The sequence below is a fragment of the Paenibacillus lautus NBRC 15380 genome, from assembly GCF_004000945.1.
In the GTDB taxonomy this organism is placed as follows: domain Bacteria; phylum Bacillota; class Bacilli; order Paenibacillales; family Paenibacillaceae; genus Paenibacillus_AQ; species Paenibacillus_AQ lautus.
The window spans coordinates 1-57,530 of sequence record NZ_BIMF01000015.1; the positions used below are offsets into that span (position 1 = coordinate 1).

The window sequence follows — 57,530 nt, forward strand, 5'->3', positions numbered from 1 at the left end:
GGGCAGCCGCTTGCGCGGGCTGCCCTTCCTGCTCCCTCACCTCCGGCAGGAGGCCGGGGGTGAGGGAGGTGCGCGGCGGGAGCAGCTGCGCCAGCTCAGCCGCGCGGGCGGCTTCCGCCTGCAGCAGGGCTGCGTAGCTGGCGGAAGCCGCAGATTGCGCCAGGAGCTCGGCGCCCTGGCGCTCCAGCTCCTCCAGACGGACGGCCGCAGTGTCCGTCAATACCGCCTTCAGCTGGTCGGCAAGCACCAACGCGGCCCGGCGGTAGCTGCCCTTGATTTCCTCGGCCAGCTCCCGGTTATAATTCAATACATATTCGCCGGACACCGTCGCTTCCGGATTCACGGTCCGCGTGATCATATCCTCCCGCACGCCGGGAAGCTCAGCGTCCATCAAGCTCTCCCATTCCGTATTCCACTCCGTATGCTGTTCCACGCTTTGGCGGAACAGCGAACGTAGATGCCAGTCGATCTGCGCTGTCGTCTGTTCCTCCAATCGATGATGGAAAGCCTCCAGACGGCGCCGACGCTCCTCCTCCGTTTTGCCGCCTGTGAACAGGAACCCGACTTTAAAACCGCTCTTCCGGCTTTCCAGAAAGGCCAAACTTAAATCCCGAACATCCGCCGGCGTCAGATTGGCATTTGCCAGAAGGGTATCCGCTTCTTTGCGAAGTTCCGTGCGGACGGATTCCGGCAGCAGCTGGGCGGATCTTTTTTGATCCTCCAGCTCCTGCAGCCGCGCTTTCATCGCCGCAGCGGCCTCCTCGCCGCCCATTTCCTCCAGCAGCCGCTCCTTCTCTTCCTGATGGCTGCGGGTATAGGCTTCCACATGCTGATCGGCAGCATGACGAATGGAGCAGGATACGCTGTAGCGCAGCAACGGTTCCTTATGAGATATGAGTTCGCCCATCAAAGACTTCAGCGTCCCCCATTGATTATAGGGATGGTCCTGAACTTTAAGCGAAGTGCATAGCAATCCTTTATACGTGATCTTCCACTGGGCGAACGCCTTCTTCACGTCGTTCAGATAAGAAGTCAGCGTCAATTCGTCATCACGATGCTTGTCGATCTGATTGACGATCAGGTACAGCGGCTTCCCCCAATCCGACAAACTCTTAGCAAACATCAGATTGCTCTCCGACTGCACATGATTATAATCCATGACGTAAAAAACGATGTCAGCCATATGCAGGGCGGAATGCGTGGCAAGCCGGTGCCCATCATCGGTTGAATCGACCCCGGGAGTATCCATCAAGACGCCATCTTCGCCAAGCAGCGGCACATCATCCCACACCTCAATCGCGGAATACTCCCGGCCCTCCTTGCAGTATTCGGCAAGTTCGTCAATCGTTACCGTTAAAGGTTCGCCAGGCTCCGCAGCAGATCGGTGAATCAGCGCCCGTGGCTCACCGCTTCGGATTGTAACCACATTCGCACTTGTCGGTACCGGACCCGAGGGCAGCACCTTTTTGCCGCAAAGCGCATTAATCATGCTCGACTTCCCTGCGGAAAAATGTCCGCAGAAGGCAAGCGTCAGCTCGCCGCCTGTACCCTTGCGTATTAAATCCTCAGTCAAAGCGGAGGAAGACTCGTCATTCCATTCCAAGAAACGGTCTCGAACTCTCGTTAGTTCCGTAACACTGTATCCGATTTCATGCTCAGCCATCAACTTCAATGTCATTTCTCGCTCCTGTCCATTGATCTCTCAATTTCTGACACAATCTATTCACATCGTTTTATTTTATCACCGCTTGCGCCGTAAAGGAATCACTGCATTTCATTTTCGACCGTTGCCTTGATATGACAGTCCTTGATCCATGCAAAATGGCAGGTCAAGGAAGTGATCTTCCTTGCCTGCCATGGATCCAAAGCTTCATGAAGCTGGTGCATACAGGAGGAATGAGGTGAGAATTCACACTCGATTACCCTGTAAGAACCAGGTTTATCTCATTTTTTAAAACATCAAATTTAAAGAACTTAAGATACAACGGTGTTTTCTTCTGCCGGAATCAAAATTTCGAAGACATTTCCGTGCTGCAGAATGGTTAAACCGCGTGATTTATCGCGCATAACAACCACTTCGGGCTTTTGTGACATGCGCTCCAAATAATGCTCGGGAGCATCCCCGGAATGACTGAACGTCACGCCTTCGACTTCCTGCTCTTCATTCTCACTCAGTTGGCTTTGGCTCTCCACCACATGTTCAAAAATATCTGAGAACAATTCAAAATTGTCGGTGTAAACAGAGATGCATTTCATGTGTAATCCCATCCTCTTTTAAATTTAGCTCATGCCGATCCAGGATACAGACCTCTTTCACCTTGCGAAAAGCGACTTTTGATCACTGTTGTTTCCAGATTTCCATTCTCCCATGCGGCTAAAGATAGAAATCCGGAGACAAAGGCAAGCCCAGCGCTTGCTTGCAATTTTGTCCATTTCGCTAGTTATTCATTAGAGTGTCCCGTATTCCCAATGAATCTGATGAACCTCTTTTTTGTCTATTTCTTGCTGGTTTTACAGTTGTTCCTTATTCTTCCTGACTGCTAAGGTTTTCATACGTTTCTTTCCTTCACGGCAAACATCCAGCAAGGGGCATACCGGGCATTGCGGATTTTGAGCCTTACAGTGATACCGTCCGAAAAAAATGATTCGATGATGGGTCAGCGTCCATTCTTCACGCGGTACCCGCTTCATCAGCTTTTTCTCCACTTCCAGCACGGAATCTTTCCAGGCGGCCAGTCCAAGTCGCTTAGAAACCCGCTCCACATGCGTGTCAACCGCGATGGCAGGTACGCCAAAGGCATTAGAAACCACGACATTGGCGGTCTTGCGTCCAACCCCAGGTAATTTGACAAGCTCATCATGAGCTTCCGGCACCTCACCGCCATACTGCTCGATCAGAATCCTGCACAAATTCTGAATATGTTTGGCCTTATTCCGGTATAATCCGATCCGTCTGATATCCTGCTCAAGTTCCTCGATCGGTACCGATACATAATCCAAAGGCGTTTTGTATTTCTGAAACAGATCCTTTGTCACTTTATTAACCGTTTCATCCGTGCACTGAGCGGACAGCAGCACGGCGATGGTCAGCTCAAACGCATTGCTGTGATTCAGTTCGCAATGTGCATCCGGAAACATGCTCTCCATCTTGTCCAAAATATGCCGCACCGTTGCCGCATTCATATGATATCCCTCCCGCAAAAAAAAATCTTGATGCGGAAATCCCCGCATCAAGACGGTGTTTCTCGAGCAATCCCAGGTCGATAATTTACTGTTTTACGATCTCAACAACGACACCGTTGTTTAAGTACAGTACAATATTATCATTTTCCTTAAGGGATTGCACGGACAAAGTAGTGTCACCTTGATGAACAAATACTTTATCGGATAATACATACCTGAAATTATCGTTAATCGATTTGCGCTTTACTTGAATTTCCGTATTGCTTGCCTGCCAGAATGCACGTTCAACCTTCTCCAGAACCTGGACAATGGTTACGCCCTGAATGTCCTTCCGAATCTCTACGCGATCTCCTGAGGTCAATGTGCTTAAATTCGAAGCCGTTGAACCATTCTTAACGACTTTGACGCCGCCGCTCACTCCTAACGTCTGACTATGGCCTGAATAATCCTTCACGGTCAATACATTCCCGGAAACATCTGCGCTTGTCACTTCGCCAAGCGTCAATTTAACTTCCGCAACTGCCACAGGCGTTAAGCCTTGAAACGTTATATTAACTAGTGCTCCCGGGCGCAAGTCAGCGAGCAGAATTGCTTGTCCGGTATCGCCGGTCAATATGGATTTATCGGTATAAATATCGCTTGTGGTGCCGTTCGCTTTCACTCGAATCCGGTTCCTTGTGGGTTCCGTTGAGACAACCTCGAATTGTGCGGAAGTTTTGAGTTTTAAGCTCTGTAAGTAATCCTGATTGTTCGACAGCTGGGCTAACACTTCGTCACCAATCCGTAAATCCGCCAGGGATGCGCCTGATCTGCCGAAGATTTCCACAATCGGACTATTGTAATAAGAGATTTCTTCCACTTTCCCGTTAGCGGTCATAATCGAAATCACTTGCTTGGATGTGTTAATGCTGTTAATTTTCCCTTCAACTTTGTATACCACTTCCAATGAAAGTACGCGGGTACCGATCAGGGAGACACTTACTTTTCGTCCCGAGACAAGCAGTGGTTCAACTTTATCCAGCGTGGTTCCGTAGCTCGATTCCAGCTTCGTCTTGTCATCCAAGACGATCACACGAGGCTGATTGTTCGCATCCTTGACGGTCAGCCAATGTGTCTTCCCATCGTAGTTTACGACGGTAACGGCATCCAACTGCTCAATTTGACGACCTGTTACTTCGATTTTCGAAATTTTTTCCTCACCGTTAATGGTCAGTGTTACCTGGTCACCGGATACGGCATCAGCGAGTAAATCGGACAGAACAGGTTTAGCCACGCCGTTTATCATGATTTCCGGCTTCTCTGCCAGATACTTCGTTTCGAGCTGCGTGCTTCCACTGCGTTTGTAGGTGATGGTCTTCCCGTTCTCTTCAATGGAATACAGCATTGCCTGCACGGAACGATCAACGCTTTGCGTAACTTCCAGCGTCTGAAGAACGCTGTTTTCTACCGTAAAATTGACGGTGTAGCCGTTCTTCAACTCGGCCGGAGCCATAATCTGGTTCTGATAGCGAATGACGGTTGCATCATCCCATGTGTACGTATCCTCATAACCGGTGCTATCTTTAAGGGTTACTCTTTTGTTTACTGTATCCACGTTCTGGACGACGCCGGCTCCCGTCTTGTTAACCAAGCCGCTCTTTACACGGATGGACACAATTTTCTTCTGGGGGCTGTACGTTTCGCGCTCAATCGTAAGCAGACTGCCGGCAGCCAGTGTCTTCGGATCGATCTTAGTCCCATTCTGATCCAGGAACACCGTGCTTGGCTCGTAACTCAGCTCTTCAAAGGTGCTGCCTGTATCCAGCCAAATGACGTTGTTCGGCGACAAGCGTGCGTACGTGCGGTCAAACCGCTCCACTTGCTGGGTTGGATCGGTAATTTCCACGTAAGCAGCCGTTCCGTTATTGACAACGACTACCGCTTGGGTGTATGGATTAATCTCCGAGAATTGCAATCTCTTCTCCGAATCGGATGTGAAATACGCTGTGGAATTATCCAGCTTGAATGAATTCAGCTTGCCATCGGCATACAAATCCAGTTTTCCATTCTCAATCGAAGCAATAGAGCCTTTGTATTGGTTCTCATAATTTGTGGTGATGTAGGCTTGAGCCCGGCTAAGGAACGTTGCAAGCTGGGCACGGGTAACGGCCCCTTGCGGATCGAACTTGTTGCCGTTCACACCTTTTGCAAGTCCCAGCTCAACCGCAACATTGACATAGCCCAGACGATCCGGGGATATCTTGGCGTTATCCGCAAAGCCTGTCGCTTTATTTTTGGCTGCATTGGCCTCCGCGGTCCGTCCAATGGAACGGACAAGCACTTCGGTTATCCATTCCCGGGATGCTTTCTGCGCGCCCCAAATGACTTTCTCGTCCGTATATCCGGATTCTTTTTGCTTGTCGAGCAGGTTTTGCTGAAAAGCCAGTTCAACATACTTCGTAAAATAATCGTTCACTTTAATATTTGTCGGTAATGTCGCAGCGCCGCTGCTTAATTGATCCTGCATGCTTAAGAACCGGATCGCCATCGTTACAGCTTCCTGCTGCGTTACGGGATCGTTCGGACGAAACTTTCCGTTATTCCCGGTCACGATCCCCTGTGCTGCTAATTGATAAATATACTTCTCTCCCCAATATCCGGCATTAACATCACTGAATGCGTTAATGGCCGTTTGGGCTGCATTTGCGGTTGTCGCATTTGCCGCTTCTTCATCTGCCGAGACGATCGAAGCCCCGCCTCCGAATGCTATAAGTCCGGCCATGACGGCGGAGACCACTTTTTTGGAATGAACATGTTTGCTGTGTCTAAGTACCATTTTCTTTCCCCTCTCAATAACTACTGCTTCATCATATACTAATATTCGACAGCAGATCGTGATCTCCTTCAACCATCATTACCGAGTCATTGGATTCTCCAAATCGACATGACCCATTAACGATTCGGTTTGCTGACCATCCACCAGAATTTGAAGTGATTTCACTTCGTCAAACTGGAAAAAAGTTTTTTTGATCGCATCGACGGCAAACGACTCTCCGCCTGCACCCAGGTTGGCTTCGTCCGGAACCGTCACATCGAGCGTCAATGCCCCGTTATCGAATTCCAGTGAATTCAGCCCGATTTTGTCCCACAGAGGAATCATTTCGGCATTATTACTCTTCTGTAATGCTTGATAAGCCGCTTCGTATTTTTCTTGATCTTCCTTATACGAAATTTCTGCCGTGCCTTCTACCAGCTCCATCAAATCAGGATCCGTGTAGTAGGCTTTGATGCTCTCTGTTTTCGCTTCCGGCATCGTCACTTCGCTGCCATTCCCGGTAGACGATCCACCTGATCCATTCGACGTTCCGCCATTACTCTGTCCTGTCTGATCATCAGGCTTAGGCGTTACTTGCTCCGGCGTATTGTCCGGAGCTGCTCCGGGTTTCTGTCCACAACCGGCACCAATCAGCATTACGGCTGCCAATAGACCAGCCGACCATATTTTTTTATTCAAAAGTAGCCACCTCCTGCAATCACGATCACTGTCGTATCTTAATCAACCTTTAAATAATTTTTGATGCCTCTGACAATAGCCTCGGCTACTCGGTCCTGTGTTGCCGGATCAAACAGCTTGCTCTCATCGGTCTTGTTACTCAGGAACCCGACTTCCAGCAGGGCGCCAGGCATTTTCGTCTCGCGAATGACATGGAAATTGCCGTATCTCACTCCGCGGTCCTTTAAACCCATGGCCTTAACGATCTCTTTATGGAGTGCATTCGCCAGGGCTTTGTCAGATTCATTGTAGTAATACGTTTCGGTTCCGCTTGCAGTGGAAGGGCCGCTATTAGCATGTATCGATATGAAAACATCAGCCTTCAGATCATTCGCAATCTTCGCGCGATCCTTCAGCTCGAGGAAAGTATCGTTACTGCGAGTCAAAACGACTTCGATATTTTGTTCTTTGGCCAACAGTTTCTCAACTTTCAGCGCCATCGCGAGGTTGAAATCTTTCTCCCTCTTCTTCGTTACCCCGATTGCTCCCGGGTCGTGATCTCCATGACCCGCATCAATGACCACGAGTTTCTTTCCGCCTGTACCAGGTGTCGGGTTAGAACCCGTATTCAAATCCACAATGAACACGCCCGATCCGTTCTCAAGGCCTGAAACGGTATAATTCTTGGCGTAGTTGAGATCAATGACAATTCGCACGGTCGTTGGGTTGCTGTTGTAAAGGGAGTAACGGACGGCTTTGACATCCGGGTAACCCGTTACCGCCATCTGACCGCTTTTCGTCACGTCATCAAAGCTGGCATTGCTGCTGAATGTATCCGAGAAATTCGTGTTCACCATATCAATGACGATACGGTCCGGACTGCTAAGTTTTGATACATTCGGCTTCGTATTGCCCGTAACGGCAACCATCAGCCTGTTTTCGCTGAAACTGATACCGTCCACGGTCGACGTAGCTACGCCAGGTTGTTCACCAGGGTTATTCCCGTCGTAAGACGAGGTCAGATAGACTGCCTTCTGCGCGTTATCCCATCTTACTTGAAGGCCCATCTGCTCACTTACAAAACGGATGGGAACCAGTGTTGTTCCGCCACGAAGAACAGGTGCTTTGGTCATTTGTACGCGCTGACCGTTGATGTCAGCTTGCTGACTTCCAATCACCATTGTTACAGTCTGCGAGCCGTCTTGGACAGTTACCGTCTTGGTTGCCTTGTTCCAGTACACGTCAAATCCTAGATTCTCGGAAATGACACGGATCGGAACCATGACGGTACCGTTATTATTCTCGACCTTCACGCCAGATGACAGATTGATTTGTTGGCCATCCAGGTAAATCTTTGCGCTGTACGAACTCGCATCCGCCATTTTAGGAAACGCAATCATGATGACAACCAGAAACATTAAAAAACCGAACTTCTTCATCCTTCACCCCTACCATCCTATTATTTTGCCATAGATTGGCGTTTCTGCACTCGGCCTGTCCGACATTACCTGACAACCTATAGACGCAAAGTCACAATGAAAGTTGCGAAAATGTTCCCTTTTTACCAAAAAAACACCTATTTCAAAAACCGAAATAGGCGTTTGGTCCTTCATATGAAATTCAACATTAGTTCTTTTGCTCTATTTTCGAGTCATAGGATGCTCAAGCTCAACATGTCCCATTAAGCTTTCGATCTGATTACCGTCTACTAGCAATTCCAGAGACTGCACTTCATCGAACTGGAAGAAGGTTTTCTGTAACGCATCAATCGCAAACATTTCCCCTCCAGCCCCAAGGTTGGCTTCGGCTGGTTTAGTGATATCCAGCGTCAGAGCTCCTTTATCAAACTTGAGAGACTTCAGCGTAATCTTATCCGACCATAGTGGACTTAGTTCGGCATCACTGCTTGTTTGAAGTCCTTCAAAAGCTTTTTTATATTTATCCTCCTCACCCGAGTATGTGATCTCTTTGCTTGCCTCTTTCAGATCCATGATTTCGGGGTCCGTATAATAGAGTTTAATATTAGCCTTCTTCGCTTGATCCTCCGTAGCATTCACATCCTTTGTATCCACAGGGGTTCCAGCACTTTCACCGGTTGTGTTCTGCGGTGGTGTGCTTGCTCCCTCGCCTGCGTTTACTGGTGTTGCGTCATCTTCCTTATGATCATCAGCCGCCGTTTCTTCCGGTTGATCCTGTGGCGTTTGTACTTCTCCTGTTGCGGTCTCCGGATTTGTCTCGGCAGGGGCTGCAGTCGGCTTCTGTCCGCAGCCGGCACTAAATGCAAGCAGAAGCGCCAGCAATCCTGTCATCCAATATTTTTTGTTCATGGCTTGTGTCCCCCTCTAAGTTACATCAAATCTTGTACACATTATTGTACTTTAAGATATTCTTTAATACCCGCTACAATACCTTGTGCAACACGATTTTGGAAATCGTCTTCAAACAACTGGGCTTCGTCACCCTTGTTGCTCAAAAAGCCAATCTCGAGCAGGACAGCCGGCATCGTCGTTTCTCTCGTAACATGTAGGCTGCCGTATTTAACTCCACGATCTTTGAGACCTGTCGCTTTTGCGAGATGTTTATGAATCACATTCGCCAATGATTTGCTTGAATCTCTCGTATAATACGTTTCTGTACCGCTGGGACTGCTTGACGTGCTGCTGTTTCCATGAATGGATACGAAAATATCTGCTTTTAAATTATTAGCGATTTTAACGCGATCGCTAAGCTCAAGATGTGAATCGTCACTGCGAGTCATCACAACATTGATATTCTTCTCATTTTTGAGCAGTGCTTCAACCTTGAGGGCAATATCCAAATTAAATGATTTCTCCGTCTTTCCCGAAAGGCTGATCGACCCCGGCTTGATTCCGCCGTGACCGGCGTCAATGACAACCGTCTTCTTGCCATTGCCGGTAACTGGCGGTACCGGCGGAACGAGGATTTCGCCCTCTGCGTTCAGATCCACGATGATAATGCCCGATTCCTGGGTCACCGCATAATTCTTAGGTCCGGTCAAATCCAATACGATACGCACGGTTGGCGGGTTGTCGCTGAACACGGCATATCTAATATTCGTAACGTCAGAGTAATCCGTAACTTCCATATTGCCGCCGTTTTGAGCATTTAGGGCATGTCCGCTTAGAAACGAAGCAGAGTACACGGTGTCCGGAAGATCGATAACAATTCGATCAGGCCCCGTCATGCTGAACACTTTCGGCGTCACGGCGCCTTCCGTTGCAATCATAAGACGGTTATCGCTAAAGCTAAGCCCCGTCAACGAAGTCTTGTTTCCAGATTCCGCAGGCGGAGGCGTTTGATTGCCTGGATTGGTTCCGGCACCTGGATCAATCTCGACTTCGGTGGCAGGCGGGGCCGTGCTGGAGAGGAACACAGCCTTCGATTGGTTGTCCCATTTCACATCAAGACCCATCTGTTCGCTAACAAAACGGAGCGGCACAAGCGTGGTCGGTCCATTCAAGACAGGCGCTAAATTCAGATCTACCTGGGCCCCGTTCAATTCTGCCTGCTGGCTGCCGACCACCATGCGGACCTTCTTCTCGCTATTTTCAACCGTTACGGTTTGGCTGGCCTTCTCCCAGCCTACCTTGAAACCGAGATTCTCGGATACTACGCGGATCGGAATCATCACGTTGCCTTTCATGTTGGCTACCTGGACGCCCGAAGACAAATTCAATGGTTCCCCGTCAAGAAAAATGCTCGCACTTGAAGAACTGGCTTCACCACTTTTCGGAAATGCCAGCAAGAAGACTATCAACATCATTACAAACCCTAACTTCTTCATGAATCCACCTCGATCATCCCATGATTGAATTTGAAAAGCAAATCTAGCAAAAACTAAAAATATGTAAATCAGCACATTCCCGACTACATGCTGCCGGACAAATACTGACATAAAACAATGGTCCCTCTTGGCTGCCGCTGCATATTAATTCCATAATACCAAAAAAAACTTCCATTTCCTACACAGGAAATGGAAGTTTAATAATCTTGTAACCTTTTGCTGCGTGATTGCGAGATTAAGCGAACAGACGCTCCCCATGCTTCTTCTCGTAAGCATCGATCGCACTTTCATGCTGCAGCGTCAAACCGATGTCATCCAGTCCTTGAAGCAGGAATTGACGACGGTGCTCGTCAAGATCAAAGTCAATACGGAGTCCTTGATCATCTGTAATCGTTTTGCTCTCCAGATCGACGTTCAGCTTATAGCCTTCTTTGGCTTCCGTCCGCTGGAACAACTCTTCCACCTGCTCCTCCGACAATTTGATCGGCAGAATCCCGTTCTTAAAGCAGTTATTGTAGAAAATATCAGCGAACGATGGAGCGATCACCACCCGGAATCCGTAGTCGAGGATCGCCCAAGGCGCATGCTCACGGGAAGAACCGCAGCCAAAGTTGGCACGGGAAATCAGGATGGTTGAGCCCTGGTATCGGGGCTGATTCAGCGAGAAGCTGTCGATATTGCCGCCCTCTTCATCAAATCGCCATTCGTAAAACAGAAACTGTCCAAAACCTGTACGTTCAATCCGTTTCAAGAACTGCTTCGGAATTATTGCGTCCGTATCTACATTCACCCGGTCCACAGGTGCGACGATACCGTGTAATTTCGTAAATGCTTGCATAAACTTCTCCTCCGTCCTTCTTAGCTCACAACTTCTTCGGCTGCAAAGTTCCAGTCACGTACATCCACGAAGCGTCCTTTAACCGCAGCTGCCGCTGCCATTGCCGGCGATACGAGGTGCGTTCTGCCGCCGCGGCCTTGGCGTCCTTCGAAGTTACGGTTGGACGTGGATGCGCAGCGCTGTCCCGGCTTCAATACATCCGGGTTCATCGCGAGACACATGCTGCAGCCTGCTTCACGCCATTCGAAACCCGCTTCAACAAAAATTTTGTCGAGCCCTTCTTGTTCAGCCTGAATCTTCACTCGGCCCGATCCGGGAACAACGATAGCTGTTACATTGCTTGACACTTTATGTCCCTTCGCTACAGCAGCCGCTGCACGCAAATCTTCAATGCGTCCATTCGTGCAAGAACCGATAAAGACATAATCGATCGGAATCTCAGATATTGGAGTCCCTGGCACAAGCGCCATATACTCCAGGGCTTTCTCCGCTGCCTTGCGCTCATTCTCGGTCTTAAAATCCGCAGGGTTAGGAACCGTCGAGGAAATGTCAGTACCCATTCCCGGGCTCGTTCCCCAGGTTACTTGTGGGATCAGAGATTCTACATCGAACTCAACCACCACGTCGAACTCGGCGCCTTCGTCTGTCACAAGCTCTTTCCAAGCTGCTACTGCAGCATCAAAAGCTTCGCCCTGCGGAACATATTGACGTCCGCGCAAGTATTCAAACGTCGTTTCATCCGGGGCGATCATGCCCGCTCTGGCTCCGCCTTCGATGGACATGTTGCACACGGTCATGCGCTCTTCCATCGACAGCTCGCGGATCGCTTCACCCGTATACTCAATAACATAGCCTGTTGCAAAATCAGTTCCGTATTTCGCGATGACGCCGAGGATCATGTCCTTAGCCGTTACGCCCGGATTGCGGCGGCCGACAAATCGCACTTCCATGGTCTTCGCTTTGGCCTGCTGCAAACATTGGGTTGCCAGTACATGCTCAACCTCGCTCGTACCGATACCGAACGCAAGCGCGCCGAACGCACCGTGAGTGGATGTATGGCTGTCGCCGCACACAATCGTTTTGCCTGGATGTGTTAAGCCCAGTTCCGGCCCCATGACGTGCACAACGCCTTGATCAATCGTATCGAGATCATACAGGGTAACGCCAAAATCCTGACAGTTCTTGGTCAGGGTATCAATTTGCTGCTTCGAAATCGGATCCGTAATGTTAAAACGGTCTTTCGTTGGAACATTGTGATCCATCGTTGCAAAGGTCAGTTCAGGACGGCGTACTTTACGGCCGCTGAGACGCAAACCTTCAAATGCTTGCGGGGAAGTTACCTCGTGAACCAAATGCAGGTCGATGTACAAAATACCCGGTTTGCCTTCTTCTTGATGAATAACGTGGTTATCCCAAATTTTCTCGAACATTGTCTTCTTACTCATCATCATCACCCCATTGTTCTTTACGTCCATGAGAAGATAATTGCTTGTTATCTTCTTTACATATAAGGAAGATCTACAACGCATCATCTTTACGTTGATAGTAATATATCATTTCCTTCTTCATTGTTCCAAGATATAATATCTATAGATGTAATAGGATTCAGCTATAACGGAGTGATGCCTAAATGGAACTGAGACAACTGCAATATACGCTGCAAATCGCGGCGGATAAAAATTTTTCGCGTGCCGCGGAGAAGCTTCATATCGCCCAGCCTTCCTTGAGCCAGCAGCTCTCCAAGCTGGAGAAAGAGCTCGGCGTGCTGCTGTTCCAGCGGAATACGAGCAACGTTGAGCTAACCCATGCCGGAGCCAGCTTTGTCGAGCATGCCCAGAAGATCATGGACGCCGTCGAGCAGCTGAAGCAGGAGATGTCGGACATCTCCCAGCTACGGAAGGGTAAAGTCGTAGTCGGCAGCATGCCGATTACGGGTTCTCACCTGCTGCCACGGGTTTTGCCTGCCTTTAAAAAGGGATATCCGGATATTGAGATCACCCTGTTGGAAGACTCCTCCATGAACCTGGAGAAGCTGACGGCCAGCGGCAAGGCCGATCTCAGCCTCCTAGCGCTGCCGCTGTCCGAGCCGTCGCTGTCCTGGATTCCGATCGGTGAGGAAATGATCGATTTGGCCGTTCCTCCGCGGCACCCGCTTGCGCTGCGGGCAGCCTCTGATCCCGTCCGGCCCATCACGATCGACGAAATCCGGAACGAAGCGTTTGTTGTCCTCAAAAAAGGACAGGGCTTCCGGAAGCTTACTTTTGACATATGTCGGGAGGCCGGCTTTGAACCGAACGTTGTATTCGAGAGCAACAATATCGAAACGCTCCAATCTCTGGTCGCTACCGGAATGGGCATAACGCTGGTGCCTCGTTTTATCGCCCGTGCAAAACGCAGCGAGTTTATACCGGTCTACTTGCCGCTTGCTGATCCGGTTCCGAGCCGCACACTGGTTGTGGCTTTCCGCAATGGCCGGTATTTGTCCAAAGCGGCGGATGCGTTCATCGATACGTTCAAGCAGGTTATGGATAAACTCGTTGTGGAGAGTGTTCAGGATTCATGAATGCTGCCCATAAATAAAAAAAGAAGCTCAGCTAAGGTCAATTTGACAAGACCAAGCTGAGCTTCTTTTCAACCTGAAGTTATAACACACCCATTTCATCATAATCGGAGGTTTATTTGCGCAAATTATGCTGGTCAATCAATCGGTTCTGTTCATCCGCAGTACGGGACTGATCCTGAATCGATTCATTCTTCCCGTTGCCGCCTCCGGCAACATTCTCAACAAAGTTGCGGAACTGTTGTTTTTGTACTTCTTCCTGCTCATGGTTTTGGCTGTCGAATTGGTTGTTCTCTACCATCATTTCAAGCCTCCTCTCTGACGGATTACCCATAGTATACCCGCCACTGACCAGATGAAACTTCATTTTTCAGAGGAGTTTAACCATAAACGATTTATTGAAAATACAAATTCGGACGACGGTCTTCAAAAACCGGAATACGTCCTCTGACTTCATCCGTAAGATCACAATCCAGCGTACCTGTCAGGATCATTTCCTGCTCATCCCCTTCGGCAATGACCTCCCCCCACGGATCGATGATCATGGAGTGGCCGAAAAAGTCCGTCTCTCCGCTAGTTCCTACACGATTACACGCAATGACATACATTTGGTTCTCGATCGCTCTGGCCATGAGCAGCGTTCTCCAATGATGCCGCCGCGGATGCGGCCACTCCGCAGGCACAAACAGCACTTGAGCGCCGCTGAGCGCGAGAGTGCGGGACAATTCTGGGAACCGTATATCGTAACAGATCGACGCGCCCGCTTTCAATTGTTCCAGCTCAAAGGTTACGGTATGCTGTCCGGCTTGCAGAAACTTTTCTTCATCCATCAGGCGGAACAGGTGAATTTTGGAATATTTGGCGATCTGCTCGCCGCTCCGGTTAAACACATACATGCTGTTATAAATCCGATCTTCGATTCGTTCGGCTACAGATCCGCCGACGACTTGGATGCGGTGTTTTCGCGCAAATTCGCTCAGCATCCGAGAGGTTTCCTGTCCCATGGGATCGGCAAGCTCTTGAATCCGGTCAAGCGCATACCCCGTATTCCACATTTCCGGCAGTACGATGACGTCCGGCTTCATATCAGCCGCTGCGGCCTGCTCCATCATACCGAGCATTTTATTCATATTGGCATTCACGTTTCCTATTTCAATATCGGCTTGGATAAGTGCGATATTCAATTGAGCCTTTGCTTCACCAGTCATCTTGCAGCCTCCTGTTATTGGGTAGAATTCAGCATCAGCGCCGCTGTGATCATGAAATCCATGATCGGGCTCTTATTCCGGAATTCATCCATTCTCTTGATGTCATCATCATAGCCTCCTCCGCCCTGCTGCTGCAACACCCAAGCACCATTTCCCTCTATACACCCCTGATAAATCGTGTTAAATTAATCCTAATTGTTTTCAAAATCAGCTGCATTCGAGTGTAATTAGATAACGGAGTGATGAAACTGCAATGAACAAATTAAACGAATTCCAAATAGAGCCGGCCGAGATGATGTCCCAGCTGCCCACACAATTTTTCGCGACCTTGGTCTCCAAGGTAAACCGCCAAGTGGCACAGGGACATGATGTGATCAATCTCGGGCAGGGAAATCCCGATCAGCCCACGCCGCCTCATATCGTATCCAGCTTGAAGGAAGCGGCCGACAATCCGCAGTTTCACAAATATTCGCCTTTTACCGGCTTTTCCTTTCTTAAAGAAGCCATTGCGCATCGATATAAGGAAGACTACAACGTTGATCTGGATCCGGAGACGGAGGTAGCCATTCTGTTTGGAGGAAAAACAGGGCTCGTACAGCTGCCGCAAGTGCTTCTGAACCCGGGTGATGTATGTCTTGTCCCGGACCCCGGTTATCCGGATTACTGGTCAGGTGTTGCACTGGCCCGTGCCCAAATGAAGTTCATGCCGTTAACCGCAGCTAACCGGTTTCTTCCCGACTATGGTGCGATCACACCTGCAGACAGAGAAAAAGCGAAGCTGATGTTCTTGAATTACCCGAATAATCCGACATCCGCCGTCGCTCCCCTGTCCTTCTACGAGGATACGGTGGCATTCGCCGCCGAACACGGGATTGTGGTAGCCAGTGATTTTGCTTATGGAGCGATCGGATTTGACGGAGACCGTCCGGTCAGCTTTTTGCAGGCAGAAGGAGCCAAAGAGGTTGGCGTAGAATTCTACACCCTCTCCAAAACCTACAATATGGCCGGATGGCGCGTTGGTTTTGCCTTGGGGAACAAAAAAATCATCTCGCTGATCAATATGCTGCAGGACCATATCTACGTCAGCCTGTTCGGCGGCATTCAGGCTGCAGCGGCCACAGCTCTCACTTCGCCGCAAGACTGCGTTGAGGAGCTGGTGGCACGCTACCAATCGAGAAGGGACGCCTTCTATGGCGCCCTGTCCGAAATCGGCTGGCAAGCCCAGAAACCTGCAGGCTCCTTCTTTAGCTGGCTGCCCGTACCGAAGGGCTTTACCTCGGTATCCTTTGCCGACCTGCTGCTTGAGGAGGCCAAGGTAGCAGTTGCTCCTGGTATCGGCTTTGGCGATCACGGCGAAGGATATGTCCGCGTCGGCCTGTTAAGCAGCGAAGAACGAATGCGGGAAGCCGCCTACCGAATCGGCAAGCTGAACTTGTTCGGTTAATCCAATTCCTTTTGAAAAAACAAAAACGATGTGCTATTCTTGCAGTAACAATTGATTGCCATTTTCCAAACGCAAAGACGGGACCAGTACGAAAGCATAGGGCACGATGACCAGAGAGCGAATTCCATGGGCTGAAAGAATTTGCCGTGACCCCCTTTCCGAATCCTACCCCCGAGCGGCCTGGCTTGCCAGGACAGTGCCTTCTGTTACAGGGCTAAAGCCGGATGAGCTGCGCTCATCAACAAAGGTGGTACCGCGGAAGTCAAACTTTCGTCCTTTTTCATACAGGACGAAAGTTTTTTTGTTTTCTGAGAAAAGGATTCATTACAGCTATACCTACTAATCATAAATACAAGGAAGTGATCACGATGCTATCACGCATCGTCGTAAAAATCGGAAGCAGCTCCCTTACGACAGATGAAGGCGGACTTAATCTTGATTCCGTCGCCTTCTTTGCGGGAGAACTTGCCGCGCTCCGCAAGGCCGGTCATGAGGTTCTGCTCGTGACGTCTGGCGCTGTCGCAGCAGGCTTTCGGGAGATCGGCTACGAGACGAGACCCAAGCTTTTGCATGAGAAGCAAGCATCCGCCGCACTGGGCCAGGCGCTGCTGATGCGTGCTTACCAGAATGCGCTGGCCTCCCATCAATTGAAGGCTGCGCAAATTTTGTTGACGAGAGACGACTTTGCGAATCGCAAACGCATGAATAATGCCAACATGACGATTACGGAGCTTCTGAAGCAAGGCGTTATTCCGATTATTAATGAGAACGATACCGTTTCGATTGACGAACTGAAATTTGGTGATAACGATACGTTATCCGCGCTGGTCGCCAATTTGGTCCGCGCCCAGCAATTAATCATCCTGACCGATACGGATGGTTTGTACACGGCAGATCCACGCAAGTCGCCGGATGCAACAAAATATGAGGAAATTGATGAAATTACCGATGAGATTTACAGCATGGCAGGAGGCGCTGGCTCCAGCGTAGGTACAGGCGGCATGCGATCAAAAATCGATGCTGCCAAAATCGCCACCCGCGGCGGTGTCCCCGTCTTCATCGGCAAAGCCAACGAGACCGGGGATTTGCTTCAGGCGCTTAAGCATGCAGGCAAAGGAACATATTTTGCTACCCACCTATCCTCCCTGCCTATGAAAAAACAATGGCTCGGCTTTATGTCCTCGCCGCTAGGCCGGATCGTTGTCGATCCGGGCGCCGAGAAAGCGCTAATTCACGGAGGCCACAGCCTCCTTCCCGTTGGCATAAAACGGATCGAAGGCAGCTTCCATGCAGGGGACGTGGTGGAGGTCGTTAATATGAACAACGAAAGGCTTGGCAGAGGCATCGTCAATTACGATGAGGACCAGCTGCAGGCCGTGCTCGGTTTGCCGAGCAGTCAAGTCATCGGCATCATCGGAGAAATCCATCGGCTCGAGGTTATTCACCGCGATGAATGGATCACGTTAAAATAATCCGGATTGCCATAAACCAATAAGGTATTTCCTGATAACTCAAACAAGGAGGAATTATCATGAGTGAGGTACGCAATAAAGCCCAACTCGCCAAACAGGCTGCATTTCGTCTTGGGAGGCTGAGCACGGAGGAGAAGAACCAGGCTTTGCTGATCATGGCGGACGCCCTGATCCAGCGGACGGCAGATATCATGGAAGCGAACGCGGAGGATCTTCGCCGTGGGAAGGAACTCGGCACCTCAGCCTCCCTGCTGGACCGGCTGGCACTGAATGAGGCCAGAATCGAGGGCATTGCCGAAGGATTGCGCCAAATCGTTAAGCTGCCGGATCCGATCGGCGACACCTTGGAAACGATCGACCGCCCCAACGGGCTGAACATCGTCAAGAAACGCGTTCCTCTTGGCGTGATCGGCATCATTTATGAAGCACGTCCCAACGTGACCGTTGATGCAGCCGGGCTGTGCTTGAAGACAGGCAACGCGGTCGTACTGCGCGGCGGTTCATCCGCTCTCTCCTCCAACCGCAAAATCGTCGAGGTGCTTCACGAAGCTATGGAACGCACCGCACTGCCTAAGGATGCGCTGCAGCTTATCGAGGACCCGAACCGTTCCTCCGTGGATGAAATGCTGAAGCTCAACGGACTGTTGGATGTCATCATCCCGCGCGGCGGCAGCTCGCTGATCCAGAACGTCGTGATGAACGCCACGGTACCGGTGATCGAAACCGGAGCCGGAATATGCCATACCTATCTGGATGCATCGGCAGCGCCGGACATGGCGGTTGCCATCAGCCTCAATGCCAAGGTGCAGCGCCCTTCGGTCTGCAATTCCATGGAGACCCTGCTCGTCCATGCTGATTATGCCAAATCGCATCTGGCTGCGCTGGCCGAAGCATTCCGTGAGCGCAATGTTGAACTGCGCGGATGCCAGCGTACCCTGGATTACGTTCCATGGGCTGTAAAAGCTACGTCTGAGGATTACGCGACCGAGTATAACGACTATATTTTGAACCTTAAAATCGTGGATCACCTGGATGAGGCCATTGAGCATATTTCGATTTATGGCACAAAGCATTCGGAATGTATCGTTACCGAGAATAAGGATCATGCAGAGCGCTTCTTGCAGGAAGTAGACGCGGCTGCTGTCTATCATAATGCTTCGACCCGCTTCACCGACGGCTTTGAATTTGGCTTCGGCGCCGAAATCGGGATCAGCACCCAGAAGCTGCATGCCCGGGGACCTATGGGGTTACCCGCGCTTACTTCCTCCAAATATGTTATTATCGGTAGTGGTCAAATACGCGAATAAATCATTCATCTAAAGCCCATGAAGGAGGAAATAACGATGTGCCAATCCCCGCAGAACCGACCTTTAATAGATAAAGCAATCACTTTCTACGGCGCCGGCTCGATGGCCGAAGCGATCGTACGAGGATTAGTGAGCCGTTCTGTCGTGCTTCCGGAGAATATTACGATGCTCAACCGAAGCAACGTTCAGCGCCTTCAGGAACTGAGTGAGCGGTACGGTGTCCAGATCAATAACGACGAAGCCGCTAAAATCGAAATTCTGAAAACTTCGCCGGTGATCGTGCTTGCCATGAAACCGAAGGATGCTGCTAAAGTGTTGAAAGAACTGGGTCCGAAGCTCTCAAGCGACCAATTGATTATCTCCGTGATCGCCGGATTATCGATTTATACGACACAGACGCTGCTTGGAACCCATCAACCCATTGCACGCACGATGCCGAATACATCCGCCTCCATCGGACTGGGTTCCACAGGAATCGCGTTCTCGAAGGAAATCAGCGAAGAACAGCGCCAGCTGGTCATGACCTTGTTCGAAGCTGTTGGCAATGTAACCGTCATTGAAGAAGAGAAGATGGATATCCTGACCGGGATCTCCGGCAGTGGCCCCGCTTACTTCTATTACATGATGGAAGCCATGACTGCCGCAGGGATCCGCGGCGGCCTAACGCCGGAGCAAAGCCGCGAGTTGACGCTCCAAACCATTCTGGGCGCGGCCCGGATGGTGCAGCAGACCGGAGAACAACCTTCATCGCTTCGCGCGAAAATTACATCGCCGAACGGTTCCACGCAAGCGGCCCTCGAAACGCTTGACAAAGGCGATTTCTTCGAAACCGTCATTGCCGCCGTGAACCGCTGCGCTGAGCGCTCCAAAGAAATGGGCGCCATGCTGAAGGAGCAGATCTCATGAGCCGCTGTATTGCAACGTACCGAATTTATGACGACCAGGCGGATTTTCGTAAGAAGGCGACTTCCATTGCCGTTGGCATGACGGTCGGCAGCTGGACCGAGCTGCCGCAAGCCAAGCGTGAAGCGATGCAGAAACATCTCGGCGAAGTCGTTGACATTCAGGTTCACGAGGGCTGGGAGCCAGGCAGTCGTTATGCGGATGTCAGCATTGCTTATCCGGACATTAATTTCAGCCGGGATATTCCCGCCCTGCTGGTGACGGTGTTCGGCAAGATTTCCATGGACGGACGCATCAAGCTGACTTCCCTGGATTTGTCTCCCGACTTCCTGAGTGCATTTCCAGGACCGAAGTATGGCATCGACGGAGTCCGCAATCTTCTCGGCGTCCATGATCGTCCGCTGCTGATGAGCATATTCAAATCGGTTATCGGCCTGAATGCGGACGAGCTTAGAGCCCAATTTATCCGTCAGGCGCTTGGTGGCGTAGATCTCATCAAAGATGATGAAATCCTGTTCGAGAATGACCTCACCCCGATTGAAAAACGGGTAAGCATGTGCATCCAGGCTGCTGCCGATGTGGAACAACAAACAGGCAAAAAGCTGCTCTATGCCGCCAATCTAACCGGACGGACGTCGCAGCTGCGTGAGCAAGCGCTGCGTGCGATTGATGCCGGCGCGAACGCCTTGCTCTTTAATGTGCTGTCCTACGGGTATGACGTTTTGCATGAGCTAAGCAGCGATCCGGATATCACCGTTCCTATCGCGGCTCACCCTGCGCTAGCCGGTGCCATTTATCCTTCTCCATACTATGGGATAACGGCTCCGGTGCTGCTCGGCCAGCTGATGCGGATCGCCGGTGCGGATCTGGTGCTCTTCCCTTCTCCTTACGGATCTGTAACGATGCCGAGGGAAGAGAATCTGGCCATTCGCGACGAACTGCATAGCGCTAAACTTGGTGTGAAACGAAGCATGCCGGTACCGTCCGCAGGAATTCATCCGGGACTCGTTCCCCGCATCATCCGGGACTTCGGCACCGATGTGGTCGTTAACGCAGGCGGCGGGATCCACGGTCATCCGATGGGAACCGAAGCGGGCGGCAAAGCCTTTGTACAAGCGATTGAGGCGACGATGAAATCCGTTCCGCTCGCACACTTTGCCGAAGAGCACGAAGAGTTGAAAGCCGCACTGGACATCTGGGGAGGAGAAGTATGACATCTGGAGTAAAACAACCGATCATTTTTTGCGATTTCGACGGAACCATCACGAACAACGATAATATTGTCGCCATCATGAAGCACTTCAAACCGGAAGGCTTCGAGTCGATCATGCAGGATACGCTTGACCGCACCATTTCCATACGGGAGGGTGTAGGCCGCATGTTTGCCCTCTTCCCTTCCTCGATGCGAGGAGAGATTACCGATTTTGTTCTTAACCATGCAGGAATTCGTGAAGGCTTCAGTGCATTCCTTGACTATTTGAAAGCGGAACGGATTGAGTTTTATGTCACAAGCGGCGGTATCGATTTCTTTGTCGATCCCCTGCTGAAACCCTTCGGCATTCCTGCAGACCATATCTTCTGCAACGGTTCGAATTTTGAAGGAGATCACATCGAGATTACTTGGCCTCATCCTTGCAAGGAATCCTGCCATAACGACTGCGGCATGTGCAAGGTCACGGTGATGGACCGTTTTCCGGCCGATCAGTATTACCGAATTCTGATCGGTGACAGCCTCACCGATTTCGAAGGCGCCAAGCAGGCCGACCTGGTTTATTCCCGTTCTTCGCTTACCGAGCAGTGCAAGAAGCTTGGCGTGTTTCATGTACCCTTCGAGACATTTACCGATATCCAGAACGATATGAAAGACAAGTTTAAACAGGAGGTGCTGTAAGTGGCATTTTCAGATATCCGGCTTGAACAGAAACAGGCTGCCCTGCAGGATCTTAGAGGGATCAAGGAACTGTTCGCTTCTAGAAACTGGTTCCCTGGCACCAGCGGCAATCTATCTGTCCGTGTTGGCGAGTTCAACCCGGAGCAGTTTTATTTTGCGGTGACAGCCAGCGGAAAAGATAAGTCGGTACATACGCCCGAAGATTATCTTTTTGTGGATCAGAACGGCTTACCTTGTGAAGCAACCGGCTTAAAGCCTAGTGCGGAAACCTTGATTCACTGCGAAATTTATCGCAAAACCGGCTGCGGCGCCATTTTCCATGTGCATACCATCGATAACAATCTGATCAGCGACTGGTATGGTGAACAAGGCTATGTCCCTGCCCAAGGAATCGAGCTGATCAAAGCCTTTAACATTTGGGAAGAGGACGCGGCGATTCGCATTCCGATCCTGCCGAACTATGCAGACATCCCGCGGATTGCGGAACTCGTTCCGGATGCGCTCGATCCGGCGGTACCCGGCATTTTGCTGCGCAACCACGGCATCTATGCCTGGGGCAAGAATGCTTTCGAAGCGAAGAAACATCTGGAGGCTTTTGAATTTATATTCGAATACTCTTACCGTCGTCTGCTCCTGAAAGCAGCCGGATCCAAGTAAAGTAAAGCCATATTTGCATGTACCGGGCTTGAACAGCCGGATGCACCCACATCCAACGTTTTTGGGGTGCATCCGGCGTTATATTTCCGTTAGGAGTGTATAGGGATGCTCGAAAGTTTAGCCATTGGCATCGTGTTTATTTTGTATGGTTTGGTCCTCTTTTTGATTCCGCCTAAAAGTTCCAAGAGCATTTATGCTTATAAAACGACGTCATCTCTCAAAAATGAACGGAACTTTAAAGCAGCGAATGCCTATGTCAGTCTGCTGCTGATGATCTTCGGGGTCGTCCTGCTGCTTATCGCCAGGCTTACCGGCCATTTCATGACAACCGGTATTGCGACCGTGATCGTCTTTATCCTGATTTATATTCTCGTTGAACGAAAACTAAAAAACCTGTAAAACGATTCCGATCGTTTACAGGTTTTTTCTTTATATAAATCATAGCCGATTCTGCTCATGCTCCGTTAAAGAGATCGAAGGCGCCGGTACCTGATCCGGTGATGAATAGGCATTGAAGATAAACAAACAAGTCACAACAAATAGTGCAATATACAACAGGTAATACAGATTCTTGGCCACGATATCTCCCTCCATATCTCGTTCATATCATTTCTTAATCCAATGGATGTTATTAACAACCCCTATGTACGACAGGCAGCCTAGTCTAACTGCTGCGATCTCTAATGATCACTTTGACTGCAGAAGGCACGGACAGCGTCACATCAAGTTGTGAGAACGATCCTCGAAAAGCATTACGCGGGGGATCATTCAGCTGGACATATAGAATGTTTCCCGACTCTTTAATCTGAATCATCGACGGCAGCTCGGTCGTACTCCACATTTTGATGTCTTCCGTACGCAGGCTGCCGAAGATCAGCATTTCATCCGAGCTGGAAGCATCCTGTTGGATATTGTGGTTGTAACTGCCCTGAACAATGACTTTTTTAACCCCGTCCGGGATCGTTATCTTCTGATCTGGTAACGGAATCGTTTGCTGCACGGACATCGTCTCACGGCGAATCTGATCCAGTAAACCTGTCGCGTTCAGCGCTCCCATGCCGATACAGCAGAAGGTCAGAAAACCGATGAGAAGAATGCTGAAAAGATCATACTTGACCGAACCGCCTCTCCGAAAAATCAGTGTATAGCACACAATCTCGGCCCCTAACAGAACCAATACGATCGGCCACCATCTCGCGGCGGAGCTGTACACCTCTGCGCCTTTCCAGGCGGAGGACAAGACAAGCAAACCAAGCACGAGTAAGGATAGTCCCATGGAGAGTGTACCCACTCTCCATTGCCGTGCAGACTTCGATGGAGGGCTTCCCAGACCATGCATGGACATCTCATTCGTTGTCGGTATCATAATATGAACGCTCTCCCCTTAATGAATCCTTTTTCGAGCCGGTCATCAGCTTGATTCCTCCTCCGATGAGAAGAACAGCGATAATCGCGGTTTTCAAATAGGAACGAATGCGGTAATCCAGCTGTAAATGAGGGAAATGTGTATCAATATAAGGCATCACAACACTGGTAAATACGAAATAAATACCGAGTACGATCAGTCCAAGCCCGAGCCAGCGCTGCTGATTCCCTAGTCCCGAGATGATCGGTCGATCGCGCAGCGGCTCCCTGCCGTAACGGCTTACTTGCTGCAGACCGTCAAAGAATGCATAGAACCAGATCAGCGGAATCAAGAACAGGAACAGCGACAGCTTGAGTACATCCAACACATAAATGCTGCCAAGAAATAGGACCATGAGCTGCAGTCCGCGTTTTTGCAATCCCAAATACATTTGACCCGCTCCAGGAAACGCCGATAACAAGGTAGCAAACACTTTACTCCGGCGTCCGCTCTCCCTTCCGCTCTCTAACTCATCAAACAGCGTGCGATCGATAAGTAATTCCCCAGCTTGCTTGCGGTTAACCAGTTGAACCACATCAAACATGCAGTAAAGCCAAATGATAGGCAGCATGCCCAGAAACAGCAGGAATACCGATTCGTGAGTCAAGCCCGTCAAGAACAGCAGAATCGTCCCCAGTCCGAAGAATGCGATCAGGAATGACAACCCGCGCTGCATCAATCCCAGTTGAAAATGACCCAAACCGGGAATGAAGGACAGCAGTATGGTATAAAAGCGTTCAGACTCATCACTCTTTTCCTGGCGAATCTCCATCGGCCGTCCATACTCATCGTGGATAATCGTTACAGGCGTATATCGGATCAAAGCAACTAGCAGGTCGAGCATGCTGATCCCCCAGAACATTAAGGCTCCGAGAATTCCCAGCCCAAAGACCGCATCCGAATGCGACATGATCCCGAGCACAAATCCGCCGAAGAGGCTTCCGAAGAACAAGAACGGATATAGCAGGGCGCGTCCCTTTCTCCCCCAATAATAATGGCCGAGGCCCGGAAGGATATTTAATATAAAGGCAAACCCTTTACTTTTTTGCGGTTGCACTAGGCATCTTCCTTTCTTTTTTCTTATCTGGATAAGAGCTGGTCAAGCCAGCCCGTAGTTTTTTCCACCCATTGCTCACTGTAGGAAGGTGTTTCGGATAATGGAACATCACCGTTCATTTCTCCAGGAAGAAGTTGGTCAAATGCCCCGGTGAAGAGAAACAGCATGGTAATGGAGGCGGCAATGGTGTAATGAACGATCGCGCGTTCGTACCATCGCTTCGGACGTTCCTGAATCCGCAGCGGTGCTTTATGGGTGTAAGGCTTAATTTGTTCGTGTTCCACCACCTGCTGCGTAAATGTTTCAGGGTCTGACAAGCCAGGGAGTTCGGAATCAAGCTCCGCCAGTACCTGCATATATAGCTCCAGCACGGTGTCATCCGATAACATGAGCTCTTCATAAGAAGATCGTTCTTCTGGCGAGCCTTCTCCTCTAACATATCGTTCTGTCAGCATTTTAAGCTCGTTGCCCTTAACGTTCATTTCCATTCCTCCTCCTTCCACGATTTCCGAATCCATTGTCTGGCCCGATATAATTTCGATTCAACCGTCTTGACCGTGACATCCAGCTCGGCTGCGATTTGCTCGTAATTTTTCTCTTCCAAATAAAAAGCCGTTATAATGGCGCGGTGGTTGTCCGGCAATTGTTTGATTTTCTCTCGAAGTTCCTCTCTTCTCTCCTTATGTATGAGCAGAGAAACCACGTCCTCGTCCCGGGAAGGGAGTTTATCCAGCACTTCAGCATGTTCGCCGGGCAGCTGCTCCGGCGGTTTACGGGAAAGCTTCCTCTTCATATCAATCGCTTTATTTAGCGTGATGCGTGTAATCCAGGTTTTAAACCCTTCAGATCGGTACTGGGGGAGAGCTTTGTATACTTGAATAAACACTTCCTGCGACGCATCTTCCGCTTCCTTGGCATCCCGCAGGACCGAGTATGCCGTATGGAACACGTGCTGGCTGTAATGGCTCACCAGTTCCCGAAAGGCTTCTTGATCACCTTGCAGGATGCGCGTGATTAACGTTTCAGCATCTATAACTCTCCCCTCCTTCCCAAATACATAGACGTCTACTTTGAAAGCTGCCCCTGCACTTTTTTCAAAAAAAATTTTGGATAATCTAAAAACAAGACCAGAACAGCTTGTCCGCATAGTTTGCCCATACCGGTCAAAGCAAAAAAGAACGTCTATCGACGCCCTTTTAGGATGTTACAGGATCATGCCGCTAAGTACAAAAAGAACATTCATTATAAAATGCATAACCATCACGGGAACCAAACCTTTCGAACGAATAGCCACGCCGCCCATCATGATACCAAAGATTGAAAACAGCAGACAAACCGGCCATGAAAAACCTAGGTGGTAGTGGTATAAACCAAAGGTAACTCCGGCGATGACAAGCCCTTTCAGCTCCCCAAATCCACTTACAAAATGACTAAGTATGTATCCCCGCCACAACAGCTCCTCAAGGACGGCATTGATCAGCGCAAAGGATAGTGCATAACCGATAAGAACGAGAAAATGCGGCTGTCGCCAGTCAATAAAGAATGAAAATATGCCACAAATGATAAGCAGAAAAATGAACATGAACCGCCAAATCGGGTCTTTAATCGGGCCCTTGAATATCCATGGAAAATAAATCGTTGTCCTCCAGGTACCTCTGGCGAGATAAAGCGGTTTTTCCCTTGTCAGCATTGCCGCGAGCGCAAACGGCAGAACAAATAGAATCAGGCTTAGCCTCGATAGGATGATGGCCCAGGCATCGTGCCCCGCTAATCCATTTTTGATGATTTCACCGAAAGCATGATAGAGCATATAACCTATCACCATGATAAGCGCCACTATGGCCGTGTCTCTGATTTGAATCGATAGCTTGCGTAAGCTTCTTAGCTTGCACAAACTATATATCAACAGGATCAGCCCGATTCCCCACGCCATGGATAGTAGGATTGAGGTCCATTGAACCCATACGATGGTGGCGATCATGATGATCAAGCAGGTGATAAATTCACCTGGGCGATTCGTTACTTGCAAGCTTTTCTCTCCCATTCTGTAACGCGTATGATGATATCATGATACCCTTCTATCCTGACCGGATCAACTAGAGATTGGGACATCGTCTTTTTCTAACGGCTCCACCACAGTTAGCAGAAACGGGCGTCCGCGCAAATATTCATGGATATAGGCTAGTGCATAGATTTGCTCACTCTTCAGACTTTCTGTCTCTCTTGGATTAGAGGCATGGTGGCTATAATTCTCCATCATGATCATGATGAAAAAGCACTCCAGAGACTGAATATAATCCGAGTCCAACTTCCGCACGCTTTCATATCCTTGGAGCACTTTAAATCGCTGCTTCGGATCAAGTGACAACATAACCGCGGCCAGATCGTAAAGATAAAAACCGTAACCGCATCTACCGAAATCAATCGGATGTGGAATTCCCCCTTCAAATACCACATTCCCCAGATGTAAATCGGCATGAATGAGGCCATAGTTGCAATCATCAGCGTTCATGAGCTCAAGCTGGGATAGAACCTTTTCAGCTGCGAGTTGATACAGTGACCATGAGACTTCAGACAAAAAAGTCCCTGCATATCGTTCCAACTTAGCGAGCGCTTCTCTATAACTGTTCATCCCCCATACGGGCCTCCGGAAATCAGAAGAACTTTCGAAGCCAAGTGCAACTTCATGCAATCTCGCAATCAAGACACCTACCTGAAAAGCCTGATCTTCTGTAAGTCTTTCATGGGCATGCACTCCATCTACCCATTTCATCACGGTGACGTGAGGTGATCTGAATCCATGGTCTGTTCCGATTTTCAACAATCTTAATCCATTTGGAGTGGTTATACCTGTTGGTACTTTGATACCTGCGGTAATAAGGGCATCCAGGAATTGAAGCTCCAGTTCTATTTCATTACTGGACCGTCGATCCGAATGAATTCTCAATAAGTATGTTTCATTTAAGTTTGTCCTAACTTGATATGTAATCGTGTCCGAAATACCGATAAACTCAATCTCAACCCATCTCAGGTTATACTGCTGAAGTGCCGATATCGCAACCTTCTTGGCTCTTACGAGCAGCGCACACCGTTGTTCTTCTGTTGCAAATTGAAAAAAATCATTCATAAACTCACCTCTGCCCTATCGTTTGAACGTTGTTGAATAATTATAAATGCCCAGCATCTGTCCTTCCTATATAACGATTGGTTTAAAATGACTTTTATACATAAGAAAAAGCCACATCAGAATCAGGTCCAATGTGACTTTGCATTACTTGTTTTTGGTATACACGATTTTCTTGATGGAATCGCAGGATAAACAAAATTGAGAAGAAAGCTGATCAATCGTTGCGCCCGACGCAAACAACCGCCGAATTTCCAGGTTTCTTTTTTTCAAATACACCCGGCTGCCCGAGTTTTCTCCCCATTTCTTGCGTAACCCTTCAGGTTTAGGGATGTACACCATCCCGCCCTGTACATATTTTTGCACTTCCTTCAAAAGTTCCTCTGGAAGTATAATATCCGCGTTTATATATTTCATGGTAGCTCTGCTCCTTAAACTTAAAATAAAGGTTTTAAGGATGCAAAGTCCATTAGATAAACGGCCTCTTATATGCGAGGTAATCAGGCGGTAACTTTCTCATCGCTCCATGCAAACAACCGCCGTTGTTCATCATATAGACTTTGCATAGAGCTCATCGTCAATCTTCCCATCATGATCATGCCCCTCCCTTCAAAATAATGACATTCCGACTGGTTATGACCATTATAACCGATGTTACGCGAAAAATCGAAGTGCTCTGTCTCATCGTTCAAGTCGATTTTAAACCGCTCAGCTTGCAAACGACCGGAGCATCTCCTCCACGGTTTTGAAATAATAGGTTGGCTGGCATGCCCTCAGCTCTTCCTCCGAACCGTAACCATAACCTGCAGCAATGCTGTGTATCCCGCAATTCCCGGCTCCAATCAGATCAAACTTCCGGTCTCCAATCATGACGGCTTCCGAAGTATGAATGCGGCACGTATCCAGAACATGCTGAATGATTTCGGTTTTGGCGGACCGGGTGCCGTCCAGTTCGCTTCCGCACACCATGGAAAAATAAGCGGTTAGCTGGAAATGCTCTAGGACTGTTTCGGCAAAAACCGTAGGTTTGGAGGTAGCAACATACAACTGGCGCCCTTGGGATAACAGCAAATCCAATAACTGGCGTATGCCGACATATACCTCATTTTCATAAAGGCCGGTGTCCTTGAAATATTCACGGTAACTCAGAACGGCTTCCCAAGCCTCGGCTTCACTAAAATGATATTTCTCGGTGAAGGTCGCCTGGAGCGGGGGACCGATAAAACATTCCAGCTCGGAGAGATCACTTACGTTAATCCCATGCTGAGCGAGTGCGTACTTCACGGCTTTCGTAATGCCTTCACGCGGATCCGTCAGGGTTCCATCCAAATCAAACAGTATATGATTATATTTCATTATGTAGTCCTCCGTGTTCCATCTTTAGCCAAATCCTTGATCTCCAGAAGATCCCTGATCATATAAGCAGGTCGATGATGGTCACTTAAAGGGGTATCCCGGCGATTATAATAACAAAAATCAATCCCGGATCTTACTGCTCCTTCATAGTCATCCGTAAGCGAATCCCCTATGTACAGCACCTCGTCTGGACTTAAAGCCAATTCCTGCAAAGCGAGTTCAAAGATCTGCGGGTCCGGCTTCCAGCACTTCACCTCATCCGAAATGATGAAGGAGTCAAAATAATGAAACAAGCCTCCTGCCGCAAGACGTTTGCGCTGAGCTTCACCAATGCCGTTGGATATGACCCCGAGGGCAAAGTCGCCATGCAGGTGTTCCAAAATAAGATCGGCATGGGGCTCCATATGGTTGGAACTGCAAAACAACCCCCAGTAGGTTTCCGAGATCTCCCGGCACTGGTTAAATTCCCGCTTCAGTCCAAGGAACGTGTCCATGAAGGAATGTTCCAACACCTGCCTAATATCATGATTGTTCTGAATCCGGTTCATCCAATAATTAAAATTAATCGGTCCAAACGTGCTCCAGAATTCTTCCCACGTCAGTTCCTCATGCAGACGGTAGTGCTCCAGCGCCTGCTGCATACATGACCTTTCACTCTGACTATAGTCTAATAACGTGTTATCCAGATCAAAAATTATAGCCTTGTATCTCATCTTCATCTCCCCCTCCAGCCGCTGCTGCAACTATATCCATTCGCTAATCCGGGGAAGTTCTCCTGCTAATTCACAGGACTGAACGGCCAATCCTCAGTCCGCTGCATAAGAAAAGTCCCATTAACATCATAGACCTGGATTACAAAAAAGTTGCACATAAAAAAGCACGCCCTTAGCGGACGTGCTTCTTATCTATCTTCCAATATTTCTGAATTTCTGCGTATAGGCTTTGGCATCCTGTGCGGTACGCACCCGATTGCGGCTCCATTCCAGCAGGATCCGGTCAATGTAGCGGAAATGCAGTTTGCCCGCAAATACCGCTTCTTTGAGAGCCAGCAGGATCAACTCGTCCGGATAGCGATCCGCATCAACCCAGCCGGAGATGGTCTCCAGCTCCATGGGCGACAGCGGGCGGCCAAACTCTTTTTCAAAAATGGTGAACAAATTCCGCTCTTCCTTCTCGGGAACGGGATTCCCCGATGCAGCTGATTTGCCATTAGCAGGACGGGCATTCAAAAGCGGAGACGCAAACTTGGTTCCATCAGGGGTCTTTTCCTCACGCTCTTCTGCCAAGCACGAAGCGAGCTTCTCATACAATCCGTTGAGATTGTAACGCTCGTAATGAATCCCCTGTGTTTCGTCCACATATTCATCAATGCCGATCAGCCCTACCTTCATCAAACGCTGCAAGCTGGTAGCGATGAATGCGGCGGGAGCCCCCGTCACTTCCGCAAGCTCCTCCAGCGAAGGAAACGCCTTGAACTCCACCTGCTGATAACCAATCAAATGGATGACCAGCATGGCTTCGCGGTCGCTTAAACCAAGTGACCGGTAATGCCGGAGCAAGGCATAAGGGATGATCGCCATTCCCTGGCTCATACCGGCAGCGGCGCCGGCCGTCCACCCATTCACGCCTGTGTCCACGTTACCGTCGTGGTCCATAGACTCACCTCTCACGGCTTACGGGTACAACCGGTACAGGGTCCGTGGGAACGGAATCGTTTCACGAACATGGTCCAAGCCGCAAATCCAGGCAACGGTACGCTCAAGACCTAAACCGAAGCCGGAATGAGGCACGGTGCCGTATTTACGCAAATCCATATACCATTGATAGGTTTCCATCGATAGATCATGCTCCTTGAAGCGCTCTTCAAGCAGCTGCGGATCGTCTATCCGCTGCGATCCGCCAATAATCTCGCCATAACCTTCCGGAGCGATCATATCCGCACACAGTACGACTTCCGGACGGTTCGGATCCGGCTTCATGTAGAAAGCCTTGATTCCCGCCGGGTAATGCGTGATAAAGACCGGCTTGTCATACTTCTCGGCAATGGCCGTTTCGTGTGGCGCGCCAAAGTCCTCACCCCAAGGAATATCGAAATCTTGCGTATGCAGGAATTCAATGGCCTCATCGTAAGTAATCCGAGGGAATGGTGCCTGGATCGCCTCAAGTTTCGAGATGTCGCGACCGATCGTTTCAAGCTCCTGGCGGCAGTTCTTAACCACGGATTGCACCACATGACTAATGAACTGCTCCTGCACCCGAAGGCTCTCCTCATGGTCCGTGAAGGCCATCTCCGGCTCAATCATCCAGAACTCGATCAGGTGACGGCGGGTTTTGGACTTCTCGGCCCGGAATGTCGGCCCGAAAGAATATACCTTACCGAGCGCCATGGCGGCAGCCTCCATGTACAGCTGTCCGCTCTGGGTCAAATAGGCATCCTCATCAAAATACTTCGTGTGGAACAGGTTGGTTGTGCCCTCCGCGGATGTTGGGGTCAAAATCGGCGGATCCACAAGCGTAAATCCGTTGGTATCAAAATAATCTTGAACCGCACGGATAATTTCAGCACGGATCACCATGATCGCACGTTGTTTCTGGGTACGAAGCCACAGATGACGATGGTCCATCAAATAATCGACACCATGCTCTTTAGGCGTAATCGGATAGTTTTCCGTAAGATGTATGATTTCAATGCCGGTAACCGTCATCTCATAACCCGATTGGCTCCGCGGCTCTTCACGTATAACACCCGTCACATACAAAGAGCTTTCCTGTGTCAGGCTTTTCGCGTCATCCCATACTTGTTCGGATACTTCGCTCTTCACAACAACACCCTGGATATATCCGGAGCCATCGCGAAGCTGCAGGAATTGAATCTTTCCGCTGGAACGCTTGTTGTTGATCCAGGCGCCGATCGTGACGGTCTCACCGACATGCTGGTTGACGTTACGAATCACACTTTTGGTGGCCATGCTTAAATCTCTCCCTTATATCACTACTATTTAACGGTTGGAAGCTTGTACGATACGATGCGTATCCCGAGCAATCACCAGTTCCTCGTTGGTAGGGATCACAAGTACCTCGACCTTCGAATTCGCCGCAGAAATACGGCGTGGTTCGCCGGAACGAATGCTGTTCAGCTCCTCATCCAATTCTACTCCGAGATAGGTAAGCTGCTCAAGCACTCTTTGACGAAGAACGATCGAATTCTCTCCGACACCCGCAGTAAATACGATGACATCCACGCCATTCATGGCAGCAGCATATGACCCGATGTATTTACGAACACGATACTCATACATTTCAAAGGCCAACGTGGAGTTCGGATCGCCTTTTTCCATGCCTTCCGTAATCTCACGCATATCACTGCTGATCCCGGAAATCGCTAATAGTCCGCTATGCTTGTTCAGCATGGAGTTCACTTCATTGACAGTCAGCTCTTCCTTGTTCATGACAAACGGTACGATTGCCGGGTCCAAATCACCGCTGCGTGTACCCATCATGAGCCCTTCCAGCGGAGTCATCCCCATGGAGGTATCGATGGATTTCCCGCCTTTTACGGCTGTCAGGGAAGCACCGTTACCGATATGACAGGTAATGATCTTCAGATCCTCCAGCGGCCGGTTCAGGAATTCTGCCGCTGCCTGGCTGACATAGGCGTGGGACGTACCGTGCGCACCGTAACGACGTACTTTATACTTATTATAAAGTACTCTCGGAATAGCGTACAGGTATGATTTCTCAGGCATCGTCTGATGGAACGCCGTATCAAATACAACGACCTGCGGAACGCCCGGCATATTGGTTTCTGCCGCTTTAATCCCCATCATCGATGCGGGATTGTGAAGCGGAGCCAAATCGAACAAGCGGCGGATTTCCGCTTTGGCGTCACTGTCAACGAGCGCGGATTCTTTAAAAGACTCCCCGCCGTGCACTACGCGGTGTCCAACGGCCTGAATGCTTTCGATAGAATCGATCACACCGTGTTCCTCGTTCGTGAGCATGCCAAGCACTTTGCGGATCGCCGTGGTATGCTCCAGAATTTCGCTAACTTCCGTAACATCCTGTTTACCCGTCGGCTTATGCGTCAGAATCGAGGAGTCCATGCCGATCCGCTCTACCAAGCCTTTTGCCAATACGGATTCATCCGTCATGTTGTACAGTTGATACTTCAGTGAAGAACTACCTGCATTAATTACGAGAATATTCATACCCGGTCACCATCCTTATCGTACTTGAAAAAGCCTTCTCCGGTTTTAACGCCCAGTTGCCCTGCGCGGACCAGTTTCTTCAAGACAATCGATGGACGGTATTTCAGTTCGCCGTACTCGCGGAACATGCGCTCCAGCGCAGCGAGAATGGAATCCAAGCCGAAACGGTCGGCCATCTCAAGCGGCCCATGCTGGAAGTTATATCCGATTCTCATCGCGTCATCGATATCTTCCGCCGAAGCCACGCCCTCTTGCAGCAGATGCATCGCTTCGTTGATCATAAGGGTGATCATGCGGGTTGTAACGAAACCTGGAGACTCATACACCATGATGCCTTTTTTATCCGAAACTTCTTCAACAAAGCGTTTCGTTTCCGTAAACGTATGTTCGGAAGTTTTCAGGCCGCGGATGATTTCAACAAGGTCTACCTTGGAAACAGGATGAATGAAGTGCATGCCAATAACACGCTCAGGATATTTGGTAGAGCTGGCGAGCTCCGTCAAACTAAGCGTGGATGTATTACTTGCTAATATCACATGGCTCGGACATACTTGATCGAGCTGTGTAAATACCTCTTTCTTCGCTTCCAAGTCCTCTATAATGGTCTCAATCACCATATCGCAGGTGCTAAGCTCGGCAAAATGAGTTACTTTTTGAATCCGGTTCAGTATGAGTTTCTTCTCTGCCTGGGTAATTCCCCACTTCTCCAATTGTTTATCTAGACTGGTCTCGATCATTCGGTATGAATAGTCCAGTTTCTCTGGAGTTTTCTCTACGAGCAGTACGTCAAGACCTTTGGCTGCCAGCATCTCCGCAATGCCCTGCCCCATAGTCCCGCCGCCTACGACGCCGATTTTTTTGAAGTACATGGTTTCTACTCCACCCTTTCCTTATCTCTATACTTTATTGTACCCCATTTGTCGAAAAATACATTTTCAGAGCACAAAGTATAATAATATCTTAGCACGACAAAAAAGTAAAAAAAAATAACCAGCATAACAATTTATGCTGGTAAAAGCGCGTTTTCACGAAATTGACAACGAAATTGTTCCCCAGAGAGGATTTCTTCCTTTAAAAGGATATCGAGAGAATTGTCGAATATTGGCCGTTTTTGTCCCAAGAGATTCTTAGTGCGGTTCATTAACTCTTCCAAAATCACATTATTCTCTTTCATTAACTCTTCAGTTGTTACCATGTTCATGTTAACAATGCCCAGCGACGTCAAACCCGACTTCATCATCGTCTCCACGATGTTCAGCGATTGCTCAAAGTCATTGCTTGAGCCTGTGCTTCGCCCTCCGTAAAAGATCTCTTCGGCGGCCGCACCGCCAAGCGCGATCATAATTTGCTCTTCGAGGAAGGTTTTTGTATACAGATATTGCTCCTCCTGCGGGTTATGACGTACATAACCAAGTGCTTTACCACGGGGGCTCAGCGCAACTTGTTTCACACTGCCGGGACGCACAAGCTCTGCCATAATAGCATGTCCCAATTCATGTATGGCAACGCGCTTCTTCTCTTCCAAATTCGATTCGCGGTCGGAACGCTCACCCATCATTACCTTATCAATCGCCATGGACAAATGACGCTGATGGATAAACTGTTCATTCTCGCGCATCGTATAAATGGCCGCTTCATTCATGACGCTCTCAAGCTGTGCACCCGAAAAGCCGTAAGCTTCCTCGGCGATTTTCTCCAAGTCAACATCTTCATGCAGCGGCTTATTACCCGCATGCAGATTCAAGATATGAGTGCGTCCCTTCTTATCCGGAAGATCTACTTGAATATGACGGTCGAATCGACCTGGACGCAGCAGTGCGCTATCCAGCATTTCTTTCCGGTTTGTTGCGGCGATAACTAAAATGCGAGGCGTATCCTGTGAATAGATGCCATCCATTTCGGTTAGCAGCTGATTCAGCGTCTGGTCATACTCGCGCTGCTGGCCGCCTTCGCGTTTACCGCCAATGACATCGATCTCATCGATGAAGATGATGGCGTTTTGTTTGTTTTCTTTTGTCGCACGATTCCGGGCATCCTTGAACAAATCCCGGATGCGCCCCGCACCAACACCGACGTACATCTCGACAAATTCACTGCCGGATGCAGCAACAAAGATCGAATCCGTATAATGAGCAGCGGCTTTCGCCATCAACGTCTTCCCTGTTCCCGGAGGCCCGGTTAGGAGAATGCCCTTCAATGGACGAATGCCGAATTTCTTAATGTCTTCATGACGAATCAGAAAATCCAATGCTTCTCGCAGTTCTTGTTTAGCATTATCCTGCCCGCCGATTTCTTCGAACGTCAGCTTGGCAGGTCCGCTCTTTTTCCGCTTGCGCTCATTCCCTGCGCCTACAGCAATACCGCCTTTCATTTTAGCGATAAACAACAAGCCGCCTACAAGTCCTGCAGCGATGAGCAAGGGCACGATGTTCACGCCGACAAATACAAGGAATACCAGCAATACGGGAATAAAGCCTAACATGATTTCTTTAGCCAATTTAGGCATGATTCCACACCTCCATGTTGCCAGGCTGACGCGGCAAGATTATAAATTTACCAGACTTGCCGTCTGACAAGCTGACATAGACATTGGTGTCATCGATGGTTGCTTTTGCTTTCAAATTCGGAGACTGGGCAGCAAGCTGCTCGAGCGATGATTGAATATCGGTATACTGCTTATTATCCATTGCTTCGGCGACTGAGAGCATGGCCTTCTCCCACCATTGATCCAGTGCTTCCGAGGAATGGTCCTCCACCTGGATTTTCAATTCCCGCTTGCCAATCACAGACTTGCCTTCCTTCTTAATATGCTGAACCAACCCTTGTAAATTTGTATCTGGAGCCAAATCAAGATTCAAAGTAACGGTATTCTGTTTAATATCTATATGAGAATCCTTCACGCCGTCATATTGTGACACAACATTTGCCAGCGGATTTTGCAAAGCCATCTGCCGATACAGAAACCATCCGCCAAAGAGAACCGATGCTGAGATCACGACAGTCAGCATGATAGGTACAATGCGTAGTTTCATGAAGTTCCTCCTTCATTTCCTGTATAAAATTTTGTCTATCATTTTGTAACACAATAATACATATAACAACGATATATTGCGATGCATGTAATTTATTTGCTCGTTTTGTACAAGTACGAGTATATCACATCTTATATACTTTTTCATGCATGTCTGTGAAAATATTTAGAACAGTTTTTCCATATTCTTTATGAATGCGCTTACAATTATGAAAGAAAAAGAGAAGCCCCCTCTTAAATAGTAAGGGACGCCTCTCTTTACTTCGTTTATTATTGATTTGGAAGAATAATGTCATTACCGATGGTGTTACCGTCTTGAAAACGATAAAACCGATAGCCGCGCTGACCATTGTGTTCATACTGCAGCTGCCAGGCATACTCGCCTTCATACATTCCAGGCAGCAATCGCTTAATTTCCACGCCAGGCAATTCGTTATAAATCTGATCCCGAATCTGGGCTTCCGACATCCCCGTATTCAATAAAACGGACTGGACAGCATCGGCACCTTCAACAGGTACGTTGTCATCCGTAAATTTCACCCATACCATACGATCTTGATTGTCCTGATCCTTGCCGCTTACCACCCAATAGTTATTATCCTCGCCCCACACCGATTTATAGGTCTTTCCGGACGAAACCAATTGGCCATGCTGCTTGGCGGCAGCAATCGCCATTCTTTCTTCATTCCAAGTGTCCTTCATAACATATGAATAATAGAGCTGTAAACCAAGCAGTAACAGCAGCACGCCGGATACACTAAGCAAGATCCACTTCGTTTTTTTCTTCAAATCCGTCTTCCTCGCTCCCCTTGATTATTCCCTAGAGGGTTGTAAGACGCTCAAAGGCATGCTGCGCTTCCCGGCGGATACGTTCCTCATCAAGAGTAAGACTCGCGCCATTCTTCACGACCTGCTTACCGTCAACCCATACATGCTCAACATCCTTCGCACTGGCGGAGTAGATAGCATGAGAAATATAATCCGTCTTCGGAAGGAAGTGCGCCTGATCCGTGTTCAGTGCGATCATATCTGCCTTCATTCCTACCGCAAGCGTACCGATATCCGTAAGGAAAGCTGACTTGGCACCATACTCTGTACCCATCCGAAGCGCTTCGGATGCAGGAATCGCGGTTGGATCCCCGCTTACTCCTTTATGGATCAGTGCCGCCAGGCGCATCTCTTCAAACATATCCAGATTATTATTGCTCGCAGGTCCATCGGTACCCAAAGACACGGTGACCCCGGCTTTGAGTAGTGCAGGCACGCGAGCGATGCCGCTGGCAAGCTTCAGATTGCTGCCTGGATTATGCGACACCATCACTTGATGTTTGGCCAGGATTTCGATTTCTTCATCGGTCAGATGGACGGCATGCGCCAGCAGCGTTGGACGGGAAAACATGCCAAGCTTCTCCAAATGGGCAACAGGGCGAAGTCCGTAGTCATTTACATTCTGAGCGACTTCCGTTTCCGTTTCGGACATATGCGTATGCAAAGGCAGATTCAAATCATGGGATGCCTGAACGAATTTCTCGATGAAATCCGGCGGGCACGTGTAAGGTGCATGCGGCGAGATCATCGTCGTAATCCTTCCGTCCGCCTTGCCATGCCAGTCTTTCGCGAATGCAACCGCCTCATCCAGCTTCTGCTGCTGCACCTCAGGCGGACATAATCCGATGACACCGCGTGTCAGAACGCCGCGCATTCCTGAGTCCTGCACAACCTTCGCAACCTGATCCATATGATCATACATATCCACAAACGTCGTGGTTCCGCCTTTGATCATCTCAAGCACGGAGAGTGAGGTTCCCCAGTAAACATCGTCGGCCGTGAATTTGGCTTCCATAGGCCACATTTTTTCCTGAAGCCATACCTGCAGTGCCAGATCGTCGCCATAACCGCGGAGAAGCGACATCGCCGCATGTCCGTGCGTGTTCACCAATCCAGGCAGGAAAAACAGATGGGTTCCGTCGATAATTTCTGTTCCCTCTTGGACGGTCGGCTCTTCTTCACCCAGGTAGGTTATCCGGTCATTCTCCACAACCATATATCCGCGTAGAACGGACCTTCCTTCCTCTAGTACCGCAAACGTTCCGTTTTTAACCATCCACTTCGTTGTCGTCATGTGCTGTATCCTCCTTACCGTTATCCAAATAATAGGCCAAACTTTGCAAATCCGTAGTAAAATCAGCCGTATGAATCCGGATATGGGATGGAGCTTTTAGGATGGTCGGCGCAAAATTCAGAATAGCCTCGATGCCTGCGGCGATAAGCTGATTCGCTACATTTTGCGCTTCAAAATCCGGAACAGTGATAATCCCGATACGAATGCCGTACTCATGAACCGTCTTCTCCAGCTCCTCCATCGGCTGTACAACCAAATTGTTTATTTTCATACCAACTTTGGGAGAATACGAATCGAAAACCGCCACAATCTTCATATTATCCTTCAGAAATGCATTGTAATTTGATAATGCATGTCCAAGATTACCGGCCCCAATCAATGCGACATTGATCTTCTGGTCCAGCTTTAGAATCTGGCGAATTTTCTCGATCAGATAAGATACGTCATATCCGATCCCTTTCCGTCCAAAATCACCGAAATACGCTAGGTCCTTACGAATTTGAGCAGGATTGAGGTCCAGTTTTTGTCCCAGTTCCTGGGAGGAAACCGTGGAGACCTCCCTTTTCTGAAGCTCATTCAAATAGCGCAAGTATACAGGTAATCTGCGGACCACGGCTTCCGAAATTTTTTCCGATTTCATGCATGCTCCCCCTAATAATAGGTTAATAACTACATTTGTTTGTGATCGTTTATGGTTTCACTTTATTCAGCTTGGTTCTCTACGCCCGCCTCTTCCTGCAGCCATTCCGAAATTCGGGGAACGATCCCCTCGGTCGGCATGTGCTCCATCTTTGGTCCCGGCAAGGAATATAAGAAATATTTCCCGTAATAGGATTCAATGACCCGAGTATCGTAGACGATGACAATCCCCTTGTCTTGCGCTGTCCGTACCAGTCGGCCAAATCCCTGTTTGAAGCGAATGACGGCTTGCGGAACCGAAAGCTTCATGAAGGGGTTCTTCTGCTGCTGCTGCAGCAATTCGCTCTTGGCTTCGACCAAAGGGTGATTCGGCGGCTGGAACGGCAGCCGGACGATCGCAAGGCAAGTGAGCGCCTCACCGGGTATGTCAACCCCTTCCCAGAAGGAGCTGGTACCCAGCAGAACCGAGGCGCTGCTATCCTGGAATCTCCGGATTAACTTGGTACGGCTGGTTCCGTCCATCCCTTGTCCCAGTACCGTAATATCGCTGGATGCCAGCGCCTCCTTCAAGGGCTCATGCACCTGACGCAGCATCCGGTACGAGGTGAACAGGACAAGCATGCGTCCATGCGTAGCGATTGCCGTATCGGCCAATGATTGCACAAGTGTATTCACAAAGAGTGCATCCCCGACCGAGCCCTTCACGCTCGGAAAATCGCGCGGCACGACAAGGAGAGCCTGCTCCCTGTAATTAAACGGGGACGGCAGCAGAACCGTGTTCAGGTTGCCGCTATCTGCCGCTTCCTGTAAACCCAAATTCTCGATCATGAACTGGAACGATTTGTCCACCGACAAGGTCGCCGACGTCAGGATCACGCTTTGTTTCTTGTCAAAAAACAATTCCTTCAAGTGGGTGCTTACATCGACAGGCACCGCATAAAGCTGCAGTGATTTCCCGCGGAAATTGCCGTTAGCCTCCATCCAGTATACTGTGCCTTCATCATTCAGAGCCATGAAGGACCTCAGGTCCTCGCGGTGTGCGGCCAGGTCCTTAAACAGACCCGATAGGTCTGTTAACAGACTGTCGGCACTATAGTCGTCCAGATCTTCCTTCATTTCGGCGATCAGCTTGTCACCCTTGCGTACGACATCGCCCAGTATCACATGAATTTGATGTTCCAGCTCGGCCAGCGAATCCCAAGCCTTCGGCTTCTTAAGAGGCGATAAGCGAAGCGAGAATTGACCGGCATCTCCTGGAGATGCATCTCCGCGTTCCGGAAGCAGTCCGAACAATTGATCGCTGAGTCGATCCCAATTCTCTTTTACGGTGATCAGATCCGGATAAATCCGATCTATGATGGAAGACCACTCGACAGCCTTCTCATGGGATGATGCTTGCAGCAGCTGGCGAAGAGCCGGGAGCTGACCGCTGCGGCTGTCTTTGTACATACGGGTTAGCGTATGGACAACCGAAAAATATTTCATCTGCAAGCCAAGGTGCTTGCCGGCGACATCCTCCAGATGATGCGCTTCGTCGATGACGAGACGCTCATAACTCGGAAGCAGCTGGTGATTCGCTTTTACGTCGGTGAACAGCTTCGAATGGTTCGTAATGACAACATCCGCGATGCCCGCTTCATGCTTGGCTCTGTGATAGTAGCATTTGCGGAACCATGGGCAGGCACGCCCAAGGCAGGAATCCGAATCGCTGGAGATGGTCTCCCAGAAATCCCCTCCGCGGCCGCCAAGGTTCAGCTCTTCATCATCCCCGTTCTCCGTCTGGGTTAGCCAGACCAGCATCTGCGCCGCGGTGATCACATCTTCCTTCGGTGAATGAAAATCTCTTCTATTTATTTTATGTTCAAATTTTCTCAAACACAAATAATGGCCTCTTCCCTTGAAAATAGCCGCTTTAAACGGAAAAGGAACAACCTGGGTGAGCAAGGGAATATCCCGGTCACGCAGCTGTTCTTGAAGGTTGATCGTATGCGTGCTCACCATAACCTTCTGTTCCTGCTTCACGCTTTGATAAATCGACGGCAGCAAATACCCGAGGGATTTGCCTGTTCCCGTGCCGGCTTCGATCAATAAATGTTTATTGTTATCGAGTGCCTGCATCACTTCCTGGAACATCATGTCCTGGGCATCCCTGCTCTCGTAATGAGGCAGCGTTTCCTTCAGGCGTTCACGCACATCATTCATGTATTGCTCGAAGCTCACATCGGCTAAGGGATTGGGCTCCGTCTCATCCCTGACGGGCGCAATATCGTTCCAATCGTCAACTGCCAGGGCGAATTGACGATAGTACGTATGGGTGTCTCCGGCTTGTACAGCCTGGAGTTCCCTGTCAGCACGAATGCCGTCAAAGAACCAGGCCAAGTCGCTATCCTCGTCCGCAAACAGGTCGCTTAACCGCTGCACGGTAAGCAGAGGAAGCTCATCGATCTCCTCCAGGCATTTCAGCAGCGCATAGGCTGTGGCAAGCGCATCGCTGTCCGCCTGATGCGGACGGTCATGCTCCAGGCCGAAATGAGAGGATACCATCCCGAGCTGATAAGAAGGCAGCGAGGGAAAACATATTTTTAAGAAGTGCATCGTATCTAGAATTCGGCCGCTGAACGGTAAATAGCCGCAGCGATCGAGTGCATTTTGCAAAAAGTTAAAATCAAAAGCGACATTATGCCCAACCAATACGACATCGTCGAGCATGGGCACTAGTTCCATCATCATTTCTTCCAATGACGGAGCATCCGCTACATCACTGTCGGAAATGCCGGTCAAACCGGTAATAAAAGGAGGGATCGGAATCCCGGGATTGACATAGGTGCCGTATACGCGGGAGATGCTTCGATCCTCTTCGATGATGGCCAGTCCAACCTGAATGATCTCATCTGCTGACTGGTTGCCCGTGGTTTCAAAATCCAATACGGCAAATTTCATTTCGATAAAATCCCTTTCCTCCAGACTAATTAACAGCATACCAGAAGTTGCGGGTTTTGAACATTCCGGGTAAAAAATCCCCGCGTTCTCCCCCGCCGCTCCATACGGCAAAAAGCGATACCAAAGTCTCAGATGAGCTCTGGCATCGCTTCTTGTTTGGGCTTGATTTCTACAGTAAAGAGATCAATTGGCTGCCGTACTGGAGCTCACCGCGATTCTGCTTGCAGACCTCCAAATTGATAATGGGGTCAGGAAGCGTCGGGTCGCTGTGGATCGCCAGTGCGAAATGCTCCTCGGCCTTCCCTTGTTGTCCATTCAACACCTCGATGCAACCCAGCGCATTATAGATCATCGCCCGCATCTTCTTGTTGTCTGCCATGGGCAGGATGGACACCAATACATCGGAAGCTGGTATGGTTTGCCCCAAATAAAGATGGGACATGGCAATATACAGCTTGATCAGAAGGCTATCCGGAAATACCGTGGCGGCCGCCTCAAATTGCTGTATGGCCGGCTGGAACATCAACAACTTGTAATAACCTTGACCGCGAATGAATGCATCAAGCTGCAGTTCAGGCGCTTCGGTCGGTGGAAAAACAGGTGGAGAAGCGGCACTCTCGCGGAAAATGGCCATCTTCTCTTCAAAATGGAGCCATTCCTCGATAATACCCTCGCTCATGCTTTTGAGCATGTTCCAGTTTTGTACCAGCGCCTGTTTTTGGGGACCTTGAGCAGAAGGGTAATGCTTCACAATTTCATCTAACATGTTGTTCATTTCAGCGAATACATGTTGAAACATAGCTGCATCCCACCCTTAGCGGAAAAATGAGATCAGTGCGTCGACCTGAACTCATTTTCTGTAGAAGACGGTCTTTTCATCCCTTTAGGGTCCCGACACATTTTGGTTCTTAGGAGTCCTCTTAGAGAACCGCGGCGTGAACTTCTCGATATTCCGTCGTAACCGGCTTATTCAATTCGTCAACGATCACGACCGTTGGGGTGTGATTGTCGTATTCCTCTTTGGACATCATGGCGTAAGAAATGATAATGACGTTGTCGCCGGGCTGTACAAGCCGTGCGGCTGCCCCGTTCAAGCAGATAACGCCGCTGCCCCGTTCGCCTTTGATTACGTACGTTTCCAAACGAGCGCCATTGTTATTGTTCACGATTTGAACTTTTTCATTCTCTAGAAGATCTGCAGCCTCCATTAAATCCTCATCAATGGTAATGCTGCCCACATAGTTCAGATTGGCTTCCGTCACCGTTGCACGGTGGATTTTGGATTTCATCATTGTTCTAAACATGGGATCCCCCTACTTTTGGTTGAAGTAACGCATTGTCAATGAGACGGGTGCGGCCAAAACGTACCGCCAGCGCCATAATGACGGTTCTGTCTTCATCCGATATGCGATATGAATCTTCCACTGGAACAAGTTCCGGGAAAGTGAGCAATTCTGCATAATCAATATCAGCGAGCGGGGACCGGGATATATACTCCCGAAGATGAGCACGGATCTCTCCTGCCGTCGCCGCTTGTCCCTGCCGGATTGCCTCCTGAGCGGTCCGCAGAGAGCCCGACAGCACAAGTGCCTGTTCCCGCTCTTCCGGCTTCAGATACACGTTGCGCGAGCTTAGAGCAAGGCCGTCAGATTCGCGGATGATCGGACAAGGCACGATGGTCACATCCATGTTCAAATCCTGTACCATCTGCTCAATCACGGCCACCTGCTGGGCATCCTTCATGCCGAAGAATGCATAGTCAGGTTTTACGATATTAAACAATTTGTTAACAACCGTGGTAACACCGTCAAAATGTCCGGGACGGGAGGCCCCGCACAACAAAGACGTAATTTCCGATACGGCGATCTTGGTTTTGGTCGGCTGAGGATACATTTCGTGAACCGAGGGAATAAAAACCACATTTACTCCTTCGGATTCCGCCAACGCCAAATCGCGTGCCTCATCCCGAGGGTAGGTCTCATAATCCTCACCCGGTCCGAATTGAATCGGATTGACAAAGATACTGACGACCACCGTACCTGCCATTTCTCGCGCCTTACGCATCAGGCTGGCGTGTCCTTCATGCAAATAACCCATCGTAGGCACAAGTCCTACCGGACCACTGCCGGATTCCCGGCGGTCCTGGAGCTCTGATCTTAATTCCGCAATGGTGCGAATCACTTTCATGATGTCGTGCCCACCTTTTCCTTTTTGCTTCCATATAAAGTTGTTGTTGTTTCTGAACCTGCATGATTCTCAGCCTTGAAGACATGCTCCTCTGCCGGGAATGAGCGGTCCTTTACTTCCTTCACATACTGCGTGATGCCTTCACGGATGACGGAGCCGACATCGGCGTATGTTTTTACAAAGCGTTTGTCCCGATAGGGAGACGCGTATTTCAATATATCATGGAATACCAGAACTTGACCGTCGCAGTAACGACCAGCTCCGATGCCAATTGTCGGTATGCTCAGCGCTTTGGATATTTCCGCCGCTGCCTCTTCCGTAACCAGCTCCAATACAATTGCGAATGCTCCAGCCGCTTCAAGTGCCTTTGCATCATTCATGAGCCGCTGCGCGTCTTGGGCATCCTTGCCTTGAATGCGGTAGCCTCCAATCTGATTCACCGACTGAGGCGTCAGTCCGATGTGGCCCAGTACCGGTACGCCGGACTGCACGATCCGTTTCACGGTGCCGGCGATTTCTTCGCCGCCCTCCATTTTCACCGCATGCGCATGGCCTTCCTGCATCAATCTCCGCACCCCGCGAAGACTTTCATCAATATCTCCGTGATAGGTCATAAACGGCATATCCGCGACGATGAAAGTGTCCTCCGCTCCACGAGCAACGGCACGGGTATGGTATACCATGTCGTCAAGCGTTACCGGAATTGTGGAATTATAGCCGAGCACGACATTGCCGAGGGAATCGCCTACCAATATCATATCAATATCCGCTTCCTCTGCCAGCTTGGCGGAAGGATAATCGTACGCGGTCAGCATGGTGATCGGTACACCCTTCTTCTTCATGTTCTTCATCTTCACGATGTTCAGTGGTTGTTTGCCTGCCATTGTGACACAGCCTCCTTTGTGTAAATAAGTTAGACACAATAAAAAAACCTTTTAGCACATACTTGCTAAAAAGTCCGAAAGGCAAAAAAGAGTCACTCGCGATCGTCCCTTCTGTCTCGGTCCTTTCGGCTCAGAGCAGAATCCAACGTAACCGGCATAACAGTTATGAAGGTGTTCTAAAAAAAGTAATACATTTCATTACCAATTGCTGCAGAGTGCAATTCGCTCATGGCGATACCGCCTCTTGGTCATAGTATAACAAATTTGAGCCACGATTTCACCATGTTTCATTTACCTGGTATTAAAAAGAATATCACCGGAGTATACGGGGATCAGCTCATCATCTTGGTTGCGAACCAGCAGCGCACCATCTCGGTTGAGTCCTGTGGCAATCCCGCTAAAACGTTCACGGGCCGTCTGAACTTGAACTTCCCTGCCCACCGTGCCGGATAAAGCTTCCCAGAGAGAGGCTATAGGTTCGAAGCCCTGCTCGTTGTACAATTCATATAAAACCTCCATCTCCGCCATGATGGCTTGGATCAGCTCTGTCCGGTTGACGGTTGCTCCGCCAGCCATGCGAATCGAAGTCGCAACGCTGCGAAGTTCCTCCGGAAAATCCGACTCTTTCAGATTGGCGCTGATTCCGATACCGGCAATGCAGTAGCGCACCCTTTCGTCTTCTGTTGCAGACTCCAGCAGGATGCCGCAAACCTTTTTGCCCTGAAACAGAATGTCGTTTGGCCATTTGATATCGGTCTGCACACCTGCGCACTTCGTGATCGCACGGCATACCGCTACGCCTGTCAACAAGGTGAGCTGTTGGGTTAAATGCAGCGGTTGCTTCGGTCTGAGCACCAGGCTCATCCATATGCCTTTGCCTCTGGGGGAGTGGAATTTCCTTCCCATTCTCCCGCGTCCGCCCGTCTGCTCTTCCGAGATCACAAGCGTGCCTTCGGCTGCTCCTTCTTCCGCCAATTGCCGGGCATCTTCCTGAGTTGACGTCGTCTTGTCAAGCAGCTTCAGCGGTTTACCGAAGATTTGACTGGTCATCCCCGCTGTCAGTTGTTCCACGCTCAGTTTGTCCGGTTCATCCATCATGCGGTAGCCAAGCCGCGGAACGGCCTCGAAATCATAACCCAAATGACGGAGCTTATTGATCTGCTTCCATACGGCCGTCCGGCTGATGGACAATTTACGGCTGATCTCTTCTCCGGACAAAAATTGGCCGGAATGCTCCTGGAACATTTTCAGAAGTGCATTGTCTTGATCATAATCCTTCATTATGAATTACCACCCGCTTTGCTTCTTCAATCAACGATTCCTTATCGTTGTTAATTAAACCTGCCGCCGCTTTCTCCAGCAATTGCCCGAGAAGTTCTCCAAGCCATGGGCCCCCCCGCTTGTCCAGCGACTCTAGCAATTCGTTTCCGGTGATGGCCAAATCCTTCAAACTCCGAATTCGGAGCTCCCGGAGCCAACCGTCAAGCTGTTCGATTAAACGTAGCGAGGCAGAGGCCGCTCCCGTTTGATTCAACGCCATCTGCAGTTGCAACCAGCCTTGAGCTGCCTCGGCTCCGTGGACAAGGACCAGCTTAATCCATTTGTGCCTGACGTTCTCGGTATCTTCCTCTTCCTGCTCTTGCAGATAGGACTCATGAAGCGCGAGCAGTTTAACGATGGCTTCCCGCTGCTTATTGGAGAATGTCCACGATCGCAGCAGCCCCTCTGCTTCCTGGGCTGAAATGCCGCAGGCAAGCAGCAGCAGCGTCCAGCGGATCGTAGAATGCTCCGGCTCGATCCCACTCATGGCTTCTATCGCCTTCGTGTCATGTCCGGTATACGGAAACGGCGCTTTCATTCGGGCGTACAAACCGCTGCGGACAAACATCTCCAACCCGCGCAATGGGGCCGGTCCAGTCAAAATCTTTTCAAATTCACTGCGGATGCGCTCCATCGCAATCCAGCTTAAGGTGTCTCTCTCCGAGAGAATCCCCCTCCATGTATGCTGCGCGATGGAGAAACCGAACACGGAGGCGAAACGGATGCAGCGAACCATGCGCAGGGCGTCTTCACGGAAACGGAGACGCGCATCGCCTACGCAGCGGATCACCTGCCTATCAATATCCGCTCGTCCGCCAAACGGATCCACCCAGGATCCATCAATCCCTCGAGCCATTGCATTCATCGTAAAATCGCGCCGTCTCAAATCTTCCTTCACTTCTCGGACGAAAGCAACTTCCGTTGGATGACGGTGATCCGCATAACCGCTCTCCACGCGATACGTCGTCACTTCGAAAGACTGGCCTTCCATCAGCACCGTCACGGTCCCATGCTTGATTCCTGTAGGAATGACCTTGGGGAAGACGGAACAGGTGACTTCCGGCAAGGCGGAGGTGGTAATATCCATATCACTGACCCTGCGCCCCATGTATTCATCACGGACACAGCCCCCGACCCAATACGCTTCATGTCCATGTCGAAGCAGAGTCCGGATCACGTCCGCACTCCGCTCGGCCATATCGGGATCCGCGTTGCGCCATCGTATTGAATTAAACATATCTGCCATAGTTTCCCGTTCCTTTATCCGAAAAACAACGAGAGGGTCGAGCTTAGCCGCAGACCGGCTTTAGCTCGCTAACCTCCCGTCCCAATACTCGGTAATATATTTCTTCGTACTTGCCCCGTATCAATTCATTGCAGAACATCGTCTTGGAACGATGCAGACAAGCCTTGCGCAGCCGCTCACTAAGGGCTTCGTCCTTTAATATTTCAAGCACATGCTGAGCCATCGAATAGGTGTCTCCGATCGGTGCCAAATATCCGGTTTCGCCATGTGTAATCAATTCGGGAATCCCGCCTGCCGTGGAGCCGACAGTAGGCACTCCGCAAGCCATCGCTTCCAGAGCAACCAGGCCAAAGCTTTCCTTTTCGGAGGGAAGCAGCAGCACATCCGCCATGGATATCACGTGCGCAATTTCATCTTGTTTGCCTAGGAAATGCACCTTGCTGCCGAGGCCCAGCTCATTGATCCGGCACTGGATTTTCGGAAGCTCGGGCCCTTCTCCGACAAGCAGCAGCTTCGCCGGCACCTGTTCCTGGACCTGAGCGAATATTTCCAACACATCAGCTACCCGTTTTACCGGACGGAAGTTGGAAATATGCATCAAAATCTTTTCATTCGGTTCTGCATAATCTTTACGCAGCGATTCCGAATCCCGCGCATAGTACACCCGGGGATCCACAAAATTGTAGGTAAGGTCAATATCCCGGCTTATATCCAGCAGTTCCCGCGTTTCTCGGATGAGATCCTGAGAAACAGCCGTAACGGCATCACTTTCATTAATGGCGAGCCGAATCAAGTCCTTCAGCGATTCATCCTGCGCCAGTACTGTGATATCGGTTCCGTGCAGCGTTGTGACGACCTTCAGCTGATCTCCGACCATCTGCTTCGCTAAGAAGGCACACACGGCATGCGGTACCGCATAGTGCACATGCAGCACGTCAAGCTGCTGCATTTTGGCTACCTGAGCCATCTTTGTCGCTAGCGACAGATCATATGGCGGGTATCGAAACACATAGTAGTCGTTCACTTCAACTTCATGATAAAAAATATTTTTATGGAAAGTCCCTAACCGGAACGGAATGCTGTGAGCAATAAAATGAACCTGGTGACCTTGCTCGGCCAGGAGTTTTCCCAGCTCTGTCGCCACCACGCCCGACCCGCCCAATGAAGGGTAACAGGTAATGCCGATTTTTAATGGTTGTTGATTCATGTCAGGCCTCCTTTACGTACGCCTCTATATATTATGCCTGCTTGGAGCCGAATAGATGAACAACATACGGACTTTTACAAGCGAAGCCTTCTGCATAAGGAATAAGCCTGCGCGCTCCAAGCAGTGAATCCCTGGCCCGCACACGCTCTATGTACCCCTCTGTCAACGGAGTAGAGACTGCATCTTCTTCAGCCTTCTGGAACTGGGAACGATAGCTAAACAGGGCCTGCTCCTTGACGCCGTAATGATCCGTAACGTCAACGACGAGGTCCGTTCTTCCGATATCATTAATGAAATAAAAATAAAGCTCGTCCACCTTAACCGGCGGCTGCTCGGGCATGTAACGACGAAGTTTGGCATTAAATACCGCTTCCTCAACCAAACGGCTGCAAGCCACATGGTCCGGATGGCGATCCTCCCAGTAAGGAGCAAACACAATCGAGGGAGCAAACTTGCGAATCTCGGCCGTGACCCGTTCAATGTTCTCTGGCGTCACAAATAAACCGCGGTCCGGCAATCCCAGATTCGTACGGACCTTGAGATCCAAAATCCGGGCAGCTTGCTCCGCCTCCTGCTTACGAATGTCGACGGTACCGTTAGACGACATCTCGGCCTGCGTCAGATCACAGATCCCGACCGACAGTCCAGCTGCCGTATGCTTCGCAATCGTTCCTGCCATTCCGATCTCGGCATCGTCTGCGTGTGCTCCGAAGATTAAGATGTCCAGTTGGCTGTTCATTAGCTATCCACACCCGGCTTGTATTTATGAACAAGTTCCCGCCATGCAAAATCGCCACGGTCCAGCGCTTTAACTAGAATCTCGGCCGTTGCCACATTAGTAGCAAGCGGAATTCCCTGCACGTCGCATAAACGAAGAAGTGCATTAATGTCCGGTTCATGAGGCTGCGCCATCAAAGGATCCCGTAAAAAAATGATCAGATCCATCTCATTGTCCGCAACGAGTGCACCAATCTGCTGGTCGCCGCCAAGCGGCCCTGAAGCAAAACGGTGAATGCTGAGTTTGGTTTGCTCCATAATACGGGTCCCCGTCGTTCCCGTTGAGTAAAGATTATGATCTTCGAATACATTTTCATATGCGATAACGAAATTGACCATTTCCTCTTTTTTACGATCATGAGCGATAAATGCAATATTCATAGTAATTTCTCCCCTATGTTAGTCAATAAAATGATCAAATCCATAGACCAAGCCGGTGTAACCCATTACCTTCTCTATAGCCATCTTCACGCCCGGCATATAAGCTGCACGCTCATAAGAATCATGTCGGATCTTCAAGCTTTGTCCGTAACCGCCAAATATGACTTCCTGCTGGGCAAACACACCCGGCAGACGGACGCTGTGAATACGGAAGCCGTTATAATACCCGCCTCTGGCGCCCTCAATGACCTCTTCTTCCTTCGGATTGCCTTGGCGGATCTCCTCGCGGTTTGCAGCAATCATTTCGGCTGTTTTGATCGATGTTCCGGATGGCGCATCAAGCTTCTGGTCGCCATGGGTTTCAATGATTTCAACATGAGGCAAATATTTGGCAGCCGAAGCGGCAAACTTCATCATCAGGATCGCTCCGATGGAAAAGTTCGGTGCAATCAAACCGCCGATATTCTGCTCCGTACACTGCTTGTCCAACTCTTCGATTTGCTCTGGCGTGAAGCCGGTTGTGCCCATGATCGGACGCACGCCGTGCTTAATGGCCAGAGCTGTGTTGCTATAGGCAAATTGCGGTGCTGTAAAATCAACCATGACATCCGGTTTCGTTTCGACGAGCGCCATCTCCAGATCGGACGTCACCGTAACGCCGCAGGCAGGAAGACCCACAAGCGTTCCTGCATCAGCACCTGCATCCGATCGGCCGACAGCGGCAACCAGTTCCAGCTCCTGGTCGCCCAAAACAAGCTTCACTACTTCTTTACCCATACGGCCGCCGGCACCGACGACCGCAACTGTCCATTTGTTTGCCATTTTTACATGTCCTCACTTTCAATCCGATGCTGTATCCTGCATATATGATTTCAAGCGCTGTTTGAGTTCCTCCATAATATGCTGAAGCCCACTCTCCTGTGGGTACAATGAGATGACCTCTTTTAGAGTGGAAATGGCACGCGCATGCTCATCGAGTTCGCTATAGACCAGAGCAAGCCATACGTAGGCTTGAGCGTATAAAGGGTCCATCGCTACGGCTGATTTCAGATGAGACACGGCCTGATAGAGCTCAGACTTGGTCACATCCTTGCGATTTTCCACCATTTTTCTGGCACGCTGCACCAGTTCCGCCGCCTTGATATGCTGTAAGTGAAGCGCATATTCCGGTTTGTCAGGCTGCAGCCTGACGGCCTCTTCCGCGTGAGTAATCGCCATCTCCAGTTTGTTGCTTCTGCCGTAGGTAATGGAGCATCGGTAATGCACTTCGGCATCTCCCGGATTCGCAATGATCGCTTGCTCAAACCAACGTAAGGCCTCTTCGAAATCATTCTGAAGGATGCATCGATATGCTTTTTGTATATAACTTTCAGGTTTCACGGGCTGTCCCTCCCCACAGCGGGTTTGGTACAGCATATGTAGCAGCAGCCTAATCGGTGTTTATTTTCGTCCAACGATCGGCATCACGCGTCGCAAATTTATGCATGACTTTAGCGTGTGCTTCCGCGAGATCGATGCCAAGAGAATTGGCAAAACAAATTGTAATGAACAATATATCTCCAAGTTCCATTTCGATGGAATTGTCTGCTTCATCCGCTTTTTTCGGCTTCTCACCGAACTGATGATTAACCTCTCTGGCGAGTTCGCCCACCTCTTCCGACATACGGGCCATCATGGATAAAGGACTGAAATAGCCTTCCTTGAATTGTGATATGTATTGATCGACTTCCTGCTGCATTTCAGCCATTGATTTTCCCAAGACTCTAAACTCCCTTCACTGCACAGTCTGCCTTAACTTGTAACACCCAAGCCGAAAGCAGCATTCTCTCATGACGAGCGATTGGTTTTAAACCTATGTTATCGTAAAGCGGATTTGAAAACAAATAATTTTTTATGGCTGGAACATGATCAGCACATACTAGGTAGGTGTACAAGCAACCCAGACATACGGGTAATATCCACAATCGGGAATGCGAGGGGTCTTATGAAAACGTCCAAGTTGCTCCACCAGCTTCAAACGATCATTCCGATCATCGCCGGTTCCGCCATTTACGCATTCGGCCTTCTGTATTTCATCATTCCGAATGAACTCATGGAGGGGGGCGTCACCGGCATTACCGTACTGCTGAACTATGCCTTTAACATATCGCCGTCCATCTCAACCATGGCGCTCAATATCCCGCTATTCTTGGTCGGCATGAAAATCCTCGGTAAACGCCAGTCTATATACACAGGTCTCGGCATTGCCTCATTAACCCTGTTTCTGTGGCTGTTCGAAGCTTTGATCGACCGCGGCTATGTTGTGCCGTTTCATACCGAACAGGATTATATTCTTGCTGCGCTATACGCAGGTGTCACATTGGGGGCTGGACTCGGTATCGTGTTCCGGTTTGGCGGGACGACGGGCGGTTCAGACATCATTGCCAGAATCATCAACCGGAAATTCGGCTTCAGTATGGGCCAGATCATTCTATCGCTTGATATCTTGATTATCGGGCTTTCCTTATTCTTTATCCCGCTCGAGCGGATATTGTATACCCTCGTCGCCGTATTCATCGCTTCCAAGGTCATCGATTTCATACAGGAAGGAGCTTATGCCGCCAAAGCCTTCACCATCATCAGTGATCAGGCCCCAGATATCGCCCATCGCATATCCACCGAGATGGAGCGAGGGGTTACGCTAATCCCCGCCATCGGTGCCTACTCCAAGCAAGCCAAGCATATGGTATACTGCGTCGTATCGAGGCAGGAAATTCGCCGCCTAACGGGAATCGCCAAATCGTTGGACCCTCGGGCATTTATTATCATTAATGATGTCAATGATGTGCATGGCGAAGGATTTAAAGAGGAATAGCCCGGTTCGCACCGGGCCATGATCGGAACAGCTATGGATTCCCGCCTACATTTTGCGAGGGAACATTGGTTTTGCGCTATACAACTGACCTCGGTATTTGCGGTATCCCGCAAACGTTAATGCCGCCAAAATGAAAGCACCGATGACCAGCTGCCACGTCCATGGTTCCTTGACCTCTCCCAGCGGTGCGAGGGCAGGTTCATCCTTCTTTTTGCCAAACAACGAGTTGATCATTTCCTCGCCCTGCGGAACCACTTTTTGCACCTGTGCCGTGTCTCCGGATGACACCAGACCTCCGGCATAGGAAATCCAGGACTCCATCATGTTAACATCCTCAGGCTTTCGCTGTATGACAACGGAAGGACGGATGAGTTCATAATGTCCACTCAAGCTGTCATACGCTCTTCTCATGCCAGCCTGATCCTGCTGGACGGCATATTCCCCCATGACTCTCAGATCTTCACGTATGACCTTATAATATTGCAGCCATAACGCATCTCTGGCATGGATCAGACTATCGGTTGCCATTCGAAGTTTACCTGCGGACACCATCCAGTGCTGCGGGTCCTGCGTGGCCCTTGCCGTGGCTTCCTTCATCTCCAAAATGCTCTCAGCCAACGCATGAATCCCTTCTACTCCGGTCAATCCCTGAAATGACGAAGCCTCAAACAACCCGGATACCCGGCGAATATCCTCCAGGACGGCTTGTACATTGCCTTCTTCCACATGGCGGTATAGCTGCTCCACTTCCTTGTTCAGCGCCTTGGCCTGTATGGACGCGGCGGGCGAAGTCTCTGACTGTCCGTTTGCCGGGGTAGCCCGCACAGGATCACCCATGCTGACGGTAACCAGCATAAGCAGTGCAGACAGGCACAGCAGGAGCTTCGGAAAGGTTCGAAACATGGGACATCCCTCCTACCGTATATGTATGGCAGAAGGGATGCTCATAGAACCGTGTTGCCTACACAGCTAACGTGGTTTGGATTTCCCATACTTCATGAAGATCCAACCGGCGAAACCGCTGAAGAGAGTCAAAAGATACGTGAACAGCTCGACCGCTGATAGGTCGTCATATAACTGACCCGGCAGCCAAGGAAATACGCCGTACGTATAATCAACGGTATCATTCAGCAGTGTCCAGGCAATGGCCCCGGTGAGCGCTGTCCAGCGATAATGAAACAATCGTACGAACAATAGCGCTTCCACCGCCATCGCCGTATGGGAAGCGACGAGCATCCAATCCTGCCATGCCAGCACATCTCCTTGGGCTTGTCCGGCAAATATGATAGCCACGGCCCATATCCCATACTTTACCGATGTAACGACCGCCAGCGCCTCAATGAATTGCTGAAACAAGGAGCCCCCAAGCCCCCGAGGCGGGTAAAGCAGCAGCAGCAGCGCCAAGCTGAAGAATAAACTGGCCGTCGGGCTGTCCGGTACGAATATGACCTGCCATAATAAGCCATGATCCACCGTATCGACCATTTGACCCCCGTACCATATGTATCCATAGATCGTTCCAAGGATGTTGCAAATGAGCAGCAACCAAAGAATCGATCGCTTGCTTAGAAATTCCCGGCTCCAAACATACGAAATCGACAAACTCCGTCCTCCTGTCCAGTTCCTTGTATTCTTAATTTTTACGACTAATGCCGATTATACCTAAACCTCGCATATATTTCATCTGTGTACAAACATTTAAAAAGAACCTGACCACATTGCGGTCAGGTTCTTCTATGCATCTTACTCTGCAGCGGCTTCTGCCTTTTGGCTTGCGAGCCAATCAGCCAACTGGTCGAGTTGTTCTTCGGTTACTCCGGCCGCAAGCGCCGTGTCTTTCATAGCCGGCATGCCGCCTTGGCCATTTTCAATAATAGCCACGATCTCTTCTTTCGTGTGGGTATCCCCGACACCACGAAGCGACGGTCCGGATGCCCCTTTCAAATCTGCAGCATGACAAGAGATACAGGTAGCTGTCTTAAAGGTTTCCATCGCCGGATTATCCTTATCAACGATTGCTACAACACTGTCTTCAGCCTGCTTGCCACTAGTCGTTGGTAGACCAGCTGCATGCTTCTCTTCTGCCTCTTCTTCACGCTGAATATGCTCCGGTTTCTGTCCAGTAGCTTCCAGCTCATGCACATAGTGCGTCCATGCTGCATTCGTCAGATAGATGACTGCAAATAACGACAGAATCATAAGGGCCGAAGTAATAGGCCGCTTGTAGAACCGCCGCTCTTTCCCCGTATCAAGGAAAGGAACAAGGAGCAATGCGCCGAAGGCAACGCCTGAAACACCAATCGTACCAAGTACTACATAATCACCGGAAGCGTACGGAAGCTTCAGGTATTCATACAGGAACAGGAAATACCAGTCCGGCATCGGGATTACAGAAGCTCCCGGATCCGCCGGATAACCGAGCGGAGCCGGCTCCGAGATGGTCAGCACAAGAAAACCGACCAGTACAACTACACCAACCATCCATTCCTTCAACAAGAAGTTAGGAATGAACGCTTCTGATTTGCCGGGATAAGCGGTGTAATCCGGCGGCGTAACCCAACCGCTGCCTTTTTTCACACGCGAATCGCCGACATAAACTACTTTCTCATCAGATTTATGACCATGTGCCATAAATATGCGCCTCCCTTCTTCTTATAGTGGACCGGAAATACCTTGTCTGCGGATCATGATAAAGTGTCCTACCAATAGAGCAAGAAGGACAGCCGGAAGGAAGAATACGTGAATAGCGAAGAAACGCGTTAACGTTTCGGCACCTACGATCGTACCGCCTTGCAGCAGCTCTTTAATGATAGGTCCAAGCCAAGGTACGGAGTTCGCAATCTCCAATGTAACTTTTGTAGCGAAGTAAGCTTTGTTATCCCATGGCAGCAGGTAACCTGTCAAACCAAGACCGAGCATAACAAAGAAAATGAGCATACCCACAACCCAGTTCATTTCACGCGGCGCTTTGTACGAGCCGGTGAAGAACACGCGCATCGTATGCAAGAACATCATTACGATTACCAAGCTTGCGCCCCAGTGATGCATGCCGCGGACAATTTGTCCGAAGGCAACCTGTGTTTGCAGGTACTCAACACTGTTGTAAGCGTTTATGATATCCGGTACATAATACATCGTCAGGAACATCCCCGACAGAATCTGGATGACTGTGATAAAAAACGTCAAGCCGCCGAAACAGTACACAAACGCGGAGAAATGATGCGCCGGGTTTACGTGTTCCGGTACCTCGTGATCTGCAACGTCTCTCCAAATCGGCGTGATATCGAGACGTTCATCAATCCAGTTGTAGACATTCTTCAACATCTGAATCTACGCCTCCTATTTAACTACGGTATTTGGCACGATGGCGCCGAGGTAAATCCAGCCGTTCTCGATTTTCGTCTCGTACTGGTCAAGCGGCTTCGGCGCAACTGCCAGGTTCTTCCCATCCGGTGTATAACGCGCACCGTGGCAAGGGCAGTGGTATTCATCAGGGAAATTTTTGTTGTTATTCCATCCAACAAGGCATCCCAAATGTTTACAGATCGGTGAAAGCGCTACAATTTCACCCTGATCGTTCTTACGAATCCACGCCGTTAAAGTAGCTGTACTGTTGTACCAGCCGTCCTGCTGTTTGAGCTCGAAATGGAATTCCTGTGGATCGTTGGTAATTTTGCTCTCTTCCGCGACCTTTACAAAAGACCCTTCTTCTTTATTTTGAAGAATCGGATCAACGGCAAAGCGAAGCATTGGCAAAACTACTCCAGCAGCCATATAAGCTGTGGCACCGCCCAACGTGTATGTAAGAAATTGTCTGCGGGACATCTCTTTCTGTCGGGGTGGATTGTGCGATTCTTCATGCTCGTCATTGTGGTTGCTGCTCATTCTGTGTTCAACCCCCTTTGTCAACCGTTCTTAAGTGTCATCAATGATTAAAATCACACGACTTACTAGGACATACTAATAATATCTTAGGCACCCAAGACCGTCAAGAATTTGAACCCCAAATTTGGGTTCGCTTCCAATAGCCCTTTCATAAATTGTTGGTTTTT

Annotated in this window: 60 protein-coding genes; 10 read left to right on the forward strand and 50 right to left on the reverse strand. The window is 49.6% G+C overall.

Going from position 1 to position 57,530, the window contains the following annotated elements; genetic code table 11:
* From PLA01S_RS22295 to leuC, 10 genes are all read right to left on the reverse strand, one after another.
* The coding region (locus PLA01S_RS22295; RefSeq protein WP_174819237.1) for a dynamin family protein at positions 1-1,678 on the reverse strand (1,678 nt) is incomplete at its 3' end.
* 296 nt (positions 1,679-1,974) lie between these two features.
* On the reverse strand, positions 1,975-2,256 hold the full coding sequence (locus PLA01S_RS22300; RefSeq protein WP_006209564.1) for a hypothetical protein: 282 nt from the start codon (positions 2,254-2,256) through the stop codon (positions 1,975-1,977).
* A 255-nt stretch (positions 2,257-2,511) separates the two neighbouring features.
* Positions 2,512-3,183 (reverse strand): endonuclease III, encoded by a 672-nt coding sequence (gene nth, locus PLA01S_RS22305; protein ID WP_127594097.1) that lies wholly within the window; start codon positions 3,181-3,183, stop codon positions 2,512-2,514.
* Positions 3,184-3,268: 85 nt separating this feature from the next.
* Positions 3,269-5,998: an S-layer homology domain-containing protein gene (locus tag PLA01S_RS22310; RefSeq protein WP_127594098.1), complete on the reverse strand. Its 2,730-nt coding sequence runs from the start codon at positions 5,996-5,998 to the stop codon at positions 3,269-3,271.
* A gap of 78 nt (positions 5,999-6,076) precedes the next feature.
* Positions 6,077-6,676, reverse strand: a complete 600-nt coding sequence (locus tag PLA01S_RS22315) for a GerMN domain-containing protein (RefSeq protein WP_127594099.1) — start codon at positions 6,674-6,676, stop codon at positions 6,077-6,079.
* Positions 6,677-6,714: 38 nt separating this feature from the next.
* A complete protein-coding gene (locus tag PLA01S_RS22320; RefSeq protein ID WP_127594100.1) occupies positions 6,715-8,094 on the reverse strand; it encodes an N-acetylmuramoyl-L-alanine amidase family protein in 1,380 nt (459 codons plus the stop codon).
* A 201-nt stretch (positions 8,095-8,295) separates the two neighbouring features.
* Entirely contained in the window at positions 8,296-8,982 is a 687-nt protein-coding gene (locus tag PLA01S_RS22325; protein ID WP_127594101.1) for a GerMN domain-containing protein, read from the reverse strand.
* Between the two features lie 41 nt (positions 8,983-9,023).
* A complete protein-coding gene (locus PLA01S_RS22330; RefSeq protein ID WP_127594102.1) occupies positions 9,024-10,460 on the reverse strand; it encodes an N-acetylmuramoyl-L-alanine amidase family protein in 1,437 nt (478 codons plus the stop codon).
* Between the two features lie 235 nt (positions 10,461-10,695).
* The gene (gene leuD / locus PLA01S_RS22335) at positions 10,696-11,298 is read right to left on the reverse strand and encodes a 3-isopropylmalate dehydratase small subunit (RefSeq protein ID WP_127594103.1); all 603 of its coding nucleotides are present in this window, start codon (positions 11,296-11,298) and stop codon (positions 10,696-10,698) included.
* 20 nt (positions 11,299-11,318) lie between these two features.
* The gene (gene leuC / locus PLA01S_RS22340; protein WP_164817497.1) at positions 11,319-12,743 is read right to left on the reverse strand and encodes a 3-isopropylmalate dehydratase large subunit; all 1,425 of its coding nucleotides are present in this window, start codon (positions 12,741-12,743) and stop codon (positions 11,319-11,321) included.
* Positions 12,744-12,928: 185 nt separating this feature from the next.
* Here leuC and PLA01S_RS22345 point away from each other — a divergent pair, with 185 nt between their 5' ends.
* Entirely contained in the window at positions 12,929-13,861 is a 933-nt protein-coding gene (locus tag PLA01S_RS22345) for a LysR family transcriptional regulator (protein ID WP_127594104.1), read from the forward strand.
* 112 nt (positions 13,862-13,973) lie between these two features.
* On the opposite strand, the gene PLA01S_RS22350 is transcribed toward PLA01S_RS22345, so the two are convergent.
* The 3 genes from PLA01S_RS22350 to PLA01S_RS32885 all read right to left on the reverse strand — a co-directional run bounded on the left by PLA01S_RS22350 (position 13,974) and on the right by PLA01S_RS32885 (position 15,206).
* Entirely contained in the window at positions 13,974-14,162 is a 189-nt protein-coding gene (locus PLA01S_RS22350) for a hypothetical protein (protein WP_246059767.1), read from the reverse strand.
* A gap of 91 nt (positions 14,163-14,253) precedes the next feature.
* Positions 14,254-15,066 carry a carbon-nitrogen family hydrolase gene (locus PLA01S_RS22355; RefSeq protein ID WP_127594105.1) on the reverse strand — a complete coding sequence of 271 codons (813 nt, stop codon included), beginning with the start codon at positions 15,064-15,066 and terminating at the stop codon, positions 14,254-14,256.
* A gap of 14 nt (positions 15,067-15,080) precedes the next feature.
* Positions 15,081-15,206: a hypothetical protein gene (locus PLA01S_RS32885; RefSeq protein ID WP_272868166.1), complete on the reverse strand. Its 126-nt coding sequence runs from the start codon at positions 15,204-15,206 to the stop codon at positions 15,081-15,083.
* 113 nt (positions 15,207-15,319) lie between these two features.
* On the opposite strand from PLA01S_RS32885, the gene PLA01S_RS22360 reads away from it, so the two are divergent.
* The 8 genes from PLA01S_RS22360 (at position 15,320) to PLA01S_RS22395 (ending at position 23,139) form a co-directional block, all read left to right on the forward strand.
* Entirely contained in the window at positions 15,320-16,510 is a 1,191-nt protein-coding gene (locus PLA01S_RS22360; RefSeq protein ID WP_127594106.1) for a pyridoxal phosphate-dependent aminotransferase, read from the forward strand.
* 368 nt (positions 16,511-16,878) lie between these two features.
* Positions 16,879-17,982 (forward strand): glutamate 5-kinase, encoded by a 1,104-nt coding sequence (gene proB / locus PLA01S_RS22365; RefSeq protein ID WP_174819238.1) that lies wholly within the window; start codon positions 16,879-16,881, stop codon positions 17,980-17,982.
* A 59-nt stretch (positions 17,983-18,041) separates the two neighbouring features.
* Positions 18,042-19,289: a glutamate-5-semialdehyde dehydrogenase gene (locus PLA01S_RS22370; protein WP_127594107.1), complete on the forward strand. Its 1,248-nt coding sequence runs from the start codon at positions 18,042-18,044 to the stop codon at positions 19,287-19,289.
* Between the two features lie 36 nt (positions 19,290-19,325).
* Positions 19,326-20,195 carry a pyrroline-5-carboxylate reductase gene (gene proC, locus PLA01S_RS22375; RefSeq protein WP_127594108.1) on the forward strand — a complete coding sequence of 290 codons (870 nt, stop codon included), beginning with the start codon at positions 19,326-19,328 and terminating at the stop codon, positions 20,193-20,195.
* Positions 20,192-21,406, forward strand: coding sequence for a 2,3-diketo-5-methylthiopentyl-1-phosphate enolase (locus tag PLA01S_RS22380; protein WP_100536365.1), 1,215 nt, complete (start codon positions 20,192-20,194; stop codon positions 21,404-21,406). The genes proC and PLA01S_RS22380 overlap by 4 nt, the downstream gene beginning before the upstream one ends.
* Positions 21,403-22,083, forward strand: coding sequence for a 2-hydroxy-3-keto-5-methylthiopentenyl-1-phosphate phosphatase (locus tag PLA01S_RS22385; RefSeq protein WP_127594109.1), 681 nt, complete (start codon positions 21,403-21,405; stop codon positions 22,081-22,083). Before PLA01S_RS22380 ends, PLA01S_RS22385 begins: the two co-directional genes overlap by 4 nt.
* Positions 22,084-22,740 (forward strand): methylthioribulose 1-phosphate dehydratase, encoded by a 657-nt coding sequence (locus tag PLA01S_RS22390; protein WP_127594110.1) that lies wholly within the window; start codon positions 22,084-22,086, stop codon positions 22,738-22,740. It abuts the gene before it with no gap.
* Between the two features lie 105 nt (positions 22,741-22,845).
* Positions 22,846-23,139: an SdpI family protein gene (locus PLA01S_RS22395; protein ID WP_100536362.1), complete on the forward strand. Its 294-nt coding sequence runs from the start codon at positions 22,846-22,848 to the stop codon at positions 23,137-23,139.
* Between the two features lie 39 nt (positions 23,140-23,178).
* Here the strand turns inward: PLA01S_RS22395 and PLA01S_RS32090 are convergent, their stop codons facing one another.
* The 32 genes from PLA01S_RS32090 to PLA01S_RS22550 all read right to left on the reverse strand — a co-directional run bounded on the left by PLA01S_RS32090 (position 23,179) and on the right by PLA01S_RS22550 (position 52,383).
* Entirely contained in the window at positions 23,179-23,319 is a 141-nt protein-coding gene (locus tag PLA01S_RS32090; protein ID WP_164817498.1) for a hypothetical protein, read from the reverse strand.
* Between the two features lie 85 nt (positions 23,320-23,404).
* Positions 23,405-24,106: a hypothetical protein gene (locus tag PLA01S_RS22400; RefSeq protein WP_127594111.1), complete on the reverse strand. Its 702-nt coding sequence runs from the start codon at positions 24,104-24,106 to the stop codon at positions 23,405-23,407.
* Positions 24,087-25,202: a DUF6677 family protein gene (locus tag PLA01S_RS22405; RefSeq protein WP_127594112.1), complete on the reverse strand. Its 1,116-nt coding sequence runs from the start codon at positions 25,200-25,202 to the stop codon at positions 24,087-24,089. Before PLA01S_RS22405 ends, PLA01S_RS22400 begins: the two co-directional genes overlap by 20 nt.
* A 23-nt stretch (positions 25,203-25,225) precedes the next feature.
* Positions 25,226-25,684: a hypothetical protein gene (locus tag PLA01S_RS22410; RefSeq protein ID WP_127594113.1), complete on the reverse strand. Its 459-nt coding sequence runs from the start codon at positions 25,682-25,684 to the stop codon at positions 25,226-25,228.
* Positions 25,681-26,172 (reverse strand): RNA polymerase sigma factor, encoded by a 492-nt coding sequence (locus PLA01S_RS22415; RefSeq protein WP_246059770.1) that lies wholly within the window; start codon positions 26,170-26,172, stop codon positions 25,681-25,683. Before PLA01S_RS22415 ends, PLA01S_RS22410 begins: the two co-directional genes overlap by 4 nt.
* A gap of 234 nt (positions 26,173-26,406) precedes the next feature.
* A complete protein-coding gene (locus PLA01S_RS22420) occupies positions 26,407-27,246 on the reverse strand; it encodes a CPBP family intramembrane glutamic endopeptidase (protein ID WP_246059772.1) in 840 nt (279 codons plus the stop codon).
* Positions 27,247-27,294: 48 nt separating this feature from the next.
* Positions 27,295-28,329: a phosphotransferase enzyme family protein gene (locus tag PLA01S_RS22425; protein ID WP_127594115.1), complete on the reverse strand. Its 1,035-nt coding sequence runs from the start codon at positions 28,327-28,329 to the stop codon at positions 27,295-27,297.
* Between the two features lie 144 nt (positions 28,330-28,473).
* Entirely contained in the window at positions 28,474-28,743 is a 270-nt protein-coding gene (locus PLA01S_RS22430) for a CD3324 family protein (protein ID WP_127594116.1), read from the reverse strand.
* Positions 28,744-29,034: 291 nt separating this feature from the next.
* Positions 29,035-29,682, reverse strand: coding sequence for an HAD family hydrolase (locus PLA01S_RS22435; protein WP_127594117.1), 648 nt, complete (start codon positions 29,680-29,682; stop codon positions 29,035-29,037).
* Positions 29,682-30,395, reverse strand: a complete 714-nt coding sequence (locus PLA01S_RS22440; RefSeq protein ID WP_246059774.1) for an HAD family hydrolase — start codon at positions 30,393-30,395, stop codon at positions 29,682-29,684. Before PLA01S_RS22440 ends, PLA01S_RS22435 begins: the two co-directional genes overlap by 1 nt.
* A gap of 192 nt (positions 30,396-30,587) precedes the next feature.
* Positions 30,588-31,337, reverse strand: coding sequence for a DnaD domain-containing protein (locus PLA01S_RS22445; protein WP_100536355.1), 750 nt, complete (start codon positions 31,335-31,337; stop codon positions 30,588-30,590).
* Positions 31,338-31,355: 18 nt separating this feature from the next.
* Complete coding sequence (asnS, locus tag PLA01S_RS22450) at positions 31,356-32,651, reverse strand: asparagine--tRNA ligase (RefSeq protein WP_076321005.1); 1,296 nt, start codon at positions 32,649-32,651, stop codon at positions 31,356-31,358.
* Between the two features lie 30 nt (positions 32,652-32,681).
* Positions 32,682-33,890: an acetate/propionate family kinase gene (locus tag PLA01S_RS22455; RefSeq protein WP_100536354.1), complete on the reverse strand. Its 1,209-nt coding sequence runs from the start codon at positions 33,888-33,890 to the stop codon at positions 32,682-32,684.
* The gene (locus tag PLA01S_RS22460) at positions 33,887-34,759 is read right to left on the reverse strand and encodes a 3-hydroxyacyl-CoA dehydrogenase family protein (protein ID WP_100536353.1); all 873 of its coding nucleotides are present in this window, start codon (positions 34,757-34,759) and stop codon (positions 33,887-33,889) included. Before PLA01S_RS22460 ends, PLA01S_RS22455 begins: the two co-directional genes overlap by 4 nt.
* Before the next feature lie 134 nt (positions 34,760-34,893).
* Positions 34,894-36,396: an AAA family ATPase gene (locus PLA01S_RS22465; protein WP_100536352.1), complete on the reverse strand. Its 1,503-nt coding sequence runs from the start codon at positions 36,394-36,396 to the stop codon at positions 34,894-34,896.
* Complete coding sequence (locus tag PLA01S_RS22470; RefSeq protein WP_100536351.1) at positions 36,389-36,922, reverse strand: hypothetical protein; 534 nt, start codon at positions 36,920-36,922, stop codon at positions 36,389-36,391. The genes PLA01S_RS22465 and PLA01S_RS22470 overlap by 8 nt, the downstream gene beginning before the upstream one ends.
* Positions 36,923-37,191: 269 nt before the next feature.
* A complete protein-coding gene (locus PLA01S_RS22475; RefSeq protein ID WP_100536350.1) occupies positions 37,192-37,710 on the reverse strand; it encodes a cell wall elongation regulator TseB-like domain-containing protein in 519 nt (172 codons plus the stop codon).
* Positions 37,711-37,741: 31 nt separating this feature from the next.
* A complete protein-coding gene (locus PLA01S_RS22480; RefSeq protein WP_127594119.1) occupies positions 37,742-39,043 on the reverse strand; it encodes an amidohydrolase in 1,302 nt (433 codons plus the stop codon).
* Complete coding sequence (locus PLA01S_RS22485; protein WP_100536348.1) at positions 39,018-39,683, reverse strand: redox-sensing transcriptional repressor Rex; 666 nt, start codon at positions 39,681-39,683, stop codon at positions 39,018-39,020. The genes PLA01S_RS22480 and PLA01S_RS22485 overlap by 26 nt, the downstream gene beginning before the upstream one ends.
* A 62-nt stretch (positions 39,684-39,745) precedes the next feature.
* Entirely contained in the window at positions 39,746-42,622 is a 2,877-nt protein-coding gene (gene dinG, locus PLA01S_RS22490) for an ATP-dependent DNA helicase DinG (RefSeq protein WP_127594120.1), read from the reverse strand.
* A 169-nt stretch (positions 42,623-42,791) separates the two neighbouring features.
* The gene (locus PLA01S_RS22495) at positions 42,792-43,397 is read right to left on the reverse strand and encodes a hypothetical protein (protein WP_246059775.1); all 606 of its coding nucleotides are present in this window, start codon (positions 43,395-43,397) and stop codon (positions 42,792-42,794) included.
* Between the two features lie 145 nt (positions 43,398-43,542).
* A complete protein-coding gene (gene panD, locus PLA01S_RS22500; RefSeq protein WP_100536345.1) occupies positions 43,543-43,926 on the reverse strand; it encodes an aspartate 1-decarboxylase in 384 nt (127 codons plus the stop codon).
* Positions 43,919-44,809, reverse strand: a complete 891-nt coding sequence (panC, locus tag PLA01S_RS22505; protein ID WP_127594121.1) for a pantoate--beta-alanine ligase — start codon at positions 44,807-44,809, stop codon at positions 43,919-43,921. The genes panD and panC overlap by 8 nt, the downstream gene beginning before the upstream one ends.
* The gene (gene panB / locus PLA01S_RS22510; protein WP_127594122.1) at positions 44,806-45,693 is read right to left on the reverse strand and encodes a 3-methyl-2-oxobutanoate hydroxymethyltransferase; all 888 of its coding nucleotides are present in this window, start codon (positions 45,691-45,693) and stop codon (positions 44,806-44,808) included. Before panB ends, panC begins: the two co-directional genes overlap by 4 nt.
* Before the next feature lie 291 nt (positions 45,694-45,984).
* Positions 45,985-46,974, reverse strand: coding sequence for a biotin--[acetyl-CoA-carboxylase] ligase (locus tag PLA01S_RS22515; RefSeq protein WP_127594123.1), 990 nt, complete (start codon positions 46,972-46,974; stop codon positions 45,985-45,987).
* Complete coding sequence (locus PLA01S_RS22520; RefSeq protein WP_127594124.1) at positions 46,961-48,259, reverse strand: CCA tRNA nucleotidyltransferase; 1,299 nt, start codon at positions 48,257-48,259, stop codon at positions 46,961-46,963. Before PLA01S_RS22520 ends, PLA01S_RS22515 begins: the two co-directional genes overlap by 14 nt.
* Positions 48,260-48,302: 43 nt before the next feature.
* On the reverse strand, positions 48,303-49,466 hold the full coding sequence (gene bshA, locus PLA01S_RS22525; RefSeq protein WP_127594125.1) for an N-acetyl-alpha-D-glucosaminyl L-malate synthase BshA: 1,164 nt from the start codon (positions 49,464-49,466) through the stop codon (positions 48,303-48,305).
* Positions 49,467-49,497: 31 nt separating this feature from the next.
* Positions 49,498-50,205, reverse strand: a complete 708-nt coding sequence (bshB1, locus tag PLA01S_RS22530) for a bacillithiol biosynthesis deacetylase BshB1 (protein ID WP_127594126.1) — start codon at positions 50,203-50,205, stop codon at positions 49,498-49,500.
* Positions 50,205-50,624 (reverse strand): methylglyoxal synthase, encoded by a 420-nt coding sequence (mgsA, locus tag PLA01S_RS22535; protein WP_071218384.1) that lies wholly within the window; start codon positions 50,622-50,624, stop codon positions 50,205-50,207. Before mgsA ends, bshB1 begins: the two co-directional genes overlap by 1 nt.
* Positions 50,625-50,642: 18 nt before the next feature.
* Positions 50,643-51,446, reverse strand: a complete 804-nt coding sequence (dapB, locus tag PLA01S_RS22540; RefSeq protein WP_127594127.1) for a 4-hydroxy-tetrahydrodipicolinate reductase — start codon at positions 51,444-51,446, stop codon at positions 50,643-50,645.
* Positions 51,447-51,464: 18 nt separating this feature from the next.
* A complete protein-coding gene (locus tag PLA01S_RS22545) occupies positions 51,465-52,004 on the reverse strand; it encodes a tetratricopeptide repeat protein (protein WP_071218386.1) in 540 nt (179 codons plus the stop codon).
* Between the two features lie 49 nt (positions 52,005-52,053).
* Positions 52,054-52,383: a nucleotide pyrophosphohydrolase gene (locus PLA01S_RS22550; protein ID WP_071218387.1), complete on the reverse strand. Its 330-nt coding sequence runs from the start codon at positions 52,381-52,383 to the stop codon at positions 52,054-52,056.
* Positions 52,384-52,608: 225 nt separating this feature from the next.
* Here PLA01S_RS22550 and PLA01S_RS22555 point away from each other — a divergent pair, with 225 nt between their 5' ends.
* On the forward strand, positions 52,609-53,478 hold the full coding sequence (locus tag PLA01S_RS22555; protein WP_127594128.1) for a YitT family protein: 870 nt from the start codon (positions 52,609-52,611) through the stop codon (positions 53,476-53,478).
* A gap of 45 nt (positions 53,479-53,523) precedes the next feature.
* Here PLA01S_RS22555 and PLA01S_RS22560 read toward each other — a convergent pair whose 3' ends face one another.
* The 5 genes from PLA01S_RS22560 to PLA01S_RS22580 form a co-directional block, all read right to left on the reverse strand.
* Positions 53,524-54,381, reverse strand: coding sequence for a sporulation protein YpjB (locus tag PLA01S_RS22560; RefSeq protein WP_127594129.1), 858 nt, complete (start codon positions 54,379-54,381; stop codon positions 53,524-53,526).
* A gap of 66 nt (positions 54,382-54,447) precedes the next feature.
* Positions 54,448-55,080, reverse strand: a complete 633-nt coding sequence (locus tag PLA01S_RS22565) for a DUF1405 domain-containing protein (RefSeq protein ID WP_127594130.1) — start codon at positions 55,078-55,080, stop codon at positions 54,448-54,450.
* Positions 55,081-55,221: 141 nt separating this feature from the next.
* Positions 55,222-56,109, reverse strand: coding sequence for a menaquinol-cytochrome c reductase cytochrome b/c subunit (locus tag PLA01S_RS22570; RefSeq protein ID WP_127594131.1), 888 nt, complete (start codon positions 56,107-56,109; stop codon positions 55,222-55,224).
* 21 nt (positions 56,110-56,130) lie between these two features.
* Complete coding sequence (qcrB, locus tag PLA01S_RS22575) at positions 56,131-56,802, reverse strand: menaquinol-cytochrome c reductase cytochrome b subunit (RefSeq protein ID WP_006209500.1); 672 nt, start codon at positions 56,800-56,802, stop codon at positions 56,131-56,133.
* A 15-nt stretch (positions 56,803-56,817) separates the two neighbouring features.
* Entirely contained in the window at positions 56,818-57,363 is a 546-nt protein-coding gene (locus PLA01S_RS22580; protein ID WP_015734548.1) for a Rieske (2Fe-2S) protein, read from the reverse strand.
* Positions 57,364-57,530 lie beyond the last annotated feature (167 nt).

Excerpts from the sequence above, each read along its gene's own strand:
- PLA01S_RS22495 (WP_246059775.1), bottom strand. The coding sequence starts at position 43,397 with ATGAACAACATGTTAGATGAAATTGTGAAGCATTACCCTTCTGCTCAA.
- PLA01S_RS22560 (WP_127594129.1), bottom strand. The coding sequence starts at position 54,381 with ATGTTTCGAACCTTTCCGAAGCTCCTGCTGTGCCTGTCTGCACTGCTT.
- PLA01S_RS22460 (WP_100536353.1), bottom strand. The coding sequence starts at position 34,759 with ATGTACTTCAAAAAAATCGGCGTCGTAGGCGGCGGGACTATGGGGCAG.
- PLA01S_RS22455 (WP_100536354.1), bottom strand. The coding sequence starts at position 33,890 with ATGAATATTCTCGTAATTAATGCAGGTAGTTCTTCACTGAAGTATCAA.
- bshB1 (WP_127594126.1), bottom strand. The coding sequence starts at position 50,205 with ATGAACAGCCAACTGGACATCTTAATCTTCGGAGCACACGCAGACGAT.
- PLA01S_RS22465 (WP_100536352.1), bottom strand. The coding sequence starts at position 36,396 with ATGCCTAAATTGGCTAAAGAAATCATGTTAGGCTTTATTCCCGTATTG.
- PLA01S_RS22470 (WP_100536351.1), bottom strand. The coding sequence starts at position 36,922 with ATGAAACTACGCATTGTACCTATCATGCTGACTGTCGTGATCTCAGCA.
- leuD (WP_127594103.1), bottom strand. The coding sequence starts at position 11,298 with ATGCAAGCATTTACGAAATTACACGGTATCGTCGCACCTGTGGACCGG.
- PLA01S_RS22320 (WP_127594100.1), bottom strand. The coding sequence starts at position 8,094 with ATGAAGAAGTTCGGTTTTTTAATGTTTCTGGTTGTCATCATGATTGCG.
- PLA01S_RS22430 (WP_127594116.1), bottom strand. The coding sequence starts at position 28,743 with ATGAAATATATAAACGCGGATATTATACTTCCAGAGGAACTTTTGAAG.
- PLA01S_RS22395 (WP_100536362.1), top strand. The coding sequence starts at position 22,846 with ATGCTCGAAAGTTTAGCCATTGGCATCGTGTTTATTTTGTATGGTTTG.
- PLA01S_RS22425 (WP_127594115.1), bottom strand. The coding sequence starts at position 28,329 with ATGAATGATTTTTTTCAATTTGCAACAGAAGAACAACGGTGTGCGCTG.
- PLA01S_RS22400 (WP_127594111.1), bottom strand. The coding sequence starts at position 24,106 with ATGATACCGACAACGAATGAGATGTCCATGCATGGTCTGGGAAGCCCT.
- dinG (WP_127594120.1), bottom strand. The coding sequence starts at position 42,622 with ATGAAATTTGCCGTATTGGATTTTGAAACCACGGGCAACCAGTCAGCA.
- nth (WP_127594097.1), bottom strand. The coding sequence starts at position 3,183 with ATGAATGCGGCAACGGTGCGGCATATTTTGGACAAGATGGAGAGCATG.
- PLA01S_RS22350 (WP_246059767.1), bottom strand. The coding sequence starts at position 14,162 with ATGATGGTAGAGAACAACCAATTCGACAGCCAAAACCATGAGCAGGAA.
- PLA01S_RS22355 (WP_127594105.1), bottom strand. The coding sequence starts at position 15,066 with ATGACTGGTGAAGCAAAGGCTCAATTGAATATCGCACTTATCCAAGCC.
- PLA01S_RS22385 (WP_127594109.1), top strand. The coding sequence starts at position 21,403 with ATGACATCTGGAGTAAAACAACCGATCATTTTTTGCGATTTCGACGGA.
- panC (WP_127594121.1), bottom strand. The coding sequence starts at position 44,809 with ATGAAAGTGATTCGCACCATTGCGGAATTAAGATCAGAGCTCCAGGAC.
- PLA01S_RS22555 (WP_127594128.1), top strand. The coding sequence starts at position 52,609 with ATGAAAACGTCCAAGTTGCTCCACCAGCTTCAAACGATCATTCCGATC.
- PLA01S_RS22485 (WP_100536348.1), bottom strand. The coding sequence starts at position 39,683 with ATGAAATCGGAAAAAATTTCGGAAGCCGTGGTCCGCAGATTACCTGTA.
- panD (WP_100536345.1), bottom strand. The coding sequence starts at position 43,926 with ATGTTTAGAACAATGATGAAATCCAAAATCCACCGTGCAACGGTGACG.
- leuC (WP_164817497.1), bottom strand. The coding sequence starts at position 12,743 with ATGAGTAAGAAGACAATGTTCGAGAAAATTTGGGATAACCACGTTATT.
- PLA01S_RS22300 (WP_006209564.1), bottom strand. The coding sequence starts at position 2,256 with ATGAAATGCATCTCTGTTTACACCGACAATTTTGAATTGTTCTCAGAT.
- PLA01S_RS22440 (WP_246059774.1), bottom strand. The coding sequence starts at position 30,395 with ATGAGATACAAGGCTATAATTTTTGATCTGGATAACACGTTATTAGAC.
- PLA01S_RS22570 (WP_127594131.1), bottom strand. The coding sequence starts at position 56,109 with ATGGCACATGGTCATAAATCTGATGAGAAAGTAGTTTATGTCGGCGAT.
- PLA01S_RS22360 (WP_127594106.1), top strand. The coding sequence starts at position 15,320 with ATGAACAAATTAAACGAATTCCAAATAGAGCCGGCCGAGATGATGTCC.
- PLA01S_RS22330 (WP_127594102.1), bottom strand. The coding sequence starts at position 10,460 with ATGAAGAAGTTAGGGTTTGTAATGATGTTGATAGTCTTCTTGCTGGCA.
- dapB (WP_127594127.1), bottom strand. The coding sequence starts at position 51,446 with ATGGCAAACAAATGGACAGTTGCGGTCGTCGGTGCCGGCGGCCGTATG.
- PLA01S_RS22480 (WP_127594119.1), bottom strand. The coding sequence starts at position 39,043 with ATGACGACAACGAAGTGGATGGTTAAAAACGGAACGTTTGCGGTACTA.
- PLA01S_RS22435 (WP_127594117.1), bottom strand. The coding sequence starts at position 29,682 with ATGAAATATAATCATATACTGTTTGATTTGGATGGAACCCTGACGGAT.
- PLA01S_RS22420 (WP_246059772.1), bottom strand. The coding sequence starts at position 27,246 with ATGGGAGAGAAAAGCTTGCAAGTAACGAATCGCCCAGGTGAATTTATC.
- PLA01S_RS22325 (WP_127594101.1), bottom strand. The coding sequence starts at position 8,982 with ATGAACAAAAAATATTGGATGACAGGATTGCTGGCGCTTCTGCTTGCA.
- PLA01S_RS22410 (WP_127594113.1), bottom strand. The coding sequence starts at position 25,684 with ATGAACGTTAAGGGCAACGAGCTTAAAATGCTGACAGAACGATATGTT.
- PLA01S_RS22345 (WP_127594104.1), top strand. The coding sequence starts at position 12,929 with ATGGAACTGAGACAACTGCAATATACGCTGCAAATCGCGGCGGATAAA.
- proB (WP_174819238.1), top strand. The coding sequence starts at position 16,879 with ATGCTATCACGCATCGTCGTAAAAATCGGAAGCAGCTCCCTTACGACA.
- PLA01S_RS22445 (WP_100536355.1), bottom strand. The coding sequence starts at position 31,337 with ATGGACCACGACGGTAACGTGGACACAGGCGTGAATGGGTGGACGGCC.
- panB (WP_127594122.1), bottom strand. The coding sequence starts at position 45,693 with ATGGCAGGCAAACAACCACTGAACATCGTGAAGATGAAGAACATGAAG.
- PLA01S_RS22380 (WP_100536365.1), top strand. The coding sequence starts at position 20,192 with ATGAGCCGCTGTATTGCAACGTACCGAATTTATGACGACCAGGCGGAT.
- asnS (WP_076321005.1), bottom strand. The coding sequence starts at position 32,651 with ATGGCCACCAAAAGTGTGATTCGTAACGTCAACCAGCATGTCGGTGAG.
- mgsA (WP_071218384.1), bottom strand. The coding sequence starts at position 50,624 with ATGAATATTGCATTTATCGCTCATGATCGTAAAAAAGAGGAAATGGTC.
- qcrB (WP_006209500.1), bottom strand. The coding sequence starts at position 56,802 with ATGTTGAAGAATGTCTACAACTGGATTGATGAACGTCTCGATATCACG.
- PLA01S_RS22580 (WP_015734548.1), bottom strand. The coding sequence starts at position 57,363 with ATGAGCAGCAACCACAATGACGAGCATGAAGAATCGCACAATCCACCC.
- PLA01S_RS22515 (WP_127594123.1), bottom strand. The coding sequence starts at position 46,974 with ATGAAGGATTATGATCAAGACAATGCACTTCTGAAAATGTTCCAGGAG.
- PLA01S_RS22310 (WP_127594098.1), bottom strand. The coding sequence starts at position 5,998 with ATGGTACTTAGACACAGCAAACATGTTCATTCCAAAAAAGTGGTCTCC.
- bshA (WP_127594125.1), bottom strand. The coding sequence starts at position 49,466 with ATGAATCAACAACCATTAAAAATCGGCATTACCTGTTACCCTTCATTG.
- proC (WP_127594108.1), top strand. The coding sequence starts at position 19,326 with ATGTGCCAATCCCCGCAGAACCGACCTTTAATAGATAAAGCAATCACT.
- PLA01S_RS22370 (WP_127594107.1), top strand. The coding sequence starts at position 18,042 with ATGAGTGAGGTACGCAATAAAGCCCAACTCGCCAAACAGGCTGCATTT.
- PLA01S_RS22520 (WP_127594124.1), bottom strand. The coding sequence starts at position 48,259 with ATGGCAGATATGTTTAATTCAATACGATGGCGCAACGCGGATCCCGAT.